This is a genomic window from Mycobacterium sp. NGS34 (genome assembly GCF_059812845.1).
This window is the reverse complement of record NZ_JCALDM010000012.1, coordinates 56,638-114,308: the sequence shown is the minus strand read 5'-3', so window position 1 is coordinate 114,308 and position 57,671 is coordinate 56,638. Positions and strand designations below refer to the sequence as shown.

Below are 57,671 nucleotides of genomic sequence, written 5' to 3'. Positions count from 1 at the left end.
TCCCGCGCCACCGAGGCCGCCTTGCCCGCCGTGGCCGCCGATGCCGGCGGCATTGATGCCGTCGTCGTTGTAGCCGGCGCCGCCGGTACCGCCCTGGCCGCCGGTTCCGCCGGGTGACCAATACCCATAGGTAGACGTGCCGCCGGTGCCGCCGGTACCGCCGGTACCGCCGGTGCCGGCAGCTCCCACGGTGCCGCCGGTGCCGCCGGTGCCCGCCACGCCACTCGCGCCGCCGGTGCCGCCTTGACCGCCCACGCCGCCGGCCCCGGCGGTGGGGCCCGTGCCGCCCGGTCCGCCGGTGCCGCCGGTGCCGCCGGTGCCGCCTTGGCCGCCGCTGCCATTGGTCGCGCCGGCGACGGCGTTGCCGCCTTGGCCGCCGTGGCCGCCCAGCCCGCCTTGGCCCCCGGGGCCGCCCTGGCCGCCGCCGTAGTTGAAGTCCGTGGTGCCGTAGACGCCGGCGCTGCCCTGTCCGCCTTGGCCGCCTTGGCCACCAGTTCCGGCGGTGTGTCCGCTGTAGGCGGTGGCGCCGCCTTGCCCGCCGGTTCCGCCGGTGCCGCCGGCGCCCGCGAGGACGCCTTGGCCGCCGGTGCCGCCCTGACCGCCCTGGCCGCCCGCACCGGCATCGTTGGTGCCGTCGTCGTTGTATCCGGCGCCGCCGACGCCGCCCTGACCGCCCGCGCCCGCGCCGACGCCGGTGTCGACGCCGCCCGTGCCGCCTTGACCACCGGCGGCGCCGGCGGCGTAGGGAGTGGCGCCGTTCGCGCCCTGGCCGCCTTGACCGCCCTGACCGCCCGGCCGCGCCGCATCACTGCCCGAGGCGGCGGTGCCGCCGGTGCCGCCGGTGCCGCCGGTGCCGCCGATCGCGCCGGACCCCACCGTGCCGCCGCTGCCGCCGGTGCCGGCCGCCCCGCCGACGCCGCCCAGGCCACCGGTTCCGCCGATGCCGGCGCTGCCGGCATCGTTGGTGCCGTCGTCGTTGTATCCGGCGCCGCCGGTTCCGCCCTGCCCGCCCTGACCGCCTTGGCCGCCGGTGCCATTGGTCGCGCCCGAGACGGCGTTGCCGCCTTGGCCACCTTGGCCACCGTGGCCGCCCTGACCGCCGGTGAGGCCCGCGGCCGAGGGGGTGCTGCCGTTCGCGCCGGTGCCGCCTTGCCCTCCCGCGCCGCCGCGGCCACCCGCGCCGGCCGCGTCTCCGCTGTGCGAGGTCGCGCCGCCCTGGCCGCCGGTGCCGCCGACACCTCCGTCGCCCGCCGCGCCCCAGGTGCCGCCGCTGCCGCCGGTGCCGAGCGCTCCGCCGCCCCCGCCCTGGCCGCCCTGGCCGCCGGCGGCGCCGGCGCCCGCATCGTTGCTGCCATCGTCGTTGTGGCCGGCAAGGCCGGTGCCGCCCTGCCCGCCTTGGCCGCCCTGGCCGCCGCTGCCGTTGGTTCCGCCGCTGGTGGATCCGCCCTGCCCGCCTGCGCCACCGGTGCCGCCGGTACCCGCGGTGCCCGCGCTGCCACCGCTGCCGCCGGTGCCGGCCGCGCCGGCGGTCCCGCCTCGGCCGCCGGTCCCGCCGTGTCCGCCGGTGCCCGCGTCATTGGTCCCGTCGTCGGGGGGGCCGGCGCCGCCGGCGCCGCCTGTGCCGCCCTGACCGCCCTGGCCGCCGCTGCCATTGGTCGCGCCCGCGACGGCGGTGCCGCCCGCGCCGCCGTCGCCGCCCTGGCCGCCGACGAAGCCTGCGCCGCCGGGGTTTGTGCCGTCGGCCCCGGTGCCGCCTTGTCCACCCTGGCCACCGGTACCGGCGGTGTCGTTGACCGTGGTGGTCGCGCCGCCCCGCCCACCCGTACCGCCGACGCCTCCAGCGCCCGCGGCGCCGGCCGGGCCACCCGCTACGCCACCGCTGCCGGCCGCGCCGCCGGCGCCGCTGTGCCCGCCTTGACCGCCCTGACCGCCGGCGCCGGCGTCGTTGGTCCCGTCGTCGGCGTAGCCGACGCCGCCGCTGCCGCCCTGTCCGCCTTGGCCGCCGCGGCCGCCGGAGCCGTCGACGCCGCCGTTGCTCGCGTTGCCACCGGCCCCGCCCTGGCCGCCCTGCCCGCCCTGGCCACCGATCAGGCCGCTGCCGTGGGGCGCGGTGCCGTCGACGCCGGTGCCACCCTGGCCGCCGTGACCGCCCTGGCCGCCGGTGCCCGCGGTGTTGCCGCTGTAACCGGTGATGCCGCCGAGACCGCCGGTCCCGCCGACGCCCCCGCTGCCCGCGGCGCCCGACGTGCCGCCGGTGCCGCCGGTTCCGATCGCACCGCCGGTTCCGCCTTGACCACCCGTACCGCCGACGCCGCCGGTGCCCGCGTTGTCGGTGCCATTGTCTGCGGCGCCGCTGCCGCCGCTGCCGCCGTGGCCGCCGGTGCCGCCGGCGCCGCCGCTGCCGTTGGTCCCGCCGCTGGTGGTGCCGCCCTGACCGCCCGCGCCGCCCATGCCACCGTGCCCGCCGGCATCGCCGGTCTGGGTGGACCCGGCGCCGCCCTGGCCGCCCGTGCCACCGACGCCTCCGGTACCACCGTTGCCGACCGTGCCGCCGGTGCCGCCCGTGCCGTGGGCGCCGCCGGGGCCGCCCCGTCCGCCGACTCCGCCTTGGCCGCCGGTGCCGGCGGTGTTGCTGCCGCCGTCCGCGGTGCCCAGGCCGCCCGTGCCGCCTTGCCCCCCGACGCCGCCGTCGCCGCCGGCGGCGTTGGACCCGATGCTGGTGACTCCGCCCTGGCCGCCGGTGCCGCCTTGACCGCCGGCGCCGGCGTTGTCGGAGCCGGCTGCCGCCGCGCCGCCTTGGCCGCCGGTACCCCCGGTCCCGCCGCCGCCGGCCGAGCCGGCGGTCCCGCCGACCCTGGCGGTGCCGCCGAGGCCGCTGGCGCCGCCCTGACCGCCGGTGCCGCCGGCGCCGCCCGTGCCGGCGTCGTTGCCGCCGTCGTCGGCGTATCCGGCGCCGCCGAGTCCGCCCTGACCGCCCTGACCGCCATTGCCGCCATTGCCGCCGTAGCCGGTCCTTGTGGTGTTCGCGCCGCCGGAGCCGCCTTGACCGCCCTGACCGCCGGCGCCGCCGGCATAACCCGTTCCCCCCGGGGTGGTGTCGGCGGCCCCGGTGCCGCCTTGGCCGCCCAGGCCCCCATCGCCGCCGTCACCGCTGCGGCCCAACACCCCGGTATGGACGTTGCCTCCGGTACCGCCCTGGCCGCCGGTGCCGCCCGCGCCCGCGCCGCCGCCGATGCCGCCGGTGCCGGCGGTTCCGCCCTGGCCGCCGGTGCCGCCCACACCGCCGAGGCCCCCGTCGCCGAACAGGTCATCGACGCCGGCGCCACCTTGGCCGCCGGTGCCGCCCTGGCCACCGCTGCCGTTGAGGCCGCCGCTGGTGGTGCCGCCCTGGCCCCCGGCGCCGCCCGTGCCGCCGTGACCGCCGAACAAACCGATCACATCGGCCCCGCCGGCGCCGCCGGTGCCGCCCTGCCCGCCGGTGCCGCCCGCGCCGACGCTGCCGCCGCTCCCGCCGATTCCCGTCGCGCCGCCCGCGCCACCCTGACCGCCGACCCCGCCGGTGCCGCCTTGCCCGGCAGTGAGGTGGTAGTAATCCACGTCCTCGCCGCCGGCCCCGCCGGTGCCGCCTCGCCCGCCGGCGCCGCCCTGCCCGCCGCTGCCGTTCGCGGCGCCCGACACGGCGCCGCCGCCCTGGCCACCCTGGCCGCCCTGGCCGCCCTGGCCGCCGGTGTAGCCGGTGCCGTAAGGCGTGTCGTTGTCGACCCCGGTGCCGCCCTGCCCGCCGGCGCCGCCCCGGCCGCCCGCACCGGCGGTGTCGCCGCTGTGGCTGGTGGCGCCGCCGGTCCCACCCGTGCCGCCGACGCCGCCGCCGCCCGCGGTGCCCACGGAACCGCCGCTGCCGCCGCTGCCCGCCGCGCCGCCGCTGCCGCCTTGGCCGCCGGCGCCGCCGATGCCGCCGGCGGTGGCGTCGTTGGTGCCGTCGTCGGCGTAGCCGGTGCCGCCGGTGCCACCGTGTCCGCCCTGGCCGCCCTGGCCGCCGCTGCCGTCGGTCGCGCCCGAGACGGCGGCGCCGCCCTGGCCGCCCTGGCCGCCCTGGCCGCCGGTCCCGCCGGCGAAGCCGCTGGCGGAGGGCGTATGGCTGCTGACGCCTGCGCCGCCCTGGCCGCCGGCACCGCCTCGACCGCCGTCGCCGGCGGTGTCACCGGCGGTGGTGGTGGCGCCGCCTTGACCGCCGGTGCCACCGGTGCCCCCGGCGCCCCCGGCACCCACCGGACCGGACGCGGCACCGCCGCTGCCCGCCGCCCCGCCTTGACCGCCTTGGCCGCCAGTCCCGCCGACGCCGCCGGTGGAAGCGTCGTTGCTGCCGTCGTCGGCGTAGCCGGCCCCGCCGTGGCCACCTTGTCCCCCCGCGCCGCCGAGGCCGCCGGCGCCGCTGGTGCCACCAGGGCTGGCGCTCCCGCCTGTCCCGCCGGAACCGCCGGAACCGCCCGTGCCGCCGCCGAAGCCCGCGCTCCCTGCGGTGAGCGACGCGTCGCCGGCGCCGCCGGTGCCGCCGCTGCCGCCGGTACCGCCGATGCCCGCGGCACCGGCCGCTCCCGCGGTGGCTCCCGCCCCCGTGCCCGCCGCGCCACCCGCACCGGCTGTGCCGCCGCTGCCGCCGGTGCCGCCGGCCCCTCCGGCGCTGTCAACCCCGTCGGCGCCGGCGCCGCCCTGGCCCCCTTGCCCGCCGGTGCCCCCTTGCCCGCCGGAGCCATTGACGCCTCCGGTGCCCGCGCTGCCGCCGGCCCCGCCGGCGCCGCCGGATCCGCCGGCAAAGCCCGTACCACCAGCCGCACCGACGCTGGTCGCCGCCGTCCCGATGTCCCCGGCGCCGCCAGTCCCGCCGGCCCCGCCGTGACCGCCGGTGCCCGCGGTGCCCGCCGCACCCGACGTGGCACCCACACCCGCCGCACCGGCCGCGCCGCCCGCCCCAGCGACACCGCCACTCCCGCCGACGCCACCCGCGCCACCGTCGCTGCCCACCCCCGCGGCACCGGCACCGCCGCCGCCGCCGGCCCCGCCGTTACCGCCCTGGCCGCCGCCGCCGCTGGTGCCGCCGGCACCCGCGCTCCCGCCGACCCCACCGGCGCCACCGGCTCCACCGGCAAAGCCCGTACCACCAGCCGCACCGACGCTGGTCGCCGCCGTCCCGATGTCCCCGGCGCCGCCAGTCCCGCCGGCCCCTCCGTGACCGCCGGTGCCCGCGGCACCCGCCGCGCCCGACGTCGCACCCGCGCCCGCCGCACCGGCCGCGCCGCCCGCGCCCGCGACACCGCCGTTCCCGCCGACGCCACCCGCGCCACCATCGCTGCCCACCCCAGCGGCACCGGCTCCGCCGCCGCCGCCGCCCCCGCCGTTACCGCCCTGGCCGCCGCCGCCGCTCGTTCCGCCAGCACCCGCACTGCCGCCCTGGCCGCCGGCGCCACCCGCGCCACCTTCAAAGCCCGTCCCACCAGCCGCGGCGGGATCGGTCGAAGCCGCCCCGCTATCGCCGGCACCACCAATCCCGCCGGTGCCGCCCCGGCCGCCGGTGCCCGCGGCACCCGACGCTGCACCCGCACCCGCGCCGGCGGCGCCGCCGGCGCCCGCCGCGCCGCCGTCACCCCCGGCACCACCAACGCCGCCGTCGCTGCCCACCCCCGCGGCACCCGCACCGCCACCTCCGCCGGCCCCGCCAGTGCCCCCCACGCCGCCCGTGCCGGCGGTCGCCCCGGTCGCCGCGCTGCCGCCGACCCCGCCGGCGCCACCCGCGCCACCGTGCCCGCCGGCGGAGCCGCCGGTGATGCGTCCCGCGCCGCCGGTACCGGCACCGCCTTGGCCGCCTCGGCCGCCCTGACCTCCGCCGCCGGCCGTATCCCCGTGGGTCGTGGTGCCGCCGCCGGTGCCGCCGGTGCCGCCATCGCCGCCGGTGCCCGCGGCGCCCACCGTGCCGCCACTGCCACCGGTACCGACCGCGCCGCCGACACCACCCTGGCCACCGGTGCCGCCGATACCGCCGGCGGTGGCGTCGTTGGTGCCGTCATCGGCGTGGCCGCTGCCGCCGTGGCCGCCTTGGCCGCCAGTACCGCCCGCCCCGCCGCTGGCGTTGGTCCCCGAGATCGACGTGCCGCCCTGACCGCCCGCGCCGCCGACGCCACCTTGGCCACCGGCAGCGCCCGCGCTGCCGGGCGTGGAGCTGTCGGCTCCGCCACCGCCCTGGCCGCCGATGCCGCCCTGACCGCCGCGACCCGCGCCCCCGCCGATGTCGGCGCCGCCCTGGCCGCCGACGCCGCCTTGCCCGCCGGTGCCGACGGCGTCCGCGAGCGTCGTCGAGCCACCGCCCTGGCCGCCGGTGCCGCCCTGGCCGCCGGTACCGGCGATGCCCACGGTGCCGGTGCCACCGGTGCCACTACCGGCCGCGCCGCCGACACCGCCCGCGCCACCGGTACCTCCGGCGCCGCCCGCGCCGGCGTCGTTGCTGCCGTCGTCGGTGTAGCCCGCGCCGCCGGCACCGCCCTGACCGCCGATGCCACCGGCCCCGCCGCTGCCGTTGCTGCCCGACGCGGACGCGCCGCCGACACCGCCCGCGCCGCCGGCGCCGCCCAGGCCGCCGGCGATGCCCGCGCCGCCGTGCACGGAGCTGTCGGCGCCGCTGCCGCCGATGCCGCCGGTACCACCGCGGCCGCCGATGCCACCGCTGCCGCCGGTGCCGCTGGCGTCGGTGCCGCCCTGGCCGCCGCCGCCCCCGAGACCCCCGGCACCGGCGCCTGCGCCTGCGCCGCCTTGGCCGCCTTGGCCACCTTGACCGCCGGCACCGGCGACGCCGTCGTCGGTCACGTTGGCGCCACCTTGACCACCAAAGCCGCCTTGACCGCCTGAGCCGCCCGCCCCGGTGGCGCCGGCCGTGCCCGCCCCGACGCCCGCCGCGCCGCCGCCACCGCCCGCGCCGCCCGAGCCGCCGCTGCCGCCCGCCCCGGCATCGGCGGTGCCGTCATCGGCGTAGCCCGCACCGCCGCTGCTACCGCTGCCACCGTCGCCGCCGCGACCGCCGCTGCCGTTGACGGCGCCGGTCACGGCGGTACCGCCCTGACCGCCCTGGCCGCCTTGGCCGCCCTGACCGCCGCTGAAGCCGGCGCCATTCGGGATGCCGCCGTCTACGCCGCCACCGCCTGCGCCGCCGGCACCGCCTTGGCCGCCGGCGCCGGCGGTGTCACCGACGGTCGCGGTGCTACCGCCTTGGCCGCCGGCGCCCCCTACGCCGCCGGTCCCACCCGTGCCCATCGTCCCGCCGCTGCCGCCCGACCCGGCGGCGCCACCCGTACCGCCCTGGCCGCCGGTCCCGCCGGCGCCGCCAGCGCCGGCGTTATTGGCGCCGCTGTCGGCGCGACCGGTGCCGCCGACGCCGCCGGCGCCGCCCGTGCCGCCCTGGCCGCCACCGCCGTCGATGGCGCCCGCGACGGCATTGCCGCCTGCGCCGCCCTGACCGCCTTGGCCGCCGGTGTAGCCCGCGCCGCCGGGCGTGGCGTTGTTGGCGCCGGCGCCGCCTTGCCCGCCTTGGCCGCCCGCACCCGCGGTGTCACCGACGGTGGTGGTGCTACCGCCTTGGCCGCCCGTGCCGCCGACGCCGCCGGCGCCGCCGGCGCCCGCGATCCTCGGTGAGAACACATTTCCGCTGATACCCCCCGCGCCACCGCCACCAGCGAGCCCGCCGGTGCCGCCGGCGCCGCCGGCCCCGGCATCGTTGGAGCCGTCGTCGGCATACCCGACGCCGCCGGTGCCGCCGGACCCACCCTGGCCACCTTTACCGCCGGCGCCAGGCAGGACGTTGACGGCGTTGCCGCCCTGGCCGCCCTGGCCCCCCTGGCCCCCCTGGCCGCCGGCCGAGCCGCTGCCGTAGGGCGTGGTGGCGTCGGCGCCGGTGCCGCCTTGGCCGCCTTGCCCGCCCTGCCCACCCTTGCCGGCCCCCGACAAAGTGATTTTAGATTCGCCGACGATATCCCCGCCGGCGCCGCCTTGGCCGCCAGCGCCACCCGCGCCGGCGTCGCCGCCGGCCCTGGCTTGGCCGCCCTGGCCGCCGTGGCCTCCTGCGCCGCCCGCGCCCGGGTCGCCGACATTCCAATCGGGCACGTTTTGGTTGCCGGAGACAGCGCCGCCCGCGCCGCCCTGGCCGCCGGTTCCGCCGGCCCCGGCGGTGCCGCCTTGGCCGCCGACGCCGATCAGGCCGCCCTGGCCACCGGTGCCACCCATACCGCCGTTGCCACCGCCGGTGGTTTGGCCGGTGAAGATGGCGCCGCCCGCCCCCCCTTGGCCGCCGGAGCCGCCCTGACCGCCGTCGGCGTTGGTGCCGCCGCTGCTGGTCCCGCCCTGGCCACCCAGCCCACCGTCGCCGCCATGGCCGCCGATGCCGCCCTGCCCGTCCACGCCACCGCCGCCCTGGCCGCCCTGCCCGCCGGCGCCGCCCTGGCCGCCGATGCCCGCGGTCCCGCCGCTGCCGCCAGTTCCCACCGCGCCGCCAGTTCCGCCGGCGCCGCCCAGGCCGCCCGCCCCGCCGGTGCCGGCGATATACGTGTTGGCAGGAGTTCCGTCTGCGCCGGTGCCGCCCTGGCCGCCCTGGCCGCCGGCGCCGCCTTGGCCGCCGCTGCCGTTGGTCGCGCCGGCAACCGCACCGCCGCCTTGGCCGCCCTGACCTCCGTCGCCGCCCTGCCCGCCGGGGCCGCCCAGAGCGCCGAACCCGACGATGTCGTTGCCGTCGGCGTGATGGCCGGCGCCGCCCGCACCGCCGGCCCCGCCTGCCCCACCCGCGCCGGCGACGTCACCGCGGTGGGAAGTGGCGCCGCCCCGGCCGCCGGAGCCGCCGTCGCCGCCCAGGCCGCCGGCGCCCGCGATGCTGCCGACGCCGCCGGTGCCAATCGCGCCCGGGGTCCCGCCCTGGCCACCGGTGCCGCCGGTGCCGCCCGCGGTGGCGTCGTTGCTGCCGTCGTCGGCGTAGCCGGTGCCGCCCTGGCCGCCCTGGCCGCCGGTGCCGCCAGCCCCACCACCGCCGTTGGTGCCGCCGTTGCCCGCGCCGCCGCCACCACCCTGACCGCCGGCCCCGCCCGTGCCCCCGGTGCCGCCGGCGTGGGTGCTGGTGCCGGTAGCGCCTTGGGCGCCGGCCCCGCCGGTGCCGCCCTGACCACCTTGGCCGCCGGCACCCGCGCTGCCAGCGGCGCCACCGCTGCCGCCGGCACCCGTCAAACCGCCCGCGCCGGCCCCGCCACCGGTGCCCCCGATGCCGCCTGCGGTGGCGTCGTTGCTGCCGTCATCGGCATAGCCGGCGCCGCCCTGGCCGCCCCGGCCGCCGGTCCCGCCGGCGCCACCACTGCCGTCGGTGGCCCCCGAGACGGACGCCCCGCCTTGGCCGCCCAGACCGCCGGCCCCGCCCGTGCCGCCGGTCCCGCCCGCCGTGCCGATGGTGGCGGTGGCGCCGTCGACGCCCTGACCGCCCTGGCCACCCTGGCCGCCCTGGCCGGCGGTATCACCGGTGAAGGTGGTGGCGCCGCCGCTGCCGCCGGTACCCCCGGTACCGCCGGCGCCCGCGGCGCCCGAGGTCCCGCCGCTGCCCCCCACGCCACCGGTGCCGCCCTGACCGCCTTGGCCGCCGGCGGTGGCGTCGTTCGCGCCGTCGTCGGCGTAGCCGGTGCCGCCGGTGCCGCCCTGGCCGCCGGTGCCGCCCGCCCCGCCGGTGCCGTTGGAGCCGTTGCCGGCGACCCCGCCTTGGCCGCCCTGGCCGCCGGACCCGCCGGTGCCGCCGTGTGTGCCGCTGGCTCCGATTGAACCGGTCGCGCCTTGGCCACCTTGGCCACCTTGGCCGCCCTGGCCCCCGGTGCCGGCGGTGTCGGCGGCCACGTTGGTGCCACCGCCTTGTCCGCCGGCGCCGCCGGCGCCGCCCGCGCCCGCGGCACCCGCGATGCCACCGGTACCGGCAGCGCCGCCTCGACCGCCGGTACCGCCTTGCCCACCGGCGGTCGCATCGTTGCTCCCATCGTCGGTGTGGCCACTGCCGCCGGTCCCGCCTTGACCGCCCTGGCCGCCAGCGCCCGTGGTGTCAGCCGCGACGTTGGTAGCACCGCCCTGACCGCCGTTACCGCCGGTGCCGCCACGGCCCGCGGCGCCCACCACACCCGCGGTGGTGCCGCCGCTACCGCGTTGACCGCCTTGACCTCCGGTGCCGCCCTGACCGCCCTGGCCGCCGGCGCCGGCGTTGTCGGTGCCGCCATCGGCCCCACCGGCGCCGCCATCGCCGCCCGTGCCCCCGATGCCCCCGACACCGCCGGAGCCGTCGGTGCCGCCCGCACCGGAATTACCGCCGGCCCCGGCATTGCCGCCCGCCCCGCCGGCGGTGCCGGTGCCGCCGACATTGCCCGTGGTACCCGCGGCACCAGCCATCCCCGCCCCGCCCTGGCCGCCGCTGCCCCCGGTGCCGCCCGTACCGGCGTGCCCGGTCGCGCCCGTTGCACCGGCGCTGCCGGTGCCGGTGCCCGGGGTCCCGCCGGTGCCGCCGGAGCCCGCGTTGCCACCGTGGCCGCCATCGCCACCCGTGCCCGCGCCGCCGCCGGTGTCGGCGGCGCCTTGGCCGCCGCTGCCCCCGGTGCCGCCAGCGCCGCCGGTGCCACCGGCCCCGCCGGCGCCGTTGGTGCCGCCGACCGGTGCACTGCCACCATGGCCGCCGTGACCGCCCGCGCCGCCGGCGGTGCCGTCGGTTCCGGTGCCGCCGTTGGGGTTTGCGGCCCCGCCGGCGCTGCCGGTGGACCCGTCCATGCCCTGGCCGCCCTGGCCACCCTGGCCGCCGGTGCCCCCGCTGCCCGCCGCACCGGCGGCGCCGGCGCTGCCCGGGGCGCCGCTTCCAGTGCCCGCGGCACCGCCGGCCCCGCCCGTCCCGGCGCTACCACCGTCACCGCCGGTGCCACCCGTGCCCGCGCCGCTGCCGGTGTCGGCGGCGCCTTGCCCGCCGGTGCCGCCGGTACCCCCGGTTCCGCCGGTGCCACCAGCCCCGCCGTCTCCGTTGGTGCCGCCCGCCGCAGCGGTGCCGCCCTGGCCGCCATGACCGCCCGCGCCGCCGGTGGTGCCGGCGGTACCCGTGCCGCCGTCGGGGTTTCCGGCCCCGCCGGCGCTTCCGGTCGACCCCGCCGTGCCCTGACCGCCCTGGCCACCCTGGCCGCCGGTGCCGCCGGTGTCGCCGACGAAGTTGGTGGCACCGCCTTGGCCGCCGGTACCGCCGGTCCCGGCCGTTCCCGCCGCCCCCGCGAACCCCCCGGAGCCGCCGGTGCCGGCCGCACCGGCCGAGCCGGCCTGACCACCGATGCCGCCCTGGCCTCCGGTGGTGGCGTTGTTGCTGCCGTCATCGGCGTAGCCGGTGCCGCCGGTGCCGCCTTGGCCGCCGTGACCGCCCTGACCGCCACTGCCGTTGAATTCGCCGGAGCTGGCGACGCCGCCCTGGCCGCCTTGGCCACCAGCGCCGCCGGCCCCGCCGGTGGCGCCGATGTTCCCGATCGTGCCGGTCGTGCCTTGGCCGCCTTGCCCGCCCTGCCCGCCCTGGCCGCCTTGGCCGGCGGTGTCAGCCGCAGCCGCGGCAGCGCCGCCTTGGCCGCCTTGGCCGCCGGTGCCGCCGGTGCCCGCGGCACCCGCGTAGCTGCCGCCGGAACCCCCTTGGCCTCCGATGCCACCTTGACCGCCTCGGCCGCCGGCGCCGGCATCGTTGCTGCCGCTGTCGGCGCCACCCGTGCCGCCGGAGCCCCCAGTGCCGCCGACCCCGCCAGAGCCGTCGGTGCCGCCCGCGGTGGTGTTTCCACCTACGCCGCCTTGGCCGCCGGCTCCGCCCGCGGTGCCGTCATTGCCTGTCGTGCCGGACAGGCCCGCGCCGCCCTGACCGCCGTGCCCGCCGGTGCCGCCGGTGCCCGCGGCACCCCCGGGGCCGACGCTGCCCGTGGCACCGCTTCCCGTGCCCGCGGCGCCTCCGGCTCCGCCGACCCCGGCGTGACCGCCGGTACCGCCGATGCCACCGGTGCCGGCGCCGCTGCCGGTGTCGTCGGCGCCCTGGCCGCCGGTGCCGCCGGTGCCGCCCTGGCCGCCCTGGCCGCCGGCACCGCCGGCGCCGTTGGTGCCACCAGCGCCGGCGCTGCCGCCCTGACCTCCCTGACCGCCCGTGCCGCCGGTGGTGCCGTCGCCGCCGGTGCCGCCGTCTGGGTCACCGGCCCCGCCGGTGCTGCCGGTCGGGCCCTGCATCCCCCGGCCGCCCTGACCGCCCTGGCCGCCCTGGCCACCGGTGCCCGCAGTACCCCCGGCGCCCACGCCGCCGGCCGCGCCGCTACCAGCGCCCGCGGCCCCGCCGGCCCCGCCGGCGCCGGCGTTGCCGCCGTTGCCACCCGTGCCACCCCTACCCGCGCCGATGCCGGTGTCCGTGGCGCCCTGCCCGCCGGTACCGCCGGCCCCACCGGTGCCGCCTCGGCCGCCCGCGCCGCCGTCGCCGTTGGTGCCGCCCGCCCCCGCGCTGCCGCCCTGGCCACCCTGGCCGCCCGCACCGCCGGCGGTGCCATCCCCGCCGGGAGCGTGGGTAAGAACAGCGTTGCTGCCCGCCAAACCTTGACCGCCCTGACCGCCGGTCCCGCCCGCCCCGCCGGTGCCCGCATGGCCGGTGGCTCCCGCTGCGCCCGCGGCGCCGGCTCCCGCGCCCGCGGCGCCGCCGGCCCCGCTGGCACCCGCCGCACCGCCAGTGCCCCCGGTGCCACCCGTGCCCGCGCCGTGGCCGGTGTCCGCGGCGCCCTGCCCACCGGCGCCGCCGACGCCGCCGGTGCCGCCCTGGCCGCCCGCGCCGCCGGCGCCATTGGTGCCGCCCACCGCTGCGCTGCCGCCCTGACCGCCCTGACCCCCTTGACCGCCCGCGGTTCCGGCGCTGCCGTTACCGCCCGTCGCACCCGCGGTGCCGGCCATCCCCGCCCCGCCCTGACCGCCGGTGCCCCCGGCCCCGCCGGTACCTGCATGGCCAGCAACTCCGACCGCACCCGTGGCGCCGGTTCCCGTGCCCGCTGCCCCGCCGGCCCCGCCGGCGCCCGCGGCCCCGCCGCTGCCCCCGGTGCCGCCCGTCCCCGCGCCGCTGCCGGTATCCGCCGCGCCCGCACCGCCCGTCCCACCGGCGCCACCCGTGCCGCCCTGGCCGCCGGCCCCGCCGGCGCCATTGGTGCCACCGGCGCCGGCACTCCCGCCGGCACCGCCGTGGCCGCCGGCGCCGCCGGCGCGGCCATCGAAGCCGACACCGCCGACCGTGCCAGCGTTGGCGCCGCTATCGCCGGCCCCGCCGATGCCTCCAGCACCGCCTGTTCCCCCGACGCCCGCACCGCCGCCCGTTCCGGCGGTCCCCAACAGCGACATGCCGCCGGCACCACCCAGACCCGCGGCGCCGCCCGCCGCGCCATCACCGCCGACGGCCCCGTTGACACCCAAACCCAGCCCGCTGGCGCCGGTCCCGCCGGCGCCACCCAACCCGCCCACGCCGCCGACGCCACCGGCGCCGCCCGAACTGAGCACACCGGTCGCCGCGCCGCCCGCGCCACCAGTGCCACCGGTGCCGGCGGCGACGCCGTTGCCGCCAATACCGGTGCCGCCGTTGGAGAACGATCCTGCCGCGCCGTCGACCCCGGCACCGCCGGCCCCACCGGCACCGCCGGCCCCGCCGCTGTAGAACATCAGCGCCCGGTCGACCCCACCAGTCCCACCCGCGCCGCCGGTCCCGCCGGCCACGGCGGCGCCCGCGACCACGCCGCCGGTCCCGCCCGCGCCGCCGATCCCGCCGGCGCCACCGAAGCCGCCCAGCATCCCGCCGGCGCCGCCGGCGCCGCCGTTGCCGCCGGTCCCACCGACCGCAGTCGCGGCGCCACCGGACCCGCCCGAGCCGCCGTTGCCGAACAACCCCGCGGCCCCGCCGGCCCCGCCGGACTGCCCCGCTGCGCCCGAGCCGCCGTTGCCGCCGTTGCCGATCAGGATCCCGCCCGGCCCGCCGGCCTGCCCGGTGCCGGCCGCGCCGTCGGCGCCGTTGCCGATCAGCGGGCGTCCCATCATGGCCTCGGTCGGCGCGTTGATCAACGCCAGCACGTCGTTCTCGAGCGTCTGCAGCGGCGAGGCGTTGGCCGCCTCGGCGGCCGCATAGGCGCCCGCTCCCGCGCCCAATGCCTGCACAAATTGCTCGTGGAAGGCAGCCGTTCGCGCGCTGAGCGCCTGGAACTCCTGTCCGTACCGGCCGAACAGGGAAGCGATCGCCGCGGACACCTCGTCGCCGGCCGCGGACGCCACCTGCGTCGTCGAGACTCCGGCCGCCGCCGTCGCCGCCCTGATCGACGATCCGATCCCGGTCAGATCCGCGGACGCGGCCGCCAGCGCGTCGGATGTTGCGACGACAAACGACGCCATGTGGGACTCTCTTCGGGGCGACCTTCAGGACCGCCCTGAACGATACAGTCGTACCGTCAAGATCACGGACTATTCACTCAGTTTTCTTGGGTAATTCCCGACTTTTTTCATCGATTGAGCGCATCGGCCGTGACCCAGGGACGGCGTCGCCGCCGGAAACTCGACTGGTGCGGCCATGCCTGCCCGAGCCGCGGGGCGGATAACGGTACGGTTTCGCGATGTGTGGTCTCAAACCCGTCGCGCCGAGCCACTGGCCGGCCTCGCATTGATTGCCGCGACGCTAACCGGTTGCGGTTCAGGGGATTCCACCGTCGCCAAGACGCCGCAGGCGACGACGACGACGGCGACGGCTTCGATCACCGCCCCCGCCACGCCCGTCCCGACGTCCGGGGCCGCCGCCCCGCCCAGCAGCGCGGCGCCCGACCCGTGCGCGGTGAACCTGGCCTCGCCCACCATCGCGAAGGTGGTCTCCGAACTGCCGAAAGACCCGCGCAGCCAGCAGGGCTGGAGCCCCGAACCGGTGGCCGGCAACTACAACGAGTGCGCCCAGCTGTCGGCGGTGATCATCAAGGCCAACACCAACGCCGTGAATCCGACCACCCGCGCGGTGCTGTTCCACCTGGGCCAGTTCATCCCGCAGGGCGTGCCCGACACCTACGGGTTCAACGGCATCGACGCCGCGCAGACCACCGGCGACACGGTCGCGTTGACGTATCCCGGCGGGATCAACGGCCTCAACACCGACGTGCGCTTTCATTGGGACGGCAACGGCGTCCAGCTGATCGGTAACGGCCCCGGCCACTGAGCCCGCGTCAGCTGCTGACAACGAGCGGAAGCGAGATCACGCCGGGGCCGCCGGCGACGACGATCACCCACCGGCCGTCGACGGGCATCGCCACCGAGACCGGGAAGAAGGCGAACCCGATTTCGCCGACGGTGGCCGCCGCGGGCAGCTCGAAGGCGACCTGAAGGGGCTTGTCACCCGTCGGACGCCAGATCTCGACGTCGACCCGCCCGCCCCCGTCGTCGGCATCGGACTGCGTCAGCACCACGAGCAGAAAGGTGGCGAACCGGTCGGGCCCCACCACGAATCGGGACAACACGCCGCCACGCACGTCGAGCTTGTTGTCGACCACCTGTGCCGCTTCGGCGAGAAAAGCCCCCGTAACGATCACCCGCCGAAGCTACCGCCTTCCCGGGGCACGGTCGCACTCGGCCCACCGGTTTCGCGATATGCCCTGCCGCACAGGCGATGTCAAATGCGCGCGCCCATCCGCCGACCCGCCCGAACCGATCCGTGTCGGTCCCCTCCCCTACAGTTGCAGCTGTGTTCGTCACCGGCGAAACCGTCGTCTACAGCGCGTCGGACCTCGCGTCCGCCGCACGGTGCGAATACGCCCTATTGCGGGATTTCGACGCCAAACTCGGCCGCGGCCCCGCCGTCGCCGTCGAGGACGAGCTGCTCGCGCGAACCTCCGCCCTCGGCACCGAGCACGAACGGCGCCGCCTCGATCGATACCGCGACGAATTCGGCGACGGCGTCGCGATGATCGGCCGCCCGGCCTACACACTGGCCGGGCTGACGGCCGCCGCCGAGGCCACCCGGCGCGCGATCGTCAACCGCGCCCCGGTGGTGTATCAGGCCGCGATGTTCGATGGCCGGTTCGTCGGATTCGCCGACTTCCTGGTCCTCGACGGCGAGCGGTACCGGGTCGCCGACACCAAGCTGGCGCGCTCGCCCAAGGTGCCCGCGCTGCTGCAGCTGGCCGCCTACGCCGACGCGCTGACCGCCTCCGGCGTCCCGGTGGCGCCGGAGGCCGAGCTGGAGCTGGGCGACGGCGCCATCGTGCGTTACCGCGTCGGCGACCTGATCCCGGTTTACCGTTCCCAGCGCGCGCTTTTGCAGCGCCTGCTCGACGAGCACTACGCCGCGGGCACCCCGGTGCGCTGGGACGACCAACACGTCGGCGCGTGCTTGCACTGCCCGCTGTGCGTCGAACAGTTGCGCGCCACCGACGACCTGCTGCTGGTCGCCGGGATGCGAGTCACCCAGCGCGACAAGCTGATCGACGCCGGCATCAGCACCGTCACCGAGCTGGCGGAGCGCACCAAGCCGGTCCCCGACCTGGCGCCCAGCGCGCTGAAAAAACTCACCACGCAAGCCAAACTGCAAGTGCGCCAACGCGACACCGCAACGCCGCAATTCGAGGTCGTCGACCCGCAGCCGCTGACCCTGCTGCCCGAGCCCGACCCGGGCGACCTGTTCTTCGACTTCGAGGGCGACCCGCTGTGGACTGCCGACGGGCGCGACTGGGGCCTGGAATATCTGTTCGGCGTCCTGGAGGCCGGCGGGAATTTCCACCCGCTGTGGGCGCACAGCCGGGTCGACGAGCGCAAGGCCCTCATCGACTTCCTCGCAAGGGTGAAAAAGCGCCGCAAGCGCCGCCCCAACATGCACATCTACCACTACGCGCCCTACGAGAAGGCCGCGCTGCTGCGGCTCGCCGGGCGGTACGGCGTCGGCGAGGACGACGTCGACGAATTGCTGCGCAGCGGCACGCTGGTCGACCTGTATCCCGTGGTGCGCAAGAGCATTCGGGTGGGCGCGGAGTCCTTCGGCCTCAAGGCGCTCGAGCCGCTGTACATGGGATCGCAGCTGCGCGCCGGTGACGTCACGACCGCCGCCGAGTCGATCACGTCCTACGCCCGCTACTGCCAGCTCAAGGACGAAGGCCAACCCGACGACGCCGCGTCCCTGCTCAAGGAGATCGAGGACTACAACCACTACGACTGCCGCTCCACACAGGCGCTCCGCAACTGGCTGATGCTGCGCGCCTACGAATCCGGCGTCGTACCCATTGGCGCGCAACCGGTTCCGGAGGGCAACCGGATCGAGGACCGCGACCGGCTGGCGACGACGTTGTCGGCGTTCACCGGCGACGCCGGCGTCGCCGAGCGCACGCCCGAGCAGACGGCGGTGGCGCTGGTGTCCGCGGCGCGCGGCTACCACCGGCGCGAGGACAAGCCGTTCTGGTGGGCGCATTTCGACCGGCTGAACTTCCCGGTCGAGGAGTGGTCCGACGACACCGACGTCTTCCTCGCCGAGACGGCATCGGTGGACGCCGACTGGCACACCCCGCCCCGCGCGCGCAAGCCGCGGCGACACGTGCGCCTCACCGGAGAGCTGGCGCGCGGCGACCTGATGACCGAGGTTTTCGCGCTCTACGAGCCCCCCGCCCCGCCGGGCATGACCGACAACCCCGACCGGCGCGCGGCCGGGCGCGCCGAGGTCGTGTCGGTCGACGATCCGGCGGTGCCCACCAAGGTGGTCATCGCCGAGCGAGTCGGCAAGGACGGCAGCACCTTTGACCAGCTGCCGTTCGCCCTCACCCCGGGCCCGCCCATTGCCACGACGGCGTTGCGGGAGGCGATCGAGACGACCGCGGACGCCCTCGCCGCCGGCCTGCCAACCCTGCCGCCCACCGCCGTGATCGACGTCCTGCTGCGCCGCGCGCCCCGCACGAAGGCCCACCTGCCGCGCACCGGTGACACCGTCGCCGACATCACCGGCGCCGCACTCGATCTCGACTCGTCCTACCTCGCGGTGCACGGCCCGCCGGGCACCGGCAAGACGCACACCGCGGCCCGGGTGATCAAAACCCTTGTCGCCGAACATGGCTGGCGCGTCGGCGTGGTGGCGCAATCGCACGCCACGGTGGAGAACCTGTTGGGCTGCGCGATCGACGCCGGACTGGATCCGGCCCGGGTCGCCAAGAAGCCCGCCGGGCACGACGCCCCCCGCTGGCAGGAGATCGACTCCGGCGAATACCCGGCGTTCATCGCGAACGCGAAAGGCTGCGTGATCGGCGGCACCGCCTGGGATTTCGCCAACGCGAACCGGGTGCCGCCGGGCAGCCTGGACCTGCTGGTGATCGACGAGGCGGGCCAGTTCTGCCTGGCCAACACCATCGCCGTGGCGCCGGCGGCCGCCAACCTGCTGCTGCTCGGCGATCCGCAGCAGCTGCCGCAGGTCAGCCAGGGCACGCATCCGGAACCGGTCGACACGTCGGCGCTGGACTGGCTGGTGGACGGCCGGCGCACGCTGCCCGACGAACGGGGCTACTTCCTGGACCTTTCCTACCGCATGCATCCGGCGGTCTGCGCCGCGGTATCCGCGCTGTCCTACGAGGGCCGGCTGCATTCCCACGAGTGCACCGAGGCGCGCCGCCTCGACGGGAAAAGCCCCGGCGTGCACGTGAGCGTGGTTGAACACCAAGGCAATTCGACGGAGAGCCCCGAGGAGGCCGACGCGATCGCCGACCACATCGGCGGGCTGCTCGGCCGGGCGTGGACCGACGAGCACGGCACTCGACCGCTGGCCGCATCCGACGTGCTGGTGTTGGCGCCCTACAACGCCCAGGTGACCCTGATCCGCCGACGGCTCGGCGAGGCCGGGCTCGGCGCGGTCCGGGTCGGGACCGTCGACAAGTTCCAGGGCGGGCAGGCGCCGGTGGTGTTCGTGTCGATGACGGCCTCGTCGGTCGACGTGGTGCCGCGCGGAATCTCGTTCCTGCTCAACCGGAATCGGCTCAACGTCGCCATCAGCAGGGCGCAGTACGCGGCGGTCATCGTGCGGTCGCGGCTGCTCACCGAGTACCTCCCCGGCACGCCCGGCGGCCTCGTCGACCTGGGCGCCTTCCTGGCGCTGACGCGGGACTAGTGCGAGCCGAATGAGTGTGCGCTGAGGGCCTTGCGAGTGAAGCCACGGCGAGATTTCGGCGAATTCCCCGCCCTGCGTTCACACCGAAAGCCGTGAGCTCACACACAACGCGCGACTAGCACGACGAGTGCCGGCCGTAGCCGGCCGGGTCGTCGTCCGGATCGGGGCGGTAGCGGTGGCCCGGTGACGCCATCGGACGAAACCGCTTCCCGCCCTCGACGCGAGACCCGTTGTGCGCGAAGCCGATCGGTCCGGACGGGACCGGCTTGTGCGCCGGCGCCGGTGCCGGCCGCGCGCGCGGCGAGGGCGCCGCGTCCGGTTCACGAACCAGCAGAAACTCGACGTAGTCGTCGTCGTCATAGTCGTCGTAGTCGTCGCCCTCATCCGGCTGCTCGCCGGCCGCCGATGGCGCGAACCCGAGCACGAACAGCGCGGCCACGACGCCGAACAGCACGACGAACGCGGGCAACAGCACCGACTGCGCCATCGCCGCCGCGAACGGCTCGCGCAGGAACTCGGGGAGCTGTACGGCGGTGGCGTCCTCCGCCGAGGCCGACGGCGCGTCAGCCGGCATCTCGGAACCGATCCGCCACGTCATGAACGCGGCCATGCCCGCGCTGCCGAGGACCGCCCCGAGTTGGCGCACCGAGTTGAACACCGCCGAACCCGCCCCGGCCAACTCGGGGGGCAGGTTGCGCGTCGCGGTCGCCGTCAGCGGCGCCCACACGAACGCGCTGCCCACCCCGATCACGGCGAACGCCAGCAGCAGCCGCCAGATCGGCGTCGACGGGGACATCTCGAACGACAGCCAGGTGAGCCCGATCGCCATCGTCGAGAAGCCGAAGCCGAGGACCGGCCCCGGGTGGTACCGGTCGACGATCATCCCCACGAACGGGGCGAGCGCACCGCCCACCACCGCCATCGGCGCGATCACCAGCGCCGAACGCGTCGACGACAGCCCGCACCCGGCCTGCAGGAAGAACGGCAGCGGCAGCATCATCGCCGTCATCGCGAACGCGGTGACCGCGACCCCGGCGTTGCACAGGCCGAAGTCGCGGTCGGCGAAGACGCGCAGCGGGATCAGCGGCTCGCGGGTGTTGACGGCCTGCCAGTACACGAACACCGACATGCACCCGATGCCGGCGACGATCATCGCCCAGACCCACGGCTGCCAGCGCGCGGCCTGGCCCTCCTGCAGGCCGAAGACGATCAGGAACATGCCCAGCCCGGACAACGCGACGCCCACCAGGTCGAAGCGCTGCGCCTGGGTGGGCAGCGCCGGCACCAGCCACGCGGCCAGCGCCAGCCCGGCGACGCCGATGGGGACGTTGACGAAGAAGATCCACTGCCAGCCCAGCCCGTCCACCAGCGCGCCGCCGGCCAGCGGCCCGACCAGGGTGGCCACGCCTGCGGTGGTGCCCCACACGCTGACCGCGACACCGCGCCGCTCCGGCGGGAAGACCCGGGTGATCATCGACAGGGTCTGCGGGGTCAGCACGCCGGCGCCGACGCCCTGGACCACCCGCGCGGCGATCAGCACCGCCACGCTGCCCGACAGCCCGCACCCGATCGACGCGACGGTGAACAGGCCCAGCCCGGCCAGATAGAGGTTCTTGGTGCCGAACCGGTCGCCCAGCCGCCCGGCCACCAGCAACACCACCGCGCACCCCAGCAGGTAGGCGCTGGTCACCCAGACCACGGTGGCGTACCCGGTGTGCAGGTCGATCTTGATGGTCGGGTTGGCGATGACGACGATGGTGGAGTCGACCATGATCATGAAGAAGCCGATCATCATCGCGAACAGCGCGTTCCAGGGATTCCGCGGGCCGGCGGCGAGCAGGGAGTTCCAGCGCTTCACGAACTCGGCGCGACTCGGCCCGGCGCGCCGGCTCTCCCCCGGCGACCAAGGCGTCGCCGCGTTCATCTGACTAACCCCCTCGCAACCTTGGCGTCAATCGCCACCCAGCCCGCATTATCCCGCGTGGGCAAATGCGCCGCTCGGCCGCGGATCGGCGAGCGCACGTTAGCCTGGAAGGACATGTGGAAGCGAGGCAGGATGCGGGCCCGACGGAACAGAGCGTCACGCATGTCAACGCCGGAACAGGCGGCGGCCGGCCAGGGCGGCCGACCGAAGGCGTCGGCGCGCGCATTGGCGCAGGTCATCGAGCGGAGCACCCGGGTACACGGGCCCGCCGCCGAGGCCTACGTGTCGAGGCTGCGCCGCGCACACCCGGCCGCCGGCCCCGCCGAAATCGACGCCAAGCTGGAGAAGCGCTTCCTGGCGGCGCTGACGGCCAGCGGCGCCGCCGTCGGCTCGGCCGCGACGTTTCCCGGGGTCGGCACGCTGACGGCGGTGTCGGCCGGCGCGGGGGAAACCGTCTTCTTCATCGAGGCCACCGCCCTGTTCGTGCTGGCCAAGGCCGTCGTCTACAACATCCCGGCCGACCACCGCGAGCGGCGCCGCGCGCTGGTCCTTGCCGCCCTGGTCGGCGACGACAGCCAGCGCGCCATCGGCGAGCTGATCGGGCCCGGCCGCACCAACGGGGGCTGGCTGGCCGAGGGCATGGCCTCGCTGCCGTTGCCGACGCTGTCGCGGCTGAACACCCGGATGCTCGGCTATTTCGTCAAGCGCTACACCCTGCGCAAGGGCGCCCTGATGTTCGGCAAGGCGCTGCCCGTCGGCATCGGCGCCGTGGTCGGCGGCGCCGGCAACCGAATTGTTGGCAAGAAGATCGTCAGCAACGCCCGCCACGCGTTCGGCTTCCCGCCCTCGCGCTGGCCGAGCACGCTGCGGCTGCTGCCGCCGATCCACGAAGCCGGCTAACGGCCGCCCGACCCGGTTCCTCTCGCGGATTGCTCGCGAAAGGTTAGCCTTTATTGGGGCGAAAACGTCCCGCACCGTCGCGGGACTGAGGTGCCCGCCGACAACGCGTACAGCGCGCCTGCAGGACAAAAGAATTGAGGCGAACAGCGGCCGTGAGCAACATTTCACCATTCGGGCAAAACGAATGGCTGGTCGAGGAGATGTACCGCAAGTTCCGCGATGACCCCTCCTCGGTCGACCCGAGCTGGCACGAGTTCCTGGTCGACTACAACCCCGAGCCCGCCACGGATGCGGCCCCCGCGGCCCCATCCGACGGGCAAGCCGCCGCCCCGGCGGCCAAGCCCGCCGAGACCAAGCCGGCACCGCCCGCACCCACCGCGGGCAACGGCGCCCCGGCGCCGACGGCGCAGGCACCCGCGGCCCCGGCGCCGGCGCCGGCGAAGCCCGCCGCGCCCGCGCCGGCCGAGGGCGACGAGGTGCAGGTGCTTCGCGGCGCGGCCGCCGCCGTCGTCAAGAACATGTCCGCGTCGCTGGACGTGCCGACGGCGACCAGCGTCCGCGCCGTCCCGGCCAAGCTGCTCATCGACAACCGGATCGTCATCAACAACCAGCTCAAGCGCACCCGCGGCGGCAAGATCTCCTTCACGCATTTGCTGGGCTACGCGCTGGTGCAGGCCATCAAGCAGTTCCCGAACATGAACCGGCACTACGCCGAGGTCGACGGCAAGCCGAATGCCGTCACACCGGCTCATACCAATCTAGGCCTGGCCATCGACCTGCAGGGCAAGGACGGCAAGCGCTCCCTGGTGGTGGCGGGCATCAAGCGCTGCGAGGAACTGCGGTTCGCGCAGTTCGTCACCGCGTATGAGGACATCGTGCGCCGCGCCCGCGACGGCAAGCTCACCGCGGAAGACTTTGCGGGCGTGACGATTTCGCTGACCAACCCGGGCACCATCGGCACCGTGCACTCGGTGCCGCGGCTGATGGCGGGCCAGGGCGCCATCATCGGCGTCGGCGCCATGGAGTACCCCGCCGAGTTCCAGGGCGCCAGCGAGGAGCGCATCGCCGAGCTGGGCATCGGCAAGCTGATCACCCTGACCTCCACCTACGACCACCGCATCATCCAGGGTGCGGAGTCCGGCGACTTCCTGCGCACCATCCACGAGATGCTGCTCTCGGATGCGTTCTGGGACGAGATCTTCCGCGAGTTGGGCAACCCGTACCTGCCGGTGCGCTGGAGCACCGACAACCCGGACTCGATCGTCGACAAGAACGCCCGGGTGATGGAGTTGATCGCGGCCTACCGCAACCGCGGGCACCTGATGGCCGACATCGACCCGCTGCGCCTGGACAGCACCCGGTTCCGCAGCCACCCCGACCTCGAGATCCTCAACCACGGCCTGACGCTGTGGGACCTCGACCGCATCTTCAAGGTCAACGGCTTCGCCGGCTGCGAATACAAGAAGCTGCGCGACGTGCTGGGCCTGCTGCGCGACGCCTACTGCCGCCACATCGGCGTGGAGTACACCCACATCCTCGAGCCCGAACAACAGCGGTGGCTCGAAGAGCGGGTCGAGACCAAGCACGTCAAACCGACCGTGGCGGAACAGAAGTTCATCCTGAGCAAGCTGAACGCCGCCGAGGCCTTCGAAACGTTCCTGCAGACCAAATATGTTGGGCAGAAACGATTTTCGCTCGAAGGCGCGGAAAGCGTGATCCCGATGATGGACGCGGCCATCGACCAGTGCGCCGAGCACGGCCTCGACGAGGTGGTCATCGGGATGCCGCACCGCGGCCGACTCAACGTGCTGGCCAACATCGTCGGCAAGCCGTACTCGCAGATCTTCTCCGAGTTCGAGGGCAACCTCAACCCGTCGCAGGCGCACGGCTCCGGCGACGTCAAGTACCACCTGGGCGCCACCGGCGTGTACCTGCAGATGTTCGGCGACAACGACATTCAGGTGTCGCTGACCGCCAACCCGTCCCACCTGGAGGCCGTCGACCCGGTGCTGGAGGGCCTGGTGCGGGCCAAGCAAGACCTGCTGAACCATGGCGCCGAGGACGACGGCGACGAGAAGGCCTTCTCCGTGGTGCCGATGATGATGCACGGCGACGCCGCCTTCGCCGGCCAAGGGGTGGTCGCCGAGACGCTGAACCTGGCGAACCTGCCCGGCTACCGCGTCGGCGGCACCATCCACATCATCGTCAACAATCAGATCGGCTTCACCACCGCGCCGGAGTACTCGCGCTCCAGCGAATACTGCACCGACGTGGCAAAGATGGTGGGGGCGCCCATCTTTCACGTCAACGGCGACGACCCGGAGGCGTGCGTGTGGGTGGCCAAGCTGGCCGTCGACTTCCGGCAGCGGTTCCACAAGGACGTCATCATCGACATGCTGTGCTACCGGCGCCGCGGCCACAACGAGGGCGACGACCCGTCGATGACCAACCCGTACATGTACGACGTCGTGGACACCAAGCGCGGCGCCCGCAAGAGCTACACCGAGGCCCTGATCGGCCGCGGCGACATCTCGCTGAAGGAGGCCGAGGACGCGCTGCGCGACTACCAGGGCCAGCTGGAGCGGGTGTTCAACGAGGTCCGCGACCTGGAGAAGCACGGCGTGCAGCCCAGCTCGTCCGTGGAGGCCGACCAGCCGGTGCCCGCGGGGCTGGCCACCGCGGTGGACAAGTCGCTGCTGGCGCGCATCGGCGACGCTTTCCTTTCCGTGCCGGACGGTTTCACCGCGCACCCGCGCGTGCAGCCGGTGCTGGAAAAGCGCCGCGAGATGGCCTACGAGGGCAAGATCGACTGGGCGTTCGGCGAGCTGCTGGCGCTGGGATCGCTGGTGTCGGAGGGCAAGCTGGTGCGGCTGTCCGGGCAGGACACCCGGCGCGGCACCTTCTCCCAGCGGCATTCGGTGATCATCGACCGCAACACCGGCGAGGAGTTCACGCCGCTGCAGCTGCTGGCGACCAACCTCGACGGCACCCCGACGGGTGGCAAGTTCCTGGTGTACGACTCGCCGCTGTCTGAGTACGCCGCCGTCGGCTTCGAGTACGGCTACACCGTGGGCAACCCGGACGCGCTCGTGTTGTGGGAGGCGCAGTTCGGCGACTTCGTCAACGGCGCGCAGTCGATCATCGACGAGTTCATCAGCTCGGGCGAGGCCAAGTGGGGCCAGCTGTCGAACGTGGTGCTGCTGCTGCCGCACGGGCACGAGGGGCAGGGCCCCGACCACACTTCCGGGCGCATCGAACGCTTCCTGCAGCTGTGGGCGGAGGGGTCGATGACCATCGCGATGCCCTCGACGCCGTCCAACTACTTCCACCTGTTGCGCCGCCACGCGCTGGACGGCATCCAGCGCCCGCTGATCGTGTTCACGCCGAAGTCGATGCTGCGCAACAAGGCCGCCGTCAGCGACGTCCGCGACTTCACCGAGATCAAGTTCCGCTCGGTGCTCGAGGAACCCACCTACGAGGACGGCATCGGCGACCGCAGCACGGTCCGGCGGATCCTGCTGACCAGCGGGAAGATCTACTACGAGCTGGTGGCGCGCAAGGCCAAGGACAATCGCGACGACGTCGCGATCGTGCGGATCGAGCAGCTGGCCCCGCTGCCCAAGCGCCGGCTCAACGAGACGCTTGACCGCTACCCGGCGGCCGAGGAGTTCTTCTGGGTGCAGGAAGAGCCGGCCAACCAGGGTGCGTGGCCACGCTTCGGGCTGGAGCTGCCAGAACTGTTGCCGGACAAGCTAACCGGGCTCAAGCGCATCTCGCGCCGCGCCATGTCGGCGCCGTCGTCGGGTTCGTCGAAGGTGCACGCCGTCGAGCAGCAGGAGATCCTGGACACCGCATTCCGCTGACGCTCGCCTTTTCGACGACGAGCGCGCGTGTCTGTACGGCGACACGCCGCTTTGGCCGGCATTTTGCGCACGCTCGCGCTTAGGGACCAGTGCCCGTCGCGCCGTTGTTTCCGGTCGCGCCGGCGGTCGAGCCCGACCCGCCCGTGCCCCCGGCGCCGCCGCCACCGCCGCTGCCCTGCCCCCCGGTGCTACCCGAGGGACCGATCGGTGATCCCCCGCCGGGTTGCTTGTCGGTGATCCCGCCGGAACCGCCGTCGCCACCCACGCCGCCGGCCCCGCCGGTGCCCCCGGCGCCGCCCACCCCCGCGCTGCCGCCGGACCCCGCCGGGCCGAACAGGCCGCCATCCCCCGCCTTGCCGGCCGCACCGCCGGCGCCGCCCTGGCCGCCCGTGCCGCCGACGCCGCCGTCGCCGCCGACAGCCCCGTTGCCGCCGATCCCGAACTCGTTACCCACGCTCAGCGCGTAGGCGTTGCCGCCGTTGCCGCCCGTGCCGCCGGTGCCGCCCACACCGCCGGTGCCGCCGACGCCGCCGACGCCGCCGCTGCCGGCGGCTCCGCCGGAGCCGAACAGCAGTCCGCCGCGGCCGCCGTCACCCCCGACACCGCCGGTGCCGCCGGTGCCCCCGGTTCCCCCGGCGCCCCCGAGACCGCCGGCACCCCCGCCGCCGCCGACGGAGTTGAGGTCGGGATTGCCGGAAGTCGCGGCGGTGCCGCCGTTGCCGCCCAGGCCACCGTGCGCGGCGATGCCCCCGGTCCCGCCGGTGCCACCGGCGCCGCCCTGCCCACCGGCCCCGCCGCTACCGAATAGCAGCCCGCCGTTTCCGCCGATCCCACCGGCGCCCCCGGTGCCGCCCGCGCCGGCGGTCGCGTCGAGGCCCTTGCCGCCGACGCCGCCGATGCCGCCATTGCCGCCCTGGGCGTCGGCGTTCGAGAGGAGGGCGTTGGGGCCGAAGCCCGCGCCGCCGGTGCCGCCGACCTGGCCCACCGTCCCGTTGTCGCCGGTGCCGCCCGGGCCGCCGACGTTTCCGGCGTTCAACCCGGTGGTGCCGGAGCCCGCAGTGCCGTTGTCGGGCGTGACGGCCGTTGTCCCCGCCAGACCCGTGCCGCCCTGGCCGCCGGCCCCGCCGCTGCCGAACAACACGGCGCTGCCGCCGGCCCCGCCGGTCCCTGGGTTGCCGCCGTTGACGCCGACGGCGGCGGCCCCGCCCAGCCCGCCGGTCCCGCCGTTGCCATTGAGCAGGCCGCCGGCCCCGCCGTGGCCGCCGTTCGCGCCGGCGCCGCCGCCACCGCCGGCGCCGCCGTTGCCGAACAACCCGGCATCCCCGCCGTTTCCGCCGGCCACGCCGTTGGCCGTTTGGCTGAAGCCGGTGCCGCCGTTGCCGAACAGCAGCCCGCCCGCCCCGCCGTTCGGGCTCGCCGCCGTCCCGTTGCTTCCGTCGCCGATGAGCGGGCGCCCCAGCAGCGCCTCGGTGGGCGCGTTCACCACCCCGAGCAGGTCCTGCTCGACGACCTGCAGTGGGCCGGCGTTCGCGGCCTCCGCGCCGGCGTACGCGCCGGCGCCGGCCTGCACCACCTGCACAAACTGCTGATGGAACGCCGCCGCCTGCGCGCTCAGGGTCTGGTAGGCCTGGGCGTGCGCGCCGAACAGCGACGCGATGATCGCCGACACCTCATCGGCGCCGGCCGCCGACAGCTCGGTGGTCATGGCCGCGGCGGCACTGTTCGCCTCGCCCAGCGCCGAACCGATGCCCGCCAGATCCGTGGCCGCCGCCACCAGCGCCTCCGGCGCCGCCACCACGAACGACATCGCTGGCCTTCCGGTCAGAGGAAATCAGGTATCCGCAGATCGTATCGTCGCGCTCGCAACGTATCTGGCGTTTGCTCTAACCCGTCTTGATCGCCATCGCAACGAAATCGAGCCGCCACAGCGACTGAAACAGCTTGCGGCCGAGGTCCTCAAGGCTCGAACCGTCGCCGCGCCGCGGCTGGGTCTCGCCCACTCGCGCGGCGATCTCGCGGATGGTGCGACGGCCGTCGACGTGCTGCACAAAAGGCAATTGGGCGGCGTTGAGGGTCAGGCGCCCCCCGGGCTTGACGAAGTCGGCGCCCGACAGGCCGCACCGCAACCGCAGCGACGGAACGTAGTCGAGAGCGCCGGCCGCCGAAAAGTCAATGGCATAGCTGTCTTTCGGCCGGTCCGGTCGGCACGCCAGGAAAAAATGGCAGGCGCCGAAGACGTGCAGACGTTCCATCACCGACCACAGCTTGCGCTCGGGCAGCGCGTGCACGATCTCGTGGGCCGCGGTTCCCGGACTGAACCAATCGTGCGGGTAATACGGCGCATTGACGAGCCAGCCCTGGAAGTCCAGCCCGGCCGAGGTGACCAGGTCGAGGCACTCGTCGACGTCGTAACTGCGGTCGCGACCGTGCAGGAACGTGTCCACCACCGCGCCGTCGTACCGCAATTCGTCGCCCTCGATTTTGAGATAGCTCTGGACGTTGTGATCCGCGGAGAGCCCCGAGATCGTCGCCTTGACCACGTCCACCGACGCTTCGTCCTGCCCCAGCCCAAGGTCGCGAAAGGCCGATTGCAGCTGCTCGACGCCTCCTCGGCCATACTTCGCGTAAAGCGTCAAACCGATTGCGCCGTCACGCCGCAGGCACGCGCCGAGCGATTTCATACCCACCAGCGGGTCGGCCATGTGATGCAACACCCCGGTCGACACGATGAGGTCGAAATCCTTTCCGAGCGTGGGCAATTCCTCGATCGGGAGCAGGTGCAGGTCCAGGTTCCACAGGCCGTGCTTGTCCTTCAGATATTGCTGATGGTCCAGCGACGGCCGGCTGATATCGACCCCCACCACCTTTGCGTCCGGGTTCTTGTAGGCGAAGACCGCCGCCTGGTTGGTGCCGCAACCGGCGATCAAGATGTCGAGGTCGCGCTTGTATTCCCGGTCGGGCCATAGGATCCGGTGGAAGTCGACGGGGTCGAACCAGTACCAGACGCCGCTGGGTAAAGCGTCGAGGTCCTGGATGGGTTGTGGGTACCGCCACCGCTGGTATTGATGGGAGACAACATCGGCGCGCGGATCGTCGGTCATTTCGGGCGCAAGCTCCTTGCGGGGGCGTGGATCGCTGGTAGGGAGCATCCCAGATGCACGGGTGCGCGGCAGCGTTATCGGCGATCGGCTGCGCGGGGCCGGGGTAACCCGTAACCCCGGGTACCGTCTAGCCTCGACGAGAGCCGATACGAGGAGGGTGCTCATGCAGGGATTCGCGGGGAAGGTCGCCGTGGTCACGGGCGCCGGTTCGGGCATCGGGCAGGCGCTGGCGATCGAGCTGGCCCGCTCGGGCGCCAAGGTGGCCATCAGCGACGTCGACACCGAGGGCCTGGCGCGGACCGAGGAGAAGCTGAAGGCGATCGGCGCGCCGGTCAAGGCGGACCGGCTCAACGTCACCGAGCGGGAGGCCTTCCTGGCCTACGCGGACGCGGTCGCCGAGCACTTCGGCAAGGTCAACCAGATCTATAACAACGCGGGCATCGCGTTCACCGGGGACGTCGAGGTCAGCCAGTTCAAGGACATCGAGCGGGTGATGGACGTCGACTTCTGGGGCGTCGTGAACGGCACCAAGGCGTTCCTGCCGCACCTGATCGCCTCCGGCGACGGTCACGTCGTCAACGTCTCCAGCGTGTTCGGGCTGTTCTCGGTGCCCGGGCAGGCGGCGTACAACGCGGCCAAGTTCGCCGTGCGGGGCTTCACCGAGGCGCTGCGGCAGGAAATGGCGCTGGCCCGTCACCCGGTCGCGGTGACCACCGTGCACCCGGGCGGCATCCAGACCGCGATCGCGCGCAACGCCACCGCCGCCGAGGGGCTCGACCCCGAGCAACTGGCCAAGCTGTTCGACAAGCGGCTCGCCCGGACCAGCCCGGAACGCGCCGCCAAGGTCATCCTGGACGCGGTCCGCAAGAAGAAGGCCCGGGTGCTGGTCGGCACCGACGCCAAGCTGTTGGACGTGATGGTCCGGGTGGCAGGCCCGTATTACCAGCAGCTGTTCGGCCCCGTGATGGGCCGCCTGATGCCCAAGCCCTGACCCCTAACCGCCGAGTCTGCGCTCAGCGCGCCCAATCCCGGCTTGGGCTCAAGTGATCGCTGCAACACCTGGTTTGTTCAGAGGGGTGTTGCCGCGTGGGTTATCAGGGTGGTTTTCGTGGTCATGGTGTGCATCTAGACGTCGAGTCGAAGGCGTCGGTGACCGAGGAATTCTGGCGGGCGGTGCGATCGGGGTTGTCTCCGACGGCGGCCGCGACGGTGGCCGGGGTGTCGGGTGCAACGGGGCGCAAGTGGGCTAGGGCGGCGGGGTATCAGACCAACCCCAAGCACCACGGCCAGCAGTACTCGCAACAGGTCAAGAAGGCGTTTTGGGAAGCACTGCGGTCGGGGTTGACCCCGACGCAGGCGGCGGTGAGCGCGGGTGTGTCAGAACACAGCGCGCTGCGCTGGATTCAACAGGCTGGGTATGTGCCCAGAACATCGTTTTGCCCTGATCAAGCCGTCGATACGGTGCCGCTGACCCAGTCGCTGTCGTTCGTCGAGCGCTGCCGGCTCGAGGAGCTGCTCGAGATCGGGTGCTCGAAGGCTAAAGCGGCGGATGTGTTGGGGCGGCATCGATCGACCATCGTGCGCGAGGCTCGCCGCGGGGCCACCGGGTCGGGATATCGTGCGCGGGTCGGACAAGACGTGGCCGAGGCCCACGCCAAACGCCCCAAACCACGCAAGCTCGAGCAGCACGGCGCCCTTGCTCGATGAGGTTGTGCGACGCTTGAAAAAGCGGCACAGTCCCGAGCAGATCGCCCGCCGGCTGCGCGAAGACTTCCCCGATGATCCGGAGATGTGGGTGTCACACGAGACGATCTATCAGGCCATGTATGTCCAGCCCCGCGGGGAGCTGGCGCGGCTGGTCAAGACCGCGCTGCGCACCGGCCGGACACAACGAAAACCGCAGGGCCGCACGACAACCGATAGCCGCGGCCGGATCAAGGACATGATCAACATCAGCGAGCGCCCCGTCGAGGCCAAGGACCGCGCGATCCCAGGCCACTGGGAAGGCGACCTGATTCTGGGCGCTCACGGGCAAACCGCGATCGGTGTCCTAGTGGAACGAACCACCGGATTCGTCGTGCTGCTGCACCTGCGCGGCGATCACACCGCGGCCACCCTGGCCGAGGCGATCACCGCCAAAATCCCCGAGATCCCCGAGATCTTGCGTCAATCGCTGACCTGGGACCAAGGCAAGGAAATGGCCCTGCACACCCAGATCACCCAAGCCACCGGCCTACCGATCTACTTCTGCGACCCCCACACCCCCTGGCAACGCGGCACCAGCGAGAACACCAACGGGTTGCTGCGCCAATACTTCCCCAAAGGCACCGACCTGTCCTTTCACGGCCCCGGGATCCTCGACAACGTCGCCGCCGAACTCAACGCCCGACCCCGCAAACGCCACAACTGGCGCACCCCCGCCGAAGAACTCGACCGACTACTCTCAAACCCATCCGCATTTGTTGCAGCGAGCGCCTGAATCCAAGCGGCGAAAACACGCGCTGAGCGCAGACTCGATGCCCAACACTTACCGCCCCAGCGGGTGTTCGGCCAGCCACCCGCCCGCGACCGCCTGCGGGTCGGCGCCGGCGGCCACCTGCCGGCGCATGTCGGCCAGCGCCGCGGTGTCCAGCACGCCGGCCACCTCGTTGATCGCCAGCAGCTGCCGATCGGAGAGTGCGTTGCGCCGATACAGCGGCACCACGTTCTCGGCCTGGATCAGCGCGGGCTTGCCGTCGGCCAGCGCGACCAGGTCGCCCGGGCTGGCGGGGTCGGCGGTGGTGGTCCACCCCGCCGTGGGCTGCCCGGCCCGCACGGCGTCGAAAAGCGCCGCCTCGGAAGGGAATTGGCGCGGTAACGGGAGCCGGCAGGAACCCACCGCCGCCGGCGCGGTAAACCCGGTGACCGCCCCGATGGCCAGCCCGTCGCAATGCGCGGGCAGCGCGCTCAGGTCCGCGGTGAGGTCGTGGCCGCCCCACGCCTTGGCGGTGGCCCGCGTGACCAGCAGCACGGGCTTGTCCTCGGCGGCGGTGGTGTAGTCGCCGGCCAGCACGCCCTCGGGCAGCGCGGCGATCATCGCGCGGTAGACCTGCGCGTCGGACATCGCAGTCGCGCCGGGCTGCAGCAGCCGCAACGTCTGCCCGGTGAACGCGGGCACGACGGTGAACGCGCCCGAGTCCAGCTTGGCCATGGGGTCGGGGACGGTTTCGGGCCGGGCCGCGAAGCCGTAGGACCGCAGCGCCGCCGCGTAGACGGCGGCCAGCAGCGACGACTGCGATCCGACCACCAATTCGGGAGGCGGGCGTCGCTCGCCGCAGCCCGCCAGCGCCAGCAGCGCGGCCAGCAGCGCGGCGGCCAGCCTGCTCACACGGAAGAGTCGGCAGCGATCGCGACGGCGGCGGCGACCGCTTCCCCGACCCGCGAGTCCAGCGGGCTCGGGACGATCCGGTCGATCGCGAGGTCGTCGCTGACGACGGAGAAGATCGCCTCGGCGGCGGCCACCCTCATCTTCTCGGTGATGCGGCGGGCCCCGGCGTCCAGCGCGCCGCGGAACACCCCGGGGAACGCCAGCACGTTGTTGATCTGGTTGGGGAAGTCGCTGCGGCCGGTGGCCACCACCGCCGCGTACTTGGCCGCGATTTGGGGGTGGATTTCCGGGTCCGGGTTGGACAGCGCGAACACGATCCCGCCCGGCGCCATGGTGGCGACCAGCTCCTCGGGGACGACGCCGCCCGACAGCCCGAGGAACACGTCCGCGCCCTCGAGCGCCTCGACCAGGCCGCCGGACAGGCCGTCGGGGTTGGTCCGCCGCGCGAGATCGACCTTGACGCCGTTCATGTCGTCGCGCCCGGTGTAGAGGATGCCGCGCGAGTCGACCACGGTGATGTCCGAAACACCCATCGTCAGAAGGAGATTCGTGCACGCCACGCCTGCGGCCCCGGCGCCGCAAACCACCACCCGCAGCGTGGACATGTCGCGGCCGAGCAGCTTGCTGGCGCCCATCAGCGCGGCCAGCACGACGATCGCGGTGCCGTGCTGGTCGTCGTGCATCACCGGGCAGTCCAGCGCCTCGATGACCCGCCGTTCGATCTCGAAGCAGCGCGGCGCGGAGATGTCCTCGAGGTTGACGGCGCCGAACGTCGGGCGCAGCCGCACCAGCGTTTCGACGATCTCGTCGGGGTCCTTTGTGTCCAGCACGATCGGGATCGCGTTCAGCCCGCCGTACGCCTGGAACAGGGCGCACTTGCCCTCCATCACCGGCAGCGACGCCGCCGGCCCGATGTCGCCCAGGCCGAGCACCGCGCTGCCGTCGCTGACGACGGCCACCAGCCGGCTCGACCACGTGTAGCGGGCGGCCAGGGTGCGGTCCGCGGCGATGGCGCGGCTGACCTGCGCCACGCCCGGGGTGTAGGCGATCGACAACGCGCGCTGGGTGTCCAGCGGCGCGCTCAGCGCTACCGAAAGCTTCCCGCCCACGTGCGCGTCGAAGATCTCGTCGTCTCCGATGGCCAGCTGCGGGTGCGCGGTTTCGGGCATCGCACCAGGGTAAGGGCTACCCATTAGTAGGCCTAATTTCCGCTGGATCGGTTCAGATGAGCCCCAGCTCCGTGACCGCGTTGCGCTCGTCGGCCAGCTCCGCGGTCGACTTGTCGATCCGCCCGCGGGAGAACTCGTCGATGTCCAGGCCCTGCACGATCGACCAGTCGCCGTCCTTGGTGGTCACCGGGAACGAGGAGATCAGGCCCTCCGGCACGCCGTAGGAACCGTCGGACACGACGGCCATCGACACCCAGTCACCCGCCGGGCTGCCCAGCAGCCAGGAGCGGGCGGCGTCGATGGTCGCCGACGCGGCCGACGCGGCCGACGAGGCGCCGCGCGCGTCGATGATCGCCGCGCCGCGCTTGGCGACGGTCGGGATGAAGTCGTTCTCGATCCAGGCCTGGTCGCCCACGACCTCGGCCGCGTTCTTGCCGCCGACCTCGGCGTGGAAGACGTCGGGGTACTGGGTGGCCGAGTGGTTGCCCCAGATCGTCATCTTCTTGATGTCGGTGACGGCGGCGCCGGTCTTCTTGGCCAGCTGTGAGATCGCCCGGTTGTGGTCGAGGCGGGTGAGCGCAGAGAACCGCTCCTTGGGAATGTCGGGCGCGTTGGTCATCGCGATGAGCGCGTTGGTGTTGGCCGGGTTACCCGTGACGCCGACGCGCACGTCGTCGGCGGCGACCGAGTTGAGCGCCTTGCCCTGCGCGGTGAAGATCGCGCCGTTGGCCTCGAGGAGGTCGCCGCGCTCCATGCCCGGGCCGCGCGGCCGCGCGCCGACGAGCAGGGCGAGGTTCACGCCGTCGAAGATCTTGTTCGGGTCGGCGCCGATCTCGACGCCCGCCAGCATCGGGAACGCGCAGTCGTCGAGCTCCATCACGACGCCCTCGAGCGCCTTGAGCGCCGGCTCGATCTCCAGCAGGCGCAGCTCGATCGGGCGGTCGGCGCCCAGCAGCGCCCCGCTGGCCAGGCGGAACAACAGGCTGTAGCCGATCTGGCCGGCGGCGCCGGTGACGGCGACCTTGACAGGACTTGCGCTCACTTCGATTTACTCCTCGGGACAGTTGCGGTCGACGTCGAAACTAGCGCACCGCCGTCGGCGCGAAATCTCCGGTCCACGCGGCGCGCGGAGTCTTCACGCCGCGTTTCACCAGCACGCGTAGCATTAGGCACCGCTTTCCCGACCCGCGCCGCGATCGGAGGTGAAGGTGTTTCCCGGACCTGACGCACTGCCCGAAGTGCTGCGACCGCTCGTACCCGAGCCGCGCGAGACGCGCACCCAGCCCGTCGAGCAGCCGCCCATCGAGACCCTGGTCGACTGCGCCGTCTACGCCGACGGCAATCGGCTGCCGGGCAAGTTCACCTACGGGGCAGCGCTCACCCGGGTGCGCCAGTCCGAAGTTTTCGGGCAGCCGGCGTTCGTCTGGGTGGGGTTGCGGGAGCCGAGCCTGGCCGAAATGCAGGAGGTCGCGGACGTCTTCGGGCTACATCCCCTGGTCGTGGAGGACGCCGTATGCGCGCACCAGCGGCCCAAGCTGGAGCGATACGACGAGACACTGTTCCTCGTCCTGAAGACCGTGAATTACGTCCCACACGAATCGGTGGCGGCGGCCCGCCAGATCGTCGAAACCGGCGAGGTGATGGTCTTCGTCGGCAAGGACTTCGTGGTCACCGTCCGCCACGGCGAGCACGGCGGGCTCTCCGAGGTGCGCAAGCAGATGGAGGCCGACCCCGAGCAGCTACGCCTGGGGCCGTACTCGGTGATGCACGCCATCGCCCATGAGGTGGTGAACCACTATCTCGAAGTGAGCCACCTGATCGAATCCGACATCGACAGCATCGAGGAGGTGGCGTTCTCGCCGGGCCGCAAGATCGACGTCGAGCCCATCTACCTCCTCAAGCGCGAGGTCGTCGAACTGCGCCGGTGCGTCAACCCGCTGTCGGGCGCGTTCCATCGCATCCAGGTGGAAAACAAGGACTTGATCTCCAAGGAAGTGCGGCGCTACCTGCGCGACCTTGCCGACCACCACTCCGAGGCCGCAGAGCACATCGCCAGCTACGACGACATGCTGAACTCACTGATCCAGGCGGCGTTGGCCCGGGTGGGCATGCAGCAGAACAACGACATGCGCAAGATGGCGGCGTGGGCCGGTATTGCGGCGTTGCCCACAGCGGTCGCCGCGATTTACGGGATGAACTTCCATTTCATGCCCGAGCTGAACTGGACGTGGGGCTACCCGGGCATCATGGCCTTCATGGCGCTCTCCTGCTTGATCCTGTATTTCCAATTCCGCCGCAACCACTGGCTTTAACTCGCTTTCTCTCGCGAGCAGACGCAGAATCGCACGCTTTCGCGATGATTCATGCGAGTCTGTGTCTGCTCGCGAAAGCAATCAGTCGGGTTGCGCGGCGGGGCGTTTGGGATCCAGCACATCGACGCCGTCGTTGCTCCAGGCCTGCCGCATCGCCTCGGCCCCCTTGAGCCGGACCCACGCGGCCTCGGTCGCGGTGATCGGGGTGGCCGACAAAAAACGAACCGGGTCACTGGGCGGGTCCAGCGGCAGATCGGCAATGGCGCTGTCACCCAACAGAACCGCCGTGAACGGCACCCGCGCCGACGGGGACGCCCACAGCGGCGAGCCGAGGTCGATCAGGGCGTCGGCGACCAGCACCACGCCGTCGACGGCCGGCGTCGCCGCCAGCACCGCCACACTGCGGGCGATGCCGGTGACCGGCCCGGGATCCCGCAGCCGCAACACGATCTCGGCGCGCGGGCCGCGCAACGGGTCGGCCACCATCTCCGACGGATCGGTCATCGGGTGGCGCGAGCAGCCCAGCGACACGTAGTGAACCAATCCTTCGCTGCGAAAGCGCAGCACCTCAATGGGTTCGGTGCCCAGGAACGTCACGCTCGCCGAGTCCGGCTCCAGGTCGGCGAAGTGGGCGCGCAGGTGCGCGCGCACCAGGTCCGTGATCACTCGGCGAGGGGCAGCGTCAGGTTCGCCCCGGAGTCGGCGTCGAACACGGCGACCTTCGTCGTGTCGAGCGCCAACTCGATCGACTGCCCGATGGCCGCCTTCGACTCCGCGGGAACCCTTGCCACGAACTGGTTTTCGTGCACCTCCCCGTGGGCCTCGAGGTCGTCCAGCTGGGCCGCATGCACGGCCGGGCCCGCGGTGGTGAAGTACACGTACTTGTCGGCGCCCAGCGATTCGACCATGTCGACCTTGACCTCGAAGGTCAGCGCCCGGATGCGCTGGTACCCGTCGATCAGGGCGGCGTCGGCCAGGTGCTCGGGCCGCACGCCGACGATGACGTTCTGCGGCCGCGGGTGTTGCGAAATCACCTGCTGCACCTCGGGCGTCAGCATCACCTCGCCGAACGACAGGTTAAGCCCGTTCGGCGTCAGGTCGGCGGGGAAGAAATTCATCGCCGGCGAGCCGATGAACCCCGCGACGAACAGATTGGCGGGACGCTCGTAAAGCTCGTCGGGCGTGCCGATCTGCTGCGCCACCCCGCCGTGCATCACCACCACCCGGTCCCCCAGCGTCATCGCCTCGGTCTGGTCGTGGGTGACGTAGACGGTGGTGGTGCCCAATCTGCGCTGCAACCGGGCGATCTCGCCGCGCATCTGCACCCGCAGCTTGGCGTCCAGGTTGGACAGCGGCTCGTCCATCAGGAACGCCTTGGGGTGGCGCACGATCGCCCGGCCCATCGCGACCCGCTGCCGCTGTCCGCCCGAAAGCTGGGAGGGCTTGCGGTCCAAAAGCTCGGTCAGGTCAAGGGTTTTGGCGGTCTCATCGACCTTCTGCGCGATCTCGGCCTTCTTCATCTTCGCCAGGGTCAGCGGGAACGCGATGTTCTGCCGCACGGTCATGTGCGGGTAGAGCGCATACGACTGGAACACCATGGCGATGTCGCGGTCCTTGGGTGCTTTCTCGTTCATCCGCACGCCGTCGATGCGCAGCTCGCCCGACGAGATGTCCTCAAGCCCGGCAATCATGTTCAGCGTCGTGGTCTTGCCGCAACCGGAAGGGCCGACCAGGATCAGGAATTCGCCGTCGGCGATGGTGATGTTCAGGTCCTTCACCGCCGCGGCGCCGTCGGCGTAGCTCTTGTTGACGTTTTCCAACACAATCTCGGCCATCGCGCTATCCCTTCACAGCGCCAGAGGTCAACCCGGCGACAATCCGTCGTTGGAAAATTAGAACAAAAACGATGATCGGGACGGTAATCACGACGGCCCCGGCCGCGATCGAACCGGTCGGTTCCTCGAACTGCGAGCTGCCGGAGAAGTTCGCGATCGCCACCGGCGCGGTGATGGCCGCCCTGGTGGCGGTCAGCGACAAGGCCAGCAGCAGGTCGTTCCAGGCGAAGATGAAGACCAGGATCGCCGCGGTCACCAGGCCCGGCGCCGCCAGCGGCACGATCACCCGGCGGAAGGCCTGGCCCGGCGTGGCGCCGTCCATCTTGGCCGCCTTCTCCAGGTCCCACGGGATCTCCCGGAAGAACGCCGACAGCGTGTAAATGGCAAGGGGCAGAGCGAAAGTGATGTACGGCAGGATCAGGCCGGGCCAGGTGTCGAACAGGCCGAGCGCGCGTTCGATGTTGAACAACGGTGTCACTAGCGAAATCGCCGGGAACATCGCGATCAGCAGGGTGGCACCGATCAGGGCCCGCTTGCCTGGAAAGTCCAGCCGCGCAACGGCATAGGCCGCCATCGCCCCCAGCACCACTGCGATCGCCGTGGTGATCAACCCGATCCCGATCGAGTTGATCAGCGCCGAGCTGAAGAACTCGCCCCGGAAGATGCCGCGGTAGTTCTCCAGGGTCACCGACGACGGAATCAGCTTGCCGTCCTTGACCGTTGACGACGGTTTGAGCGACAGGGACGCGATCCACAGCACCGGGACGAGCGCGTACACCACGACCAGCGTGTCGATCACGGCCCACAGGGCGGCGCGCGGGTTAGCGGCCATCGCCACCACCGGGCGCCGCCGCGCCGAACACCTTGATGTAGACGAGCGCGATGATGCCCACGCAACAGAAGATCAGCACGCTGATCGCCGAGCCCAGGCCCACGTTGAAGCCCTTGAACAGGTTGTCGTAGCCCAGGATTGACACCGAGTCGGTGTTGTTGGCGCCGTCGGTCAGCACGTAGATGTTGTCGAAGATGCGGAAGGCGTCCAGCGTGCGGAACAGCAGCGCGACCACGATCGCCGGCCTGATGATCGGCAGGGTGATCCGGGTCAGCCGCCGCCATGCACTGGCCCCATCGACCTGCGCGGCCTTCAACAGGTCCTCGGGCACCAGCGCCAGCCCGGCCAGCAGCAGCAGCGCCATGAACGGCGTGGTCTTCCACACCTCGGCGAGCACCACGATTCCCAGCGACGGAATCTGTTGCGTCAGTGGGGCGCTCCCCTGTGGCAACAGGTTGGCCAGGTAGCCGGTCCCCGGCGTCCAGGCGTAGTACCAACTGTACGACGCGACGACGGTGACGATGCCGTAGGGGATCAACACCGCGGTGCGCACCAGGCCCTTACCGACCAGCGTGCGGTGCATCACCAGGGCCAGCGCCAGTCCCACCACAAACTCGATCGACACCGAAACCGCGGTGATCCCCAGCGTCACCAAAAGCGCCGTCCACCAGTACCGGTCGGTCAGGATCGTCTGGTAGTTGCCCAGCCCGATGAAGGCGGTGTCGCCCGGCGTGGCAAGGTTGTTGCGCTGCAGGCTAAGCCACACCGCGTAGCCGATCGGGTACGCCGTCACCGTGAGCATCACGGTCGCGGCGGGTGCGACGAGGGCGAAGGCAAGCCGCCGTTCCGCCATGAGGCTCACGGCAGCAGCCCCTTGCCGTCGATCGCCTTCTGCGCCTGCGCGGCGAGTTCGTCGGCCGTGCGCTCCGGGTCGATACGGGTGATCGGGCTCAGCGCCGCCGCCAGCCGCAGCGACAACGCTTGGTACACCGGCGTTGCCGGGCGCACGGCCGCGTCGGTGAGCTGCTGGCGGATCACCGTGTACATCGGATACTTGGCCTGAAATTGCGGATCGGAATACAGCGACGTCCGCACCGCGGGCAGGCCGCCCTGGATCGACACGTACTTCTGGCTCTGCAGGCTGCGCAGGCAGCGCACCGCCTCGAACGCCTCCGCGCGGTGACGGGTGGTGCTGGCCACCGCCAGGTTCAGCCCGCCGATGGTCACCTTGGCCGGCCGGCCCGGCGCCACCCGCGGGTAGGGCGCGAAACCGAAGACCTGCCGGCTTGCCTCATAGGCGATGCGGAATTGCTCGTCGGTGGGCACGAACGTGCCGACGTCGTTGATGCTGCCGGCCAGCGCCGGATCGCGGTTCAGCGGCAGGAACGGCACCCCACCCTTGACCGCGTTTTCCAGCAGGGACGCCAGCACGTAGGGCCAGTTGACCTCGAGCGCGGCCTTGCCCTGCTCCACCGCTAGCCGGGCGGTGCCCTCGTCGGTCCGGCTGATCGACGGGTCGGCCCCGGGCGCGGTGGCCACCGACTTGAGGACCCGCAGGGCGTCGACGGTGGCCGCACGGTGTTCCGGCGTGTCGGTCAGCGTGACCCGCCGGCCGTCGTCGGAGAGCACCTGCCCACCGGCGCTCACCAACAGCGTGTTGAACCACACCACCAGGCCCTCGCCCTCGTTGGCCTGCGCGGCGATCCAGGCGGGCTGGCCCGCGGCGTGCAGCCGGGCCGCCTCGGTCACCATCGCGTCCCAGGTCGCGGGCGGCTGCGCCACCAAATCCGGTCGGTACCAAAGCAATTGCGTGTTGGTCGTCACCGGTGCGCCGTAGAGCCGCTGCTTCCAGCGCGCCGACGCGAGCGGACCCGGCAGGGTATCGACGGTGGCGTCGGCCTCGGCCTGCCCCGCGGGATCGTCGGACAGCGGCAGCGCCCAGCCCGCCTCGGCGAACTCCGCGGTCCACACCACGTCCAGCGCCATCACGTCCAGGCCGCGGTCGTGCGCGCTGAGGCGCCGGGCCAACTGCACTCGCTGCTCGCCGGGACCCCGGGGCAGGCTGACGTGCCGGACCGTGAACCCTAATTGCGCCGTGCACTCCTGCGCGACGGCGGTGAACGTGGCCGCGTCGGTGGCGGGCGTGTAGAAGCTGACCACCACCCCGGAACCGGGCGCCCCGCAGCCCGACAACAGCGCCGACGCGACCATGACCGCCGCCAGGCCACGACGACCCATCAGATCGCCAAGCGCGCCAGCAGATCCCGTGCCTTCTCCGCGTTTTGCGGATCGCAGAGCACGTCGTAACGACCGGCCACCAATTGCATGGTGGAGCTGAAATCCCTTGTGCCACGGGCCATCGCGTACGGGACGGCAGAGGTGATCAGGCCGAAGAACACCCCGGCGACCAGGCCGGTGACCAGCGCCGCCCAGGGATTGGGGCTGAAGAAGCCCAGCACCAACCCGATGAACAGGCCGAGCCAGGCCCCGCTGATCACCCCACCGCCCAGCACCTTGGGCCACGACAGGCGGCCGGTGACGCGTTCGACCTGCATGAGGTCGACGCCGACGATCGTCACCTGCTGCACCGGGAACTCTTGGTCGGAAAGGTAGTCCACGGCGCGCTGCGCCTCGGCGTAGGTGGGGTAGGAGCCGACGGGCCAGCCCTTGGGCGGGGTCGGCAGCGAGGGCACGCCGCGCCGGCCGGCCGCCGCGCCCGTGGGCGTGGCGCCGGGAACCTGTCCGGGCTGGAAAGGACTAGTCATCGCCGCTCATTCTCCTCCGCCTCGGCCATCCTCTCATCCCGAGGCCGTTTTGCTAGGTTGAGCAGCATGTCAGCTCCTGGCGGCGCCACCGACGACGCCAACGCGCCGCAAGGCGGCCGGGACGATTGGACGCCGCCCTGGGATCCGCCCGCGATCGACTATCCGGCGTATTCGCCGCCGGACTACCCGCCGGGCTACCCGCCTGGTTACCCACCCGGCTATCCCCCGCCGATGCCGCCGGGCTACGGCGCCCCGCCGATGCCACCCGCGCCCTACCCCCCGCCCGGCTACGGGCCCCCCGCGTACCCGCCCCAATATCCCGGCTACGGGCCGCCGTCCTATCCCGGCGGCTACTACGCGACGTCGGACTACCGGGTCCAGCCCGGCACCAACGGCATGGCGATCGCGTCGCTCATCTCGTCGTTCACCGGGTTCCTCTGCTGCGGCATCGGCTCGATCCTGGCCATCGTGCTCGGCGTGGTCGCGCTGAGCCAGATCAAGCAGACCCGCCAGGAGGGTTACGGCCTGGCCGTGACGGGCATCGTGATCGGCGCCGGCACCCTGGTGGTGTTTTTGATCGTCGCGATGTTCAGCATCCGTTCCCATTAACGCGGCGCATCGGCAAAGCGGGCGTGGCCGCCCCGCCATCCGGGCGGCGCCTGAATAGGCTCTCTGGCATGGGACCGGTCAACAGGGTGTACGTCGCGCGGCTCCCGCGAATGATGGTGTTGGGTCCGCTCGGCGAAAACTTCGGCCGCGTGCGCGATGTGGTGATCAGCATCAGCATCGTGCGCCAGCAGCCCCGCGTCCTGGGACTGGTCGTCGATTTGGCCACGCGCCGCAGCATTTTCATCCCGATGCTGCGGGTCGCCGCGATCGAGCCCAACGCCGTCACGCTCAACACCGGCAGCGTCTCGTTGCGCCACTTCGAGCAGCGGCCGGGCGAGGTGCTGGCCATGGGTCAGGTGCTCGACACGGTCGTCAAGGTCAACGATCCCGAACTGCCGGAGCTGGCCGGCCTCGACGTCGTCATCACCGACCTGGGCATCGAACAGACCCGCACGCGCGACTGGCTGGTCACCCGGGTCGCCGTGCGCACGCAGCGGCGGCTGGGCCGGCGCGGCCCCGTGCACGTCGTCGACTGGCAGAACGTCCAGGGGCTGACCCCGTCGGCGCTGGCGCTGCCGGGCCAGGGCGTGGCGCAGCTGCTGGACCAGTTCGAGGGACGCAAGGCGGTCGACGTGGCCGACGCGATCCGCGGGCTGCCGCCCAAGCGCCGCTACGAGGTGCTCAAGGCGCTCGACGACGAACGGCTGGCCGACGTCTTGCAGGAGCTGCCCGAGTTGGATCAGGCCGACGTGCTCTCGCAGCTCGGCACCGACCGGTCGGCCGACGTGCTCGAGGAGATGGATCCCGACGACGCCGCCGACCTGCTGGGCGTGCTGAACCCGACGGACGCCGAGATGCTGCTGACCCGGATGGACCCCGACGAGTCGGAACCGGTGCGCCGGCTGCTGACCCACTCGCCCGACACCGCGGGCGGCCTGATGACCTCGGACCCCGTGGTGCTCACCCCGGACACGTCCGTCGCCGAGGCGCTGGCCCGGGTCCGCGACCCCGACCTGACCGCGGCGCTGTCGTCCATGGTGTTCGTGGCGCGCCCGCCCACTGCCACCCCCACCGGGCGCTACCTGGGCTGCGTCCCGTTGCAGCGGCTGCTGCGCGAGGCGCCGGCCGAGCTGGTCGGCGGGATCGTCGACAGCGACCTGCTGACGCTGACGCCGGAGACCCCGCTCGGCGCGGTCACGCGCTACCTCGCCGCCTACAACCTGGTGTGCGGACCCGTGCTCGACGACCAGAACCACCTGTTGGGCGCGGTGACCGTGGACGACCTGCTCGACCACCTGCTCCCGCACGACTGGCGGGTAGACGTGCAGCAGCTGGACACCACCGGCCGAATCGAACAACGATTGGGAGGGTCCGGGTGAGCAGGTCCACGGCACCGCGACGGCTTTACACCCCCCGGACGTCGCGCCGGTATTCGCCGCGCGTCGACCCCGAGGCCGTCGGGCAGATCACCGAGTCCATCGCGCGTTTCTTCGGCACCGGCCGCTACCTGCTGATCCAGACGATCATCGTGATCGCGTGGATCTTGGTGAACGTGTTCGCCGCGGCGCTGCGCTGGGACCCGTACCCGTTCATCCTGCTGAATCTCGCCTTCTCCACGCAGGCCGCCTACGCGGCGCCGCTGATCCTGCTGGCCCAGAACCGCCAGGAGAACCGGGACCGCGTCGCGCTCGAAGAGGACCGCCGCCGCGCCGCCCAGACCAAGGCCGACACCGAGTACCTGGCCCGCGAGCTGGCGGCGCTGCGGTTGGCGGTGGGCGAGGTCGTGACGCGCGATTACCTGCGGGACGAGCTGGAGGACCTGCGTTCTATGCTGGCCCGGTTGCAGCCGGAAGGTGCGGACCGGGAGGCCGTGGGGGCCGGCGACGACAGGGAGCGGGCGGCTAAGAAATCCCGCTAATTCTCAAATCCCCCATTGCGCCACTCCCGTCACGGGGGTTATGTATTGTGATCTGGTTCACGAAGCTAAGCAGGTAGTTTCCCGACCTTAGGACCGTCGAGTGCGCATTGGGGCACGCTGGGGTAAACGCCCCGACGCCGCGGCCGAGCGGCAGCGCGCACGCCTGACAAAATCGCCGGCTTTCGGCGTCGCCGTCATCACTCCCCTGGTCTTCGCCGGAGCGGTCGGCGGCGCGGCCCCCACACTTCCCGGGCGTACCCCGGCGGTGCACAGCCAGGTCATGCCCGTGCGCGACGCCGCGATTTTTCCGGTGGCCGCGGTCTCGCCGACCGTGCCCGACACCACCGGGCCCGTCGTCTTCGCCATCGACCGGGCGCCGACGGCTTTCCACATCGCCGAGGCCGCCCCGTCGGCGCCGCCTCCCCCGATGATCGTGAGTGCGCCTGGCGCGCTTGGCATTCCGTCGGTCGCGCTCGCCGCATACCGCAGCGCCGAACAGAAGATGGCCGTCGCCGCGCCGGGCTGCGGCGTCAGCTGGAACCTGCTCGCCGGGATCGGGCGCATCGAGTCGGGCCACGCGAGCGGCGGCGCCGTCGATGCGCGCGGCACCGCCGTGGTGCCGATCTATGGCCCCGCGCTGGACGGCACGCTGCCCGGCAACGAGGTCATCCTGCAGAGCACCACCGGCAACCGCCCCACCTACGCGCGCGCGATGGGGCCGATGCAGTTCCTGCCGGGCACCTGGGCGCGCTACGCCGCCGACGGCAAGGGCGACGGAACCGCCGACCCGCAGAACCTGTTCGACGCCACCCTGGCGGCCGCCCGCTACCTGTGCAGCGGCGGGCTGAACCTGCGCGACCCGGCGCAGGTCATGTCGGCGATCCTGCGCTACAACAACTCGATGGCCTACGCGCAGAACGTGCTGGGCTGGGCCGCGGCCTACGCCACCGGCGTGGTCCCCGTCGACCTGCCGCCGATGACCGGGCCGCCGCCGCCGCTGGGCAACGCGCACGACGACCATCCGGAGGGCCTCGGGCCCAACCTGCCGATGAACGTCATCGGCCTACCGTCGGACGACTTCTTCTCGCGGACGCCGCTGATCGACCTGAGCGGGACGCCGCCCACCGGCCAGCAGCCGATGTACCCGTGGATGTCGCCCCCGCAGCAGCAGGCGCCCACGCAGCTGCCCGGCTGCACTGTGATCTGCATCGGCCCCCAAAGCCCGGCGCCGCCGGCGCCTTTCGGGCAGCCGGCCTTCGCGCCGCCGCCCCCGCCCGCGATGCCCGCGGCCCCGCCCGCCGGTCCCGGCGGCCCGGGTCCCGCCGGTGCGCCCAGGGCGCCCGGTCCGGCCGGCTAACCGGTCCGACCACGCACGCCTACACTCGGCGGTGATGACCACCGATCTAGCTGCCGCCATCCGCACCGCCCTGGGGAAGGTGATCGACCCCGAATTGCGCCGTCCCATCACCGAACTCGGGATGGTCAAGAGCGTCGACGTCGACGCCGACGGCGGAGTGCACGTGGGGATCTACCTGACCACCGCCGCCTGCCCGAAGAAGACCGAAATCACCGAGCGGGTCGCCGCCGCGGTCGCCGACGTGCCCGGCACCGGCGCGGTCAAGGTCAGCCTGGACGTGATGAACGACGAGCAGCGCACCGAGCTGCGCAAGCAGCTGCGCGGGGACGCCGCCGAGCCCGTCATCCCCTTCGCCCAGCCCAGCTCCCTGACCCGGGTCTACGCCGTCGCGTCCGGCAAGGGCGGCGTCGGCAAGTCCACGGTCACGGTCAACCTGGCCGCGGCGATGGCCGCCCGCGGCCTGTCGGTCGGCGTGCTGGACGCCGATATCCACGGCCACTCCATCCCGCGGATGATGGGCACCACCGACCGGCCCACGCAGGTCGAGTCGATGATCCTGCCGCCCATCGCCCACGAGGTGAAGGTCATCTCGATCGCCCAGTTCACGCAGGGCAACACCCCGGTGGTGTGGCGCGGGCCGATGCTGCACCGGGCGCTGCAGCAGTTCCTGGCCGACGTGTACTGGGGCGACCTGGACGTCCTGCTGCTCGACCTGCCCCCGGGCACCGGCGACGTTGCCATCTCGGTCGCCCAGCTGATCCCCAACGCGGAGATCCTCGTCGTGACCACCCCCCAGCTGGCCGCGGCCGAGGTCGCCGAACGCGCCGGCAGCATCGCCCTGCAAACCCGCCAGCGCATCGTCGGCGTCGTGGAGAACATGTCCGGGCTGACGCTGCCCGACGGCACCACGATGCAGGTGTTCGGCGAGGGCGGCGGCCGGCAGGTCGCCGAGCGGTTGTCCCGCGCCGTCGGCGCCGACGTGCCGCTGCTCGGTCAGATCCCGCTGGACCCGTCGTTGGTGGCCGCCGGCGACTCCGGCGTCCCCGTCGTGCTCAGCGCGCCGGACTCCCCGGTCGGCAAGGAACTGCGCGGCGTGGCCGACGCCCTGTCGTCGCGAAAGCGCGGGCTGGCGGGCGTGTCGCTGGGGCTGGACCCCACGCGCCACTGACTCACTGCCGGCGAGCGACCGTGTTTGTACGCCGACACGCCGTCATAGGCGTGCATTTGCGGTCGCTCGCGCCGAAGGATCAGGTCGCGTCGGTATCGAACGGCACGGGGCCCTCGACGGGCCGCGGCGCAGGCGCCGCCGCGGGCGGGGCGCCGTTCACCGGCCGGTCGAAATTCCCGGTCAGGAACGAGTCGTCGCCGTCCAGCAGGTGCTTGGTCAGCGCGGCGCGCGGCGTCATGCCGCGCAATTTCTGCAACTCAGACAGCGGGGCGCGCAGGTCGTCGAACTCGGGCCCGATGTCCTCGCGCAGCTGGCTGGTCACCCCGCTGAGGTAGTCGCGTGCCTGCCGCAGCGCGGTCGACGTCCAGCGGATGGCGCCGGGCAGGCGCTCCGGCCCGAGGATGACCAGTCCGACCACGACGAGCACCAGGATGTGCTCCCAGCTGAGGTTGGAGAACATCGCTAATCCGGGTCCGGTTTGACCGTCAGCGTGACGTGCCGGCCGTCGCGGACCACCTCAACCGGGGAGTCCTGGCCGATTGTCAGCAGCCGGACGGCAACGACGAACTCGTCTGCGTCGGCGACCTTGCGGTTGCCGACTTTGACGATCACGTCGTTCTCCAAAATCCCGCCCTTTTGCGCGGGGCTTCCCGCCTTGACGTTGGCGACCTGCGCGCCGGAGGCGATCGCGTTGCTCACCGAGCGGGTGCTGACCCCCAGCGTCGGGTGCACGATCTTGCCGTCCTTGATCAGCGTCTGCGCGACCTGCTTGGCCTCGTTGATCGGGATCGCGAAGCCCAGCCCGCTGGCGCTGTCCGACAGCGACTTGCCCGCGGTGTCGATGCCGATCACCTGGGAATCCATGTCGATCAGCGGGCCACCGGAGTTGCCGTGGTTGATCGAGGCGTCGGTCTGCAGCGCGTCGATGACGGTGTCGGTGTCCGAGCCCTCCCCCGACAGCGGCACCGGCCGGTGCAGGGCGCTGATGATGCCGTGGGTCACGGTGCTGCGCAGCCCCAGCGGCGCACCGGCGGCGATCACCTCGTCACCGACCCGCACCTTGTCGGAGTCGCCGAGCCGGGCCACGGTCAGGTTGTCGACGTTGTCGACCTTGAGCACGGCCAGGTCGGTCTTCGGGTCGCGCCCCACCAGGTTGGCGGGGACTTCCTTACCGTCGTTGAACACCACGGTCGTCTTGAACTGGCTGGGGTTGTTGGCGGCCTCGGAGATCACGTGGTTGTTGGTGACGATGTAGCCGCGGCCGTCGATGACGACGCCGGAGCCCTGCATGCCCTCCTGGTCGCTCTTCGACTCGATGGTCACCACGGCATTGGCGGTCGCGGCCGCCACCTTGGCGAACCGGCCGGCCGGCGACTCGCCGTTGCCGTTGGTCGCCAGGCTCACCTTCGAGGTGGTGAACGCCTCGACGACCTCGGCCGTCTTACGACCGATCACGCCGCCGATCACACCGATCACCAACGCGATCAATAGCAGCACGGCCAGCGCCAGGTAGGACACCTTGCGCCCGAACAACACGTCGCGCACCCCGAGCTTGCCGGTGTAACCCGGCACGCCCGGCGGAGGGGCCGGCGCCACGGCCGGGGTCCCCAGGGCGGCCCCGGCGGCGGGGTCGCGCCAGGGGTCCTCGGCGCCCTCCGGCTCGGCGCCGTCCTGCTCGGCCGCCAGCGCGCCGGCATCGATCGGGTGGCGCTGCAGCGTGTCCGCGGTGCCTACGGGCTTGCCGAAGGCCTCCTCGAGGACGGGGTCGGCCGGCTGATCATGGGGTGTGAATTCGTCCTCGTCGCGGTACTTCGTCGGGCGCACGCGATCGGCTACGAAGGAGCCCTGCTGCCCGGCGGGGCGGCTGAACAACTGACGCGAGGCGGGGTCGACCGGAGGCCGTGAGATGGGACGCGGCGCCAGGCGATTACCGCCCTGGTTTCCGCCGTCATTACGGTCGTCGGAGGTCACGTTACCCCTTTGGATTCTCTTCTCGAGGGCTCGAGACAGGCCGCTTACGAGGCGCGCTGCGGCGCCGCGGCACTGTGGTTGTCCACCCTAGTATCCACGGGTGCGGCGACTATCGGCGCTTACGCTGGTCGCGCGTATCACGCTCGGAGGTGTCGTCGTCGGACGGGTAGTGCGGGATCTCGGACAGCAGCCCGAGCAGGTTGCTGGGGATGCGGATCGGGTGGGAGTCGCGCAGCGCGGAACGCGCCCGGCTCTGATCCTCGACCTCGGCCGCGCAGTCCGGGCACAGGGAGAGGTGGTGCGCCGCCCGCAGGTGCGCATTCATCCGCAGCTCGCCGTCGACGAACGCCGCGATCGCCTCGATGGACAGGTGCTCGGTGGAGCGGAACCGGCGGGGCGCGCCGACGGGCTCGTCGCTCTGGGAGGCGAACTGGGCGGGCAGCCAGGAGAACGCGCGGCGAAATACCTCTCCCCGGTCGGCCATCACCACATCCCTTCGGGAAACTCTAAGATTTCTAAGCCGCGCATAATTCGAATGTAGCGCGGCCGAGCCCCCGGCACCCCCCGTACGGCCCGCAAAACCCCACGATTCGCGGCCAAATTCGCCAGTGGGCTGTGGATAGCCCACGACACACGTCGGGCGCGGCCGGGCGGCGTCGGAGCTACAGTGAATCCGCATCATGTCCGGATGTGGGTTCGCCGCTGCCCCTCGGATCGACGGGGCGGCCTCCCGGGGCGCTCGCTCCTCAGCGTGCGCCGGTAGGTGGGTGCGTTTGATGGGGAATTCTCCCCATTTTCTGGAGCGCTCGAATTGACAGCACCGCGACGACGTCAGATTCCGGTGCCGCGCTTGTTGGAGCGCGAGACGGTGCTGGCCGAGCTGGTCGGGCTGACACGGGGAGTGCGCGGCGGCGCTGGCCGGGTGGTATTGCTGCGCGGTGAAGCCGGGGGCGGCAAGACCGCGGTGATCACCGCGTTCACTGCGGGGCTGGACCGGTCGGTGCGCGTGTTGGCAGGCGGCTGCGACCCACTCAGCGCGCCACGGCCGCTGGGGCCGCTGCTCGACGCGCTGGTCGGGCTGGGCCCCGCGGCCGACGCGCTGGGCGCCGCGATCGAGGCCAGTGATACGGCCGCGCTGTATCGCCGGCTGCTGGCGCTGCTGCGCGACGGCCACCGGTGGGTGTGGGTGATCGAAGACGCCCATTGGGCCGACGGGGCCACCGTGGACCTGATGCGGTTTCTGGCCCGGCGCATCGGGTCGCTGCCGCTGCTGTTGCTGGTGTCGTACCGCGACGAAGAAGTGGACGCGCAGCATCCGCTGGCGGTGGCGCTCGGGGATGTGGCAACCTGCGCGGCGGTGAGCCGCATCGCGCTGGAACCGCTCAGCCGTGACGCGGTGGCCGCGTTGGCCACCGGCAGCGGGCTCAACGCCGACGAGTTGCACCGACTCACCGGCGGAAACCCGTTCTTCGTCACCGAGGTGCTCGCCGCCGGCACCGACGCTCGGGGCGGAAAAGCTCTGCCGCGCAGCGTTTCCGAGGCGGTGTGGGGTCGGCTAGCTCGGCTGTCGGCGGCGGCCCGCGACGCCGCGAAGGCGGTAGCCGTCTGCGGTCCGCACGCCGATCCCGCGCTGGTGCACCGGCTTTGTCCGGCGGCCGACGCGGGACTGGCCGAATGCCTCGACGCGGGAATGCTTGTCGCTCAAGAGCGCTCGATCGCGTTTCGCCACGAACTGGCCAGGCACGCGACGCTGGACCGCATCGACGGCCACCAGCGCAAGCTCTTGCATGCCCGCGCGCTCGCCACGCTCGCCGAACCACCGGTCGACCCAAACACGTTGGCGGCCCTGGCCTTTCACGCCGACGAGGCCGACGATCCCGAGGCCGCCGTCCGGTACGGCGTCGCCGGCGCGCAGCGCGCCGCGGGACTGGGGGCACACCGCCAAGCGGCCGAGCTCTACGGCCTAGTGCTGCGCCACGCCGACGCCTCGCCTCCCGAACGGAAGGTGGCCTGGCTGGAGCGGCACGCGCGGGCCGCTTATCTGGGCGGGCGCGTGCAGGCCTGTGTGCGTTCGTACCGCGACGCCATCGCGCTGCGACGTCAGCTTGGGGATCCCTTGGGCGAGGGCGACGATCTGCGCCGGCTCTCGCACGTGCTGAGCCGGGCCTCCGAGGCGAGAAAGGCAGGACAGGCGTCACTGCGGCTGCTGGAGCAGTGTGGGCGCACCCCGCAGCTGGCATGGTCGCTGGCCCACATGGCCGAGTTGTCCTTCATGGCCTACGACCCGGCCTGCGACGATTACGCGCTCCGCGCGATCGCGCTCGGCGACGCGCTGGGCCTACCGGACGTGTCGATGAAGGCGCGGTACTACTCCACGCTGGCGGCGGTCCTGCGCACCGGTGCGGGGTGGGACGAGCTCGCCTCGGCCTGGCGCGAGACCATGGGCACCGCGGACCTCGCCGAACTGGCGGGAGTCATGGGTTCGGGGCTGTGCTGGCAAGCCTCGCTGCACCACGAACTGGATCGCGCCGAGCGCTACATCGCCGAAACCACCGCCTTTTGCTCCGACCACGAGCTGGGCACGTTTGAGCCACTCGCGGTCTCCTCTGCCGCGGTGGTCGCATTGCACCGCGGGGACTGGGCAGGCGCAGCCGCCCGCGCCGAGGATGTACTGTCCCGACCCGCGATGACCCCGCTGCATCGGCTGCTGCCGCTGCTCACGCTGGCGTTGATCCGCGCCCGGCGCGGCGAAGGAGCCGTCTCCGCGCTGCTCGACGAGGCCCTGGCCGCCGCCGAGCCCGACGACTTCTTCCGCCTCGGGCCGGTGTGGGCGGCGCGCGCCGAGGTCGCCTGGCTATGCGGGGACGACGAGACCGCGCTCGCCGAGGCGCGCGCGGGGTTGGCCACCGTCGGTGACCAGACCGACCCGTGGTGGGTCGGGGCGCTGCATCGCTGGGCCCATCTGGCCGGCGGCGAACCCGGTGACAACCACCGGGCGGGCACCCTCTTCGAGCTGGAGGCCGGTGGCGACTGCCGAGGCGCCGCCGCCGGGTGGACGCGCCGCGGTTGCCCCTACGAGGCGGCCATCGCCCAACTCGGCGGCGACACCGCCGCAGTGGAGTCGGCGCTGGCCACCTTCCGCCGCCTCGGCGCCAAGGCCGCCGCCCGCCGCGCCCGGCAACGCCTCACCGAGCTGCGCGGCACCACGCCACGCACCCGGCGCGCGGACATCCGGGCCGACCCCGACGGACTATCGCGCCGCGAACGGGAAGTGCTCACGCTGATCGCCGCCGGGCACAGCGACGCCGACATCGCGACCAAACTTTCCATCAGCCGCAAAACCGTTGGCCACCACGTGGAATCGATCCTGACCAAACTGGGCGTGGAGAACCGCACGCAGGCCGCGGCCCAGGCCCGGCAACTCAAACCTTCGACTCCTGATCCGGCTTACACCTCGAAATAGCGGCGAATCGCCTGCCCACTGTGAAGCACGAAGCGCGTCCCGCCGGCGGGGCAAGTCGGAATTGGTAGCGAATCGACCGTCGTGCAGTTGCCAGGATTCAAGGGTCCCTGGGAGATGCCCGGCCAGATAACCGGGCAGACAGACAAATAGGGAATTTTCCCCATCAACGAACCCCCGCCCCCCGGGCACACTTCGCATTGAGCCGCCCGACTCGATCGCGGCAGCACGGCGCACAAGCGAAGGACAGACGGACATGAGCGGACGAAACCACCTGCGAACGGACCCGGACGACCCCGAGAAACGCCTCGCCGATCTGGAAAATCAGCTCGCCGAGCAGCGACGGATCGACCTCTGTTCGAAGATTCCGTCGCGATCCCACGCCGATACCCGGCTTCGCGCGGTTCATTTCTCAACTCCCCTTCGGGGGTCACTGATGCGTCGGTCCGCCATCGTCGCGTCCGTTGTGCTGCTGATGTTGGGGATCGGCGGCGTCGTCGTCCTCGTGTTCTATAACTCGCTGTTCGGCAACTACAGCGGCGATGGTCACGGCGAAAAGGGCAACGCGTATAGGGCCTACGGCGAGGTGCCGATCCCGGGAACCCAGACATTGCACCTGCCCGCCGGACAGGTGACGATCACCTTTCATGCCGAGACCGGCGGCGTTCCGGATGCCGGCCTGCCGATCCCGGACCTCCAGCTGAACATCGCGCCTCCCACCGGAGTGGCCCATCCGAAAGTCACCGAAACCGCCGGGGGGACAACGAGCGTCGATAACGACTCGCGGCGGCAAGTGTGGGTGGCAGAGATCCCGCGGGACGGTGACTACCAAATCACCACCGACGGCCAAGTCGACCAATTCGTCAGTGCCCGGCTGGCGTTCGGGCACCCCGAGATCGGCTCGTTCCGAATCCCAACACGGCTCCGGCCCGGAGCAGGGGTGTTCGCGACGCTGATGTTCTTGGCGTCAGCCGCGTTGTACAGGCGCACGCGCCCAGAACACGGAGGGGGCACGCCAACCACCGCGACGGCGGGCCTGGAGATCTCCAACAAGCGACGAGACAAGCGCGACGACATGATGCACCTGAGGATGGAAGCTGGGCTCAGCGCCGGGAGGGCACGCGCTGAAGCGGTTCTGGGACAGGCACTCAGGGTGCTCCTGGCCGCCGGGCTCGTATTGTTGCTCGTCGGACTGGTTGGACGAGCTGTCCTACCGTCCGTCGGCTTCGGGTGGTTGGTCTCGATCGGCCTGGCGCTATCCGGCGGCGCGGCATTCCTCTTGGTAGTGCGGGGGTTGTATACGCTGCGCGTCGTTAAGAAGGTGCGATGGCAGGACGGCACTATCACGATCCGCACGGTCGAACCCGGCCCGGTCGGCGAAAGCGGCCAGCGTGTCGTCTGTGAGGTCGAGCTGAAGCCCATGCCGCGCGTCGTCTACGAAGCACATCCGAACCCAACGGCGCGAATCACCCGGGTGGCGACGACGGCCGGACCACTTGACGCCCGGTGGCTCGTCGTCGGCGTGACGATGCGCTGCCGAATCGATCGTGCCGAGCTTGAGTACTTGCTGCGGGCCTTCCCGTATGCCGCGCCCGACGCCCCGCTCCCGTCCGGCGGCAGCTTGACTTTTAAGAGGGCGTAGGCGTCCTAAGCCGACTTGACCTGTGCCGCGTCGCCGTGTTGCGGGTGCACGGCTAAGTAGTCGCGCAGCGCCTGGCGCCCGCGGTGGATGCGGCTGCGCACGGTGCCGAGCTTGACGCCCAGGGTGGCGCCGATCTCCTCGTAGGACAGGCCCTCGATGTCACACAGGACGACCGCGGCGCGGAATTCCGGCGGCAGCGAATCCAGCGCGGCCTGCAGGTCGGGCCCGAGCCGCGAGTCGTGGTAGATCTGCTCGGGGTTGGGCTCGTCCGCGGGCACCCGGTCGTAATCCTCGGGCAGCGCCTCCATGCGGATGCGGGCGCGCCGGCGCACCATGTCGAGGAACAGGTTGGTGGTGATGCGGTGCAGCCAGCCCTCGAAGGTTCCGGGCTGGTAGTTCTGCACCGAGCGGAAAACCCGGATGAAGGTCTCCTGGGTCAGGTCCTCGGCGTCCTGCTGGTTGCCGGAGAGCCGGTAAGCAAGCCGGTACACGCGGTCGGCGTGCTGGCGCACCAGCTCGTCCCACGACGGCATGGCCGCCTTGTCCCCGGTCGCGTCGAACACCGCGGTGCCCTGCAACGCGTCCGTCGTCTCCACCCATTCGTCGTCCCGGCAGTCCTGGGCGTGCGACATGGTGGTCGGGCTCAAAAGCGCTGTGGTGATTGGATCCTCCAGAATTGGCCTGCCGTCGAAGCTCGACAGCTCATCGACCGCGTCAACGCGGAGTTCCCAGCGTGTATTCCCATTCCGGCGATTTGTATTCCCGGTCCCCCGCACCCCGCGTTCCATATGCATACCGTCGCCCATCGGCGTATGCGGGGCATAGGAGCAATCTGAGGTTTGGCTGAGAAACCATATCGTTACGAGCGTTGAGCAGGGCGAATCCGTCGGGCAGTGAGCTGCGTCGCGCCACGGGCTCCGGGCGTGTCGTGGCGGTCCGGCTAAGGCGCGCCTGCCCGAGAGCGCCGCGAATTGGAATACGCTGCGGGCATGGACGGCACCGACGAAAAAACCCCCGCCCCGGCGGCCTCCAGTCGAGCCGAATCGCTGGTCGCGCACGCCGAGGCGTCGATATCCGAGGACGCGCTCCTGGCGGCCGCCCGCGAACGCGCCGAGGAGATCGGCGCCGCGGCGGTGACGCCCGCGGTCGGGGCGCTGTTGAGCCTGCTGACCAAGCTCAGCGGCGGCAAGGCCGTCGCCGAGGTGGGCACCGGCGCCGGGGTCAGCGGGCTCTGGCTGTTGTCGGGCATGAGCGACGACGGGGTGCTGACCACGATCGACATCGAGCCCGAGTACCTGCGGATCGCCAAGCAGGCGTTCTCCGACGCCGGCGTCGGACCGTCGCGCACCCGGTTGATCGGCGGCCGCGCCCAGGAGGTGCTCACCCGGCTCGCCGACGAGTCCTATGACCTGGTGTTCATCGACGCCGACCCGATCGATCAGCCGGACTATGTCGTCGAGGGGGTGCGGCTGCTGCGCTCCGGCGGCGTCATCGTGGTCCACCGCGCGGCGCTCGGTGGCCGGGCGGGCGATCCCGCGGCCCGCGACGCGGAGGTGACCGCGGTGCGCGAGGCTGCCCGGCTGATCGCCGAGGACGAACGGCTCACCCCCGCCCTGGTGCCGCTCGGCGACGGCCTGCTCGCCGCGGTGCGCGACTAGTGGGCTAGGCGGGCCAGGCCTCGGGATAGATCCGTTCGACGCGGTCGCGTTTCGTGTACATGTCCCAGTAGATCTGGGCGAGGTCGTCGGGGTCGGCGAGCGGAAATGCGCCGGCCGACTCGGAGTCGGCCTGCGCCGCGGCGGCCACCGCACCCATTTCACTGCCGACGATGAGAGCCCCGATCGACAGCGTGCCGGCGTAAACACCGGTGCCGGCCAACTCGCCGTTCAGCGAGTACAGCCAGTTGCGGGTGGCGGCCATCACCGGGCCCACACCGCTGAGGTGCGGTATCGCCTGCACGGCGGAAACGCCCTGGGTGAGCAGGAACGCACCTTGACCGCGCTGGATCCACTCCTGCAGCACGGCGCGGGCAACCTCCACCGGCGTCAGCAACAGCAGCGGGATGAGGCCTTCCAAGGTGGCCGCGTCCACCTCGACGGCCGGGGTGAAGCCCTGCTCGCCGCCGATCGGCCCGTACTCGATCACGTCGATCTGGCCGAAGCGCTCGCGAATGGCCCCGATCAGCGCCCCGACCTGGGCGGGCTGGCTCAGATCGGCGGTGAACCCGGCCGCCTCGATGCCTTCCGCGGCCAGCTTCTCCACCAACGCGTCCAGGCGGTTGCGCCGGCGGGCCACTAGGGCGACGCGAAAGCCTTCGCGCCCGAAGCGCCGGGCGACGGCCACACCGAGACCGGAACCGGCGCCGAAAACTGCAATCACTTTGGACATCCGAAGCGCTCCTTAACGGGTTGAGACGAGGCGTGATCGCCAATTCCTACTATTTGTGCGTAACGCCATGATGGGCCAGTATTGGAGGGCTTACAAAAGGCACATCGATGTGCGTGCCGGAGAGGAATGTGTGCAATGCAGGCCGCAGCGCAACCCGGTGCGCCCCTCGGCGAGGGGCCGTGTGCCGGCATCCCCGCCGACCGGGTCGCCTTCATCCGACAAGTGCTGGATCGCGTCGGAGATAAGTGGAGCCTCCTGGTGCTAGCGGCACTGGCGGCCGGGTCCCGGCGCTACACCGACCTGCAGCGCGAGGTTCCCGGCATATCCCAGCGCATGCTCACCCTCACCCTGCGCCAACTCCTGGAGGACGGGCTGGTGACGAGGACCGCGTACGCGGAGGTGCCACCGCGCGTGGAGTACGCCGTCGCCCCGCTGACCCACGGGCTGATCGAGATCGTCACATCCCTGGTCGATTGGGCCTCGGAACACCACGACGAGATACGCCGGCACCGAACCCGCGCAACCGAAGCCGCCGCGTCCGCGGGGTGACCGCCCCGCGGGACTAGTTTCCAGCGCGAGCAGACGCAAAAGCCCCTGCAAGCGCGGCGGTTCGGGGGCTTTTGCGTCTGCTCGCGCCAACGAATCTTTACGAGTTCCTGACGGGGCGCCCCCTTGACCGTCGGCTGAACGCGCGTTTAATGTACTGAACATGCGTTCAGCCGACCTGACCGCAACGGCTCGAATCCGCGACGCGGCCATCGAGCAGTTCGGACAGCACGGCTTCGGCGTGGGGCTGCGGGCCATCGCCGAAGCCGCGGGGGTGAGCGCCGCGCTGGTGATCCACCACTTCGGCTCCAAGGAAGGCCTGCGCAAGGCCTGCGACGACTATGTCGCCGAAGAGATCCGCAACATCAAATCGGAGACGATCAAATCCAACGACCCGGCCACCTGGTTCGCGCAGCTCGCCGAGATCGAGGAATTCGCCCCGATGACGGCCTACCTGGTGCGCAGCATGCAGACCGGCGGCGACCTGGCGAAGATGTTGTGGCGCAGGATGATCGACAACACCGAAGCGTACATGGAAGAGGGTGTGCGGGCCGGGACGATAAAGCCCAGCCGCGATCCGAAGGCCAGGGCCAAATACCTCGGCATCAACGGAGGCGGCAGCCTGCTGCTCTACATCCAAATGCACGACACTCCAACCGATTTGCGTGCGGTCCTGCGCGACTACGCCCGGGACATGATCCTGCCGGCCCTCGAGATCTACACCGAGGGCCTGATGGTCGATCGCACCATGTACGACGCATTTCTGGCAGCACAAGAACAAGGAGAATCCCATGCCGGCTGACAACTCCGCCAACGTCGCACCCATCGAAATTCGCGGCCTGACCAAGAACTTCGGCGCGGTGCGCGCGCTGGACGGCCTCGACCTCACGGTGCGTGCGGGAGAGGTGCACGGTTTCCTCGGGCCCAACGGCGCCGGGAAGTCGACCACCATCCGCGTTCTGCTGGGCCTGGTGAAGGCCGACAGCGGAAGCGTCCGGTTGCTCGGCGGCGATCCGTGGACCGACGCCGTGGAACTGCACCGCCAAATCGCCTACGTGCCGGGCGATGTCACGCTGTGGCCGTCACTGACCGGCGGCGAGACCATCGACCTGCTGGCCCGCATGCGCGGGGGCATCGACGACGGCCGCCGCGCCGAGCTCATCGAGCGCTTCGACCTCGACCCGCACAAGAAGGCCCGCACCTACTCGAAGGGCAACCGGCAGAAGGTCTCCCTGATCTCGGCCTTCTCGTCGCGCGCGCGGCTGCTCCTGCTGGACGAGCCGAGCAGCGGCCTGGACCCGTTGATGGAGAATGTGTTTCAGCAGTGCGTCGCGGAGGCGCGCGACCGCGGCACGACCGTCCTGCTG

At 72.6% G+C, this 57,671-nt stretch carries 36 protein-coding genes and 1 pseudogene (2 of these 37 only partly in view); 18 read left to right on the top strand and 19 right to left on the bottom strand.

Annotated elements, in window-relative coordinates; all coding sequences use genetic code 11:
* Positions 1 to 14,457 carry the 5' portion of a PE family protein gene (locus AC5Y7V_RS24455; RefSeq protein ID WP_499882616.1) on the bottom strand. It extends 3,213 nt beyond the left edge of the window, so 14,457 of the gene's 17,670 nt are visible here — the first part of the coding sequence; it begins with the start codon at positions 14,455 to 14,457; its stop codon lies beyond the left edge, outside the window.
* A 175-nt stretch (positions 14,458 to 14,632) separates the two neighbouring features.
* Here AC5Y7V_RS24455 and AC5Y7V_RS24450 point away from each other — a divergent pair, with 175 nt between their 5' ends.
* Positions 14,633 to 15,262, top strand: a complete 630-nt coding sequence (locus AC5Y7V_RS24450) for an LppP/LprE family lipoprotein (RefSeq protein ID WP_499882615.1) — start codon at positions 14,633 to 14,635, stop codon at positions 15,260 to 15,262.
* Between the two features lie 7 nt (positions 15,263 to 15,269).
* Here AC5Y7V_RS24450 and AC5Y7V_RS24445 read toward each other — a convergent pair whose 3' ends face one another.
* Positions 15,270 to 15,629, bottom strand: coding sequence for a hypothetical protein (locus AC5Y7V_RS24445; protein ID WP_499882643.1), 360 nt, complete (start codon positions 15,627 to 15,629; stop codon positions 15,270 to 15,272).
* A 155-nt stretch (positions 15,630 to 15,784) separates the two neighbouring features.
* On the opposite strand from AC5Y7V_RS24445, the gene AC5Y7V_RS24440 reads away from it, so the two are divergent.
* Positions 15,785 to 19,177, top strand: coding sequence for a TM0106 family RecB-like putative nuclease (locus AC5Y7V_RS24440; RefSeq protein ID WP_499882614.1), 3,393 nt, complete (start codon positions 15,785 to 15,787; stop codon positions 19,175 to 19,177).
* Between the two features lie 115 nt (positions 19,178 to 19,292).
* Here AC5Y7V_RS24440 and AC5Y7V_RS24435 read toward each other — a convergent pair whose 3' ends face one another.
* Entirely contained in the window at positions 19,293 to 21,101 is a 1,809-nt protein-coding gene (locus AC5Y7V_RS24435) for an MFS transporter (protein ID WP_499882613.1), read from the bottom strand.
* A 132-nt stretch (positions 21,102 to 21,233) separates the two neighbouring features.
* Between AC5Y7V_RS24435 and AC5Y7V_RS24430 the strand changes: the two genes are divergently transcribed.
* Positions 21,234 to 22,001: a hypothetical protein gene (locus AC5Y7V_RS24430; RefSeq protein WP_499882612.1), complete on the top strand. Its 768-nt coding sequence runs from the start codon at positions 21,234 to 21,236 to the stop codon at positions 21,999 to 22,001.
* A 152-nt stretch (positions 22,002 to 22,153) separates the two neighbouring features.
* Positions 22,154 to 25,864 (top strand): multifunctional oxoglutarate decarboxylase/oxoglutarate dehydrogenase thiamine pyrophosphate-binding subunit/dihydrolipoyllysine-residue succinyltransferase subunit, encoded by a 3,711-nt coding sequence (locus AC5Y7V_RS24425; protein WP_499882611.1) that lies wholly within the window; start codon positions 22,154 to 22,156, stop codon positions 25,862 to 25,864.
* A 79-nt stretch (positions 25,865 to 25,943) separates the two neighbouring features.
* Here the strand turns inward: AC5Y7V_RS24425 and AC5Y7V_RS24420 are convergent, their stop codons facing one another.
* Together AC5Y7V_RS24420 and AC5Y7V_RS24415 are read right to left on the bottom strand one after the other, a co-directional pair.
* A complete protein-coding gene (locus AC5Y7V_RS24420) occupies positions 25,944 to 27,671 on the bottom strand; it encodes a PE family protein (protein ID WP_499882610.1) in 1,728 nt (575 codons plus the stop codon).
* Between the two features lie 76 nt (positions 27,672 to 27,747).
* Complete coding sequence (locus AC5Y7V_RS24415; RefSeq protein WP_499882609.1) at positions 27,748 to 28,965, bottom strand: class I SAM-dependent methyltransferase; 1,218 nt, start codon at positions 28,963 to 28,965, stop codon at positions 27,748 to 27,750.
* 163 nt (positions 28,966 to 29,128) lie between these two features.
* Between AC5Y7V_RS24415 and AC5Y7V_RS24410 the strand changes: the two genes are divergently transcribed.
* Positions 29,129 to 29,956: an SDR family NAD(P)-dependent oxidoreductase gene (locus AC5Y7V_RS24410; RefSeq protein WP_499882608.1), complete on the top strand. Its 828-nt coding sequence runs from the start codon at positions 29,129 to 29,131 to the stop codon at positions 29,954 to 29,956.
* Positions 29,957 to 30,294: 338 nt separating this feature from the next.
* Positions 30,295 to 31,444 (top strand): annotated as a pseudogene (locus AC5Y7V_RS24405) (IS30 family transposase).
* Positions 31,445 to 31,492: 48 nt separating this feature from the next.
* Here AC5Y7V_RS24405 and AC5Y7V_RS24400 read toward each other — a convergent pair.
* From AC5Y7V_RS24400 to AC5Y7V_RS24390, 3 genes are read right to left on the bottom strand one after another with little or no spacing between them, the layout of a single operon-like run.
* Positions 31,493 to 32,332: a glycine betaine ABC transporter substrate-binding protein gene (locus tag AC5Y7V_RS24400; RefSeq protein WP_499882607.1), complete on the bottom strand. Its 840-nt coding sequence runs from the start codon at positions 32,330 to 32,332 to the stop codon at positions 31,493 to 31,495.
* Entirely contained in the window at positions 32,329 to 33,501 is a 1,173-nt protein-coding gene (locus AC5Y7V_RS24395; RefSeq protein ID WP_499882606.1) for an NAD(P)-dependent malic enzyme, read from the bottom strand. Before AC5Y7V_RS24395 ends, AC5Y7V_RS24400 begins: the two co-directional genes overlap by 4 nt.
* Before the next feature lie 52 nt (positions 33,502 to 33,553).
* Positions 33,554 to 34,543 carry a malate dehydrogenase gene (locus tag AC5Y7V_RS24390; RefSeq protein WP_499882605.1) on the bottom strand — a complete coding sequence of 330 codons (990 nt, stop codon included), beginning with the start codon at positions 34,541 to 34,543 and terminating at the stop codon, positions 33,554 to 33,556.
* A 166-nt stretch (positions 34,544 to 34,709) separates the two neighbouring features.
* On the opposite strand from AC5Y7V_RS24390, the gene corA reads away from it, so the two are divergent.
* Positions 34,710 to 35,813: a magnesium/cobalt transporter CorA gene (gene corA, locus AC5Y7V_RS24385; RefSeq protein ID WP_499882604.1), complete on the top strand. Its 1,104-nt coding sequence runs from the start codon at positions 34,710 to 34,712 to the stop codon at positions 35,811 to 35,813.
* 81 nt (positions 35,814 to 35,894) lie between these two features.
* Here the strand turns inward: corA and AC5Y7V_RS24380 are convergent, their stop codons facing one another.
* The 6 genes from AC5Y7V_RS24380 to AC5Y7V_RS24355 are packed head-to-tail and all read right to left on the bottom strand — an operon-like array spanning position 35,895 to position 41,245.
* Entirely contained in the window at positions 35,895 to 36,479 is a 585-nt protein-coding gene (locus AC5Y7V_RS24380) for a suppressor of fused domain protein (RefSeq protein WP_499882603.1), read from the bottom strand.
* A complete protein-coding gene (locus tag AC5Y7V_RS24375) occupies positions 36,476 to 37,648 on the bottom strand; it encodes an ABC transporter ATP-binding protein (RefSeq protein WP_499882602.1) in 1,173 nt (390 codons plus the stop codon). The genes AC5Y7V_RS24380 and AC5Y7V_RS24375 overlap by 4 nt, the downstream gene beginning before the upstream one ends.
* 4 nt (positions 37,649 to 37,652) lie before the next feature.
* Positions 37,653 to 38,480 carry a carbohydrate ABC transporter permease gene (locus tag AC5Y7V_RS24370; RefSeq protein ID WP_499882601.1) on the bottom strand — a complete coding sequence of 276 codons (828 nt, stop codon included), beginning with the start codon at positions 38,478 to 38,480 and terminating at the stop codon, positions 37,653 to 37,655.
* A complete protein-coding gene (locus tag AC5Y7V_RS24365) occupies positions 38,470 to 39,333 on the bottom strand; it encodes a carbohydrate ABC transporter permease (RefSeq protein ID WP_499882642.1) in 864 nt (287 codons plus the stop codon). Before AC5Y7V_RS24365 ends, AC5Y7V_RS24370 begins: the two co-directional genes overlap by 11 nt.
* A 5-nt stretch (positions 39,334 to 39,338) precedes the next feature.
* A complete protein-coding gene (locus tag AC5Y7V_RS24360; RefSeq protein ID WP_499882600.1) occupies positions 39,339 to 40,718 on the bottom strand; it encodes an extracellular solute-binding protein in 1,380 nt (459 codons plus the stop codon).
* Entirely contained in the window at positions 40,718 to 41,245 is a 528-nt protein-coding gene (locus AC5Y7V_RS24355; RefSeq protein WP_499882599.1) for a YflT domain-containing protein, read from the bottom strand. The genes AC5Y7V_RS24360 and AC5Y7V_RS24355 overlap by 1 nt, the downstream gene beginning before the upstream one ends.
* A gap of 66 nt (positions 41,246 to 41,311) precedes the next feature.
* Here AC5Y7V_RS24355 and AC5Y7V_RS24350 point away from each other — a divergent pair, with 66 nt between their 5' ends.
* From AC5Y7V_RS24350 to AC5Y7V_RS24330, 5 genes are all read left to right on the top strand, one after another.
* Complete coding sequence (locus AC5Y7V_RS24350; RefSeq protein WP_499882598.1) at positions 41,312 to 41,854, top strand: DUF4190 domain-containing protein; 543 nt, start codon at positions 41,312 to 41,314, stop codon at positions 41,852 to 41,854.
* 68 nt (positions 41,855 to 41,922) lie between these two features.
* A complete protein-coding gene (locus tag AC5Y7V_RS24345; protein WP_499882597.1) occupies positions 41,923 to 43,233 on the top strand; it encodes a magnesium transporter MgtE N-terminal domain-containing protein in 1,311 nt (436 codons plus the stop codon).
* Positions 43,230 to 43,772, top strand: coding sequence for a DUF1003 domain-containing protein (locus AC5Y7V_RS24340; RefSeq protein ID WP_499882596.1), 543 nt, complete (start codon positions 43,230 to 43,232; stop codon positions 43,770 to 43,772). The genes AC5Y7V_RS24345 and AC5Y7V_RS24340 overlap by 4 nt, the downstream gene beginning before the upstream one ends.
* Before the next feature lie 100 nt (positions 43,773 to 43,872).
* On the top strand, positions 43,873 to 45,129 hold the full coding sequence (locus AC5Y7V_RS24335) for a lytic transglycosylase domain-containing protein (RefSeq protein WP_499882595.1): 1,257 nt from the start codon (positions 43,873 to 43,875) through the stop codon (positions 45,127 to 45,129).
* Between the two features lie 34 nt (positions 45,130 to 45,163).
* Positions 45,164 to 46,297: an Mrp/NBP35 family ATP-binding protein gene (locus AC5Y7V_RS24330; RefSeq protein WP_499882594.1), complete on the top strand. Its 1,134-nt coding sequence runs from the start codon at positions 45,164 to 45,166 to the stop codon at positions 46,295 to 46,297.
* Between the two features lie 79 nt (positions 46,298 to 46,376).
* Here AC5Y7V_RS24330 and tatB read toward each other — a convergent pair whose 3' ends face one another.
* The 3 genes from tatB to rseA all read right to left on the bottom strand — a co-directional run bounded on the left by tatB (position 46,377) and on the right by rseA (position 48,752).
* Positions 46,377 to 46,757 carry a Sec-independent protein translocase protein TatB gene (gene tatB, locus AC5Y7V_RS24325; protein ID WP_499882593.1) on the bottom strand — a complete coding sequence of 127 codons (381 nt, stop codon included), beginning with the start codon at positions 46,755 to 46,757 and terminating at the stop codon, positions 46,377 to 46,379.
* Between the two features lie 2 nt (positions 46,758 to 46,759).
* Positions 46,760 to 48,268: a serine protease HtrA gene (gene htrA / locus AC5Y7V_RS24320; protein WP_499882592.1), complete on the bottom strand. Its 1,509-nt coding sequence runs from the start codon at positions 48,266 to 48,268 to the stop codon at positions 46,760 to 46,762.
* 109 nt (positions 48,269 to 48,377) lie between these two features.
* Entirely contained in the window at positions 48,378 to 48,752 is a 375-nt protein-coding gene (gene rseA / locus AC5Y7V_RS24315) for an anti-sigma E factor RseA (RefSeq protein WP_499882591.1), read from the bottom strand.
* 357 nt (positions 48,753 to 49,109) lie between these two features.
* Between rseA and AC5Y7V_RS24310 the strand changes: the two genes are divergently transcribed.
* Both AC5Y7V_RS24310 and AC5Y7V_RS24305 read left to right on the top strand, forming a co-directional pair.
* Positions 49,110 to 51,731, top strand: coding sequence for an ATP-binding protein (locus AC5Y7V_RS24310; protein ID WP_499882590.1), 2,622 nt, complete (start codon positions 49,110 to 49,112; stop codon positions 51,729 to 51,731).
* 253 nt (positions 51,732 to 51,984) lie between these two features.
* On the top strand, positions 51,985 to 53,370 hold the full coding sequence (locus tag AC5Y7V_RS24305) for a hypothetical protein (RefSeq protein WP_499882589.1): 1,386 nt from the start codon (positions 51,985 to 51,987) through the stop codon (positions 53,368 to 53,370).
* Positions 53,371 to 53,375: 5 nt separating this feature from the next.
* Here the strand turns inward: AC5Y7V_RS24305 and sigE are convergent, their stop codons facing one another.
* A complete protein-coding gene (sigE, locus tag AC5Y7V_RS24300; RefSeq protein WP_499882588.1) occupies positions 53,376 to 54,158 on the bottom strand; it encodes an RNA polymerase sigma factor SigE in 783 nt (260 codons plus the stop codon).
* A gap of 201 nt (positions 54,159 to 54,359) precedes the next feature.
* On the opposite strand from sigE, the gene AC5Y7V_RS24295 reads away from it, so the two are divergent.
* On the top strand, positions 54,360 to 55,028 hold the full coding sequence (locus tag AC5Y7V_RS24295; protein ID WP_499882587.1) for an O-methyltransferase: 669 nt from the start codon (positions 54,360 to 54,362) through the stop codon (positions 55,026 to 55,028).
* Between the two features lie 4 nt (positions 55,029 to 55,032).
* Here AC5Y7V_RS24295 and AC5Y7V_RS24290 read toward each other — a convergent pair whose 3' ends face one another.
* Positions 55,033 to 55,758: an SDR family NAD(P)-dependent oxidoreductase gene (locus AC5Y7V_RS24290; RefSeq protein WP_499882586.1), complete on the bottom strand. Its 726-nt coding sequence runs from the start codon at positions 55,756 to 55,758 to the stop codon at positions 55,033 to 55,035.
* 135 nt (positions 55,759 to 55,893) lie between these two features.
* On the opposite strand from AC5Y7V_RS24290, the gene AC5Y7V_RS24285 reads away from it, so the two are divergent.
* The 3 genes from AC5Y7V_RS24285 to AC5Y7V_RS24275 all read left to right on the top strand — a co-directional run.
* The gene (locus tag AC5Y7V_RS24285; RefSeq protein ID WP_499882585.1) at positions 55,894 to 56,307 is read left to right on the top strand and encodes a winged helix-turn-helix transcriptional regulator; all 414 of its coding nucleotides are present in this window, start codon (positions 55,894 to 55,896) and stop codon (positions 56,305 to 56,307) included.
* A gap of 160 nt (positions 56,308 to 56,467) precedes the next feature.
* On the top strand, positions 56,468 to 57,106 hold the full coding sequence (locus tag AC5Y7V_RS24280; RefSeq protein ID WP_499882584.1) for a TetR/AcrR family transcriptional regulator: 639 nt from the start codon (positions 56,468 to 56,470) through the stop codon (positions 57,104 to 57,106).
* Positions 57,096 to 57,671, top strand: partial view of an ABC transporter ATP-binding protein gene (locus AC5Y7V_RS24275; protein ID WP_499882583.1) — the 5' portion only. 345 nt of this gene lie beyond the right edge of the window; the window shows 576 of its 921 coding nt (coding positions 1–576); it begins with the start codon at positions 57,096 to 57,098; the stop codon falls past the right edge of the window. Before AC5Y7V_RS24280 ends, AC5Y7V_RS24275 begins: the two co-directional genes overlap by 11 nt.

Excerpts from the sequence above, each read along its gene's own strand:
- AC5Y7V_RS24355 (WP_499882599.1), bottom strand. The coding sequence starts at position 41,245 with ATGACTAGTCCTTTCCAGCCCGGACAGGTTCCCGGCGCCACGCCCACG.
- rseA (WP_499882591.1), bottom strand. The coding sequence starts at position 48,752 with ATGGCCGACCGGGGAGAGGTATTTCGCCGCGCGTTCTCCTGGCTGCCC.
- AC5Y7V_RS24280 (WP_499882584.1), top strand. The coding sequence starts at position 56,468 with ATGCGTTCAGCCGACCTGACCGCAACGGCTCGAATCCGCGACGCGGCC.
- AC5Y7V_RS24330 (WP_499882594.1), top strand. The coding sequence starts at position 45,164 with ATGACCACCGATCTAGCTGCCGCCATCCGCACCGCCCTGGGGAAGGTG.
- AC5Y7V_RS24290 (WP_499882586.1), bottom strand. The coding sequence starts at position 55,758 with ATGTCCAAAGTGATTGCAGTTTTCGGCGCCGGTTCCGGTCTCGGTGTG.
- AC5Y7V_RS24360 (WP_499882600.1), bottom strand. The coding sequence starts at position 40,718 with ATGGGTCGTCGTGGCCTGGCGGCGGTCATGGTCGCGTCGGCGCTGTTG.
- AC5Y7V_RS24345 (WP_499882597.1), top strand. The coding sequence starts at position 41,923 with ATGGGACCGGTCAACAGGGTGTACGTCGCGCGGCTCCCGCGAATGATG.
- AC5Y7V_RS24285 (WP_499882585.1), top strand. The coding sequence starts at position 55,894 with ATGCAGGCCGCAGCGCAACCCGGTGCGCCCCTCGGCGAGGGGCCGTGT.
- AC5Y7V_RS24430 (WP_499882612.1), top strand. The coding sequence starts at position 21,234 with ATGCGGGCCCGACGGAACAGAGCGTCACGCATGTCAACGCCGGAACAG.
- AC5Y7V_RS24450 (WP_499882615.1), top strand. The coding sequence starts at position 14,633 with ATGCCTGCCCGAGCCGCGGGGCGGATAACGGTACGGTTTCGCGATGTG.
- AC5Y7V_RS24305 (WP_499882589.1), top strand. The coding sequence starts at position 51,985 with ATGAGCGGACGAAACCACCTGCGAACGGACCCGGACGACCCCGAGAAA.
- AC5Y7V_RS24295 (WP_499882587.1), top strand. The coding sequence starts at position 54,360 with ATGGACGGCACCGACGAAAAAACCCCCGCCCCGGCGGCCTCCAGTCGA.
- AC5Y7V_RS24375 (WP_499882602.1), bottom strand. The coding sequence starts at position 37,648 with ATGGCCGAGATTGTGTTGGAAAACGTCAACAAGAGCTACGCCGACGGC.
- tatB (WP_499882593.1), bottom strand. The coding sequence starts at position 46,757 with ATGTTCTCCAACCTCAGCTGGGAGCACATCCTGGTGCTCGTCGTGGTC.
- AC5Y7V_RS24415 (WP_499882609.1), bottom strand. The coding sequence starts at position 28,965 with ATGACCGACGATCCGCGCGCCGATGTTGTCTCCCATCAATACCAGCGG.
- AC5Y7V_RS24370 (WP_499882601.1), bottom strand. The coding sequence starts at position 38,480 with ATGGCCGCTAACCCGCGCGCCGCCCTGTGGGCCGTGATCGACACGCTG.
- AC5Y7V_RS24420 (WP_499882610.1), bottom strand. The coding sequence starts at position 27,671 with ATGTCGTTCGTGGTGGCGGCGCCGGAGGCGCTGGTGGCGGCGGCCACG.
- AC5Y7V_RS24365 (WP_499882642.1), bottom strand. The coding sequence starts at position 39,333 with ATGGCGGAACGGCGGCTTGCCTTCGCCCTCGTCGCACCCGCCGCGACC.
- AC5Y7V_RS24395 (WP_499882606.1), bottom strand. The coding sequence starts at position 33,501 with ATGCCCGAAACCGCGCACCCGCAGCTGGCCATCGGAGACGACGAGATC.
- AC5Y7V_RS24350 (WP_499882598.1), top strand. The coding sequence starts at position 41,312 with ATGTCAGCTCCTGGCGGCGCCACCGACGACGCCAACGCGCCGCAAGGC.
- AC5Y7V_RS24435 (WP_499882613.1), bottom strand. The coding sequence starts at position 21,101 with ATGAACGCGGCGACGCCTTGGTCGCCGGGGGAGAGCCGGCGCGCCGGG.
- AC5Y7V_RS24410 (WP_499882608.1), top strand. The coding sequence starts at position 29,129 with ATGCAGGGATTCGCGGGGAAGGTCGCCGTGGTCACGGGCGCCGGTTCG.
- sigE (WP_499882588.1), bottom strand. The coding sequence starts at position 54,158 with ATGGAACGCGGGGTGCGGGGGACCGGGAATACAAATCGCCGGAATGGG.